The following is a 56,854-nucleotide window of genomic DNA, read 5'->3' on the forward strand; positions in this document are numbered from 1 at the left end:
GAGGGGGTGTCGTTCGGTGCTCCGGAGAAGAAGTTGGGGATCAAGGGGTCGCCGACGCGTGAGGTGTACTTCGACAACGTGCGGATTCCGGCGGATCGGATGATCGGTGCGGAGGGGACGGGGTTCGCGACGGCGATGCGGACGCTGGACCACACGCGGGTGACGATCGCGGCGCAGGCGGTCGGGATCGCGCAGGGGGCGTTGGACTACGCGAAGGGGTACGTGAAGGAGCGCCGGCAGTTCGGGAAGGCGATCGCGGAGTTCCAGGGTGTGCAGTTCATGCTGGCGGACATGGCGATGAAGCTGGAGGCGGCGCGGCAGTTGACGTACGCGGCGGCGGCGAAGTCGCAGCGCGGGGACGGGGACCTGACGTTCTTCGGGGCGGCGGCGAAGTGTTACGCGTCGGACGCGGCGATGGAGATCACCACGGACGCGGTGCAGTTGCTGGGTGGGTACGGGTACACCCGGGACTATCCGGTGGAGCGGATGATGCGGGACGCGAAGATCACGCAGATCTACGAGGGCACCAACCAGGTCCAGCGCATCGTCATGGCCCGCAACCTGCCGTAACGCACCCCTCCGAGGCGTCCCGGACGGCCGGTCGGGCTCCGGCCGGCCGTTCGGGGCCGATGCTATGTTCCGGGCATGAGCGAGAAGGAAGAACAGGACCTGCCCATGAACGACGGGCCCGCCAAGCCGGCGATGCGCGAGGCACTCGTCGCCGCGGCCTTCGAGCTCTTCCTGGAACGCGGCTTCGAGCAGACCACCGTGGACGACATCGTCTCGCTCGCCGGGGTCGGCCGCCGCTCCTTCTTCCGCTACTTCCCGGCCAAGGAGGACGTGGTCTTCCCGGACCACGAGCGCAGCCTCGCCGAGATGACGGAGTTCCTGGAGTCCGGCTCCGGCGAGGAGGACCCGGTCAAGCACGCCTGCGACGCCGCCCGCCTCGTCCTGCGGATGTACGCCGAGCAGCCCTCCTTCTCCGTCCAGCGCTACCGCCTCACCCGCAAGGTGCCCGGCCTGCGGGCGTACGAGCTGTCGGTGGTCTGGCGCTACGAGCACACCCTCGCGGCCTACCTGAGGGACCGCTTCGCCGACCGGCCGGACGGGCCGCTGCGCGCCGACGTGATCGCCGCCGCCGTGGTCGCCGCGCACAACCACGCCCTGCGCACCTGGCTGCGCTCGGGCGGGGAGAGCGACTGGGTGGGCGAGGTGGACGCGGCGATGGCCTTCGTCACCGGCACCTGGAACGACCGGCCCGCGGAGGCCGGCCCGGACGGCGCCGCCCGCGACGGTTCCGACGGTTCCGCGGCGGACGACGTGGTGGTGCTGGTCGCCAGCCGCCGGGCGCCGCTGTGGCGGATGGTCCAGGGCATCGAGAGCGCGCTCGGCGACGTCCGCCGGGTCTGAGCGCGGGGCGCTCCGGGGGTCGCCCGGGCGCCGGTCCTCGTCAAGGTCCCGTGACGGGAAACCCCGTTCGGGGGACGGCAGATGAACAGCTGTCGATTCGGCGGAACCCGGAGCCCGCGGTGCGCGATAACGGGTGCGAGGACCGGAGGGCCGGACGCCCGCCGGGGCCGAGAACCCGAGCCCGCGAACCGAGGACCGCCACCCATGCCGATCCGTGCCTACGGCGTGCTCGCCGCCACCGCCGTCGACCGGCGCCGCGAGGGCGCCACCGACACCCCGCACTACCAGATCCACCTGCGCGACCAGCACGGCACCGACTACCGCGCCGCCGTCAACGTCCTCTCCCAGCAGGCCCCCGCCGACCTGCGCTACCTGGTCTTCGAGGACTTCCGGCACCCCGTCACCGCCCTCCTCCCGCCGGCCGGCAGCGGCTGGAACCCGCTCCCGTCCCGCCCCGGCACGGCGAGCCTGGACTACGTCCGCAGCCGCCTCTTCGACCCCGCGACGATGCGCGTCCTGCCGCCCGACCTCCCCGGCCCCGACAACGACCTCGCCGACCTGCTCGACCGCCAGGTCCAGCGCGCGATCGCCGACCCGGCGGCCGCGCTCTACGTCTTCGGGCAGCGCTTCGGCCCCGAACCCGCGGTCCCGGACAAGGTGTTCGGCTTCCTGCCCGGCAACGGCGTGCACGACGTGCACATGAACCAGGGCAACGCCGGCCGCTTCAAGGCCGACGACGGCGTCTACCAGGACGGCGCCCTGCTCATCCACCTGCCCGCCGAGCGGCGGTGGTGCGCCGTCTTCCTCGCCTTCCAGTCCCAGTCCTGGCACACCGACGACCACACCGGGCACACCGTCCCGGCATCCGTCCCGCACCCCGGCAGCCACCGCCAGACCAGCGGCCGGCCGTAGCGCGCGTCCGGCGGACCGCGGGGGCGCCGGGGCGGCGGGCCGCACCGCGGACGCCGCGTTCCCCCGGACCGGACCCCGCATCGGACCCCGGACCGGCGGTGGACCCGGGCCGGACGAGCCGCCCGGCCTCGGACAGGGCCGCCCCCGGGGCAACCGCCCGCGGCCCGGTGCGCGGCCGGTTCGCCGTCGTCGCCGTGATGACGGGCGTCTTCGCGGCCGGGAACCTCGTCCCGGGCGGCCACGCGGCGCGCCCCCGGCGCCCTGGCCGCCACCCCGGCCCGCTGATCCGCCGCACCAACGCGAAATGCGGGCCAGGATTTCTCCTGACCCGCATCTTCGGTGTCCGAGGGGGGACTTGAACCCCCACGCCCGATAAAGGGCACTAGCACCTCAAGCTAGCGCGTCTGCCATTCCGCCACCCGGACCGGGTGTCGCCCTCGCGCCTTCCGATCTCTCGTCCGTCGCGCTGACAGATGTAACTGTAGCAAAGATCGGCTTGAGCTCCCAAAACGGCCCCGGGCGGCGGAGCGGGGCTGGTGGCGGGGGCAAGGGGGTGCCTGTGGCGGGGGCGTGACCAGGGGGTTTCGGGGCCGTGCGGGGGGTGGATCCGGCTGGGGGGCTGGGAGAGGATGGGCGGACGTGCTCGTACGTCCCGGGTGCAGGTCCCGGGGTGGCGCGCTGGTGTGCCGGTGCGGGCCAGAGACGAGGAGTGACCGTGAGCGAGCGGAGCGAGTCGGCGGCGCCGAAGGTGACGGCTGAGTCGGAGGTCGCCGGGATCTGTCGCGATCTGATCCGGATCGACACCAGCAACTACGGGGACGGCTCCGGCCCGGGCGAGCGGAAGGCGGCCGAGTACGTGGCCGAGCAGCTCGCCGAGTTCGGGCTGGAGCCGCAGATCTTCGAGTCGGCCAAGGGGCGGGCCTCGACGGTGGTGCGGATCGAGGGCGAGGACCGCTCCCGCCCGGGTCTGCTGATCCACGGCCACACCGACGTGGTGCCGGCCAACGCCGCGGACTGGACGTACGACCCGTTCGGCGGGGAGATCGCGGACGGCTGCGTCTGGGGCCGCGGCGCGGTGGACATGAAGGACATGGACGCGATGACCCTCGCGGTGGTCCGCGACCGGCTGCGCACCGGGCGCAAGCCCCCGCGGGACCTGGTGCTGGCCTTCGTCGCGGACGAGGAGGCCGGTGGCACCTACGGCGCGCGGTTCCTGGTGGACAAGCACCCGGAGCTGTTCGAGGGCGTGACCGAGGGCATCGGCGAGGTCGGCGGCTTCTCCTTCACGGTCAACGACCAGGTGCGGCTCTACCTGGTGGAGACGGCCGAGAAGGGCATGCACTGGATGCGCCTGACGGTCGAGGGCCGGGCCGGGCACGGTTCGATGGAGAACGACGACAACGCGATCACCGAGCTGTGCGAGGCGGTCGCCCGGCTCGGGCGGCACAAGTTCCCGCTGCGGATCACCAAGACCGTGCGGGCCTTCCTGGACGAGCTGTCGGACGCGCTCGGGGTCGAGCTGGACCCGGAGAACATGGACGAGACGCTGCGGGTGCTCGGCGGCATCGCCAAGATGATCGGCACCACGCTGCGCAACACCGCCCAGCCGACCATGCTCGGCGCCGGGTACAAGGTGAACGTGATCCCCGGCCAGGCCACCGCGCACGTGGACGGCCGCTTCCTGCCCGGCTACGAGGAGGAGTTCCTGGCCGAGCTGGACAGCGTGCTGGGCCCGCGGGTGAAGCGGGAGAGCCTGCACTCGGACCGGGCGATCGAGACGAGCTTCGACGGCGCGCTGGTGGAGGCGATGCAGACGGCGCTGCGGGCCGAGGACCCGATCGCCCGCGCGGTGCCGTACTGCCTGTCGGGCGGGACGGACGCCAAGTCGTTCCAGGACCTCGGCATCCGCTGCTTCGGTTTCGCGCCGCTGCAGCTGCCGCCGGAGCTGGACTTCGCCGGGATGTTCCACGGTGTGGACGAGCGGGTGCCGGTGGACGGCCTGAAGTTCGGCGTCCGGGTGCTGGACCGGTTCCTCGACGCCTGCTGAGCGGCTGCCCCCGGTCGGCCGGGGGTGGTGGACGACCCGTTCCCGGGGTGCCGGGGGCGGGCCGTCCGCATTGTCCGAGCTCATGATTGTGGGATGGACGCAGGAGATCGACAGGAACGATTCTGCAAGGGAATTCAGGTCGATTGACTGTGCGAGCATTCACCGTTGCGAGTGAATGGCAAATCTGTTCCGTACCCCGTTTGCCACACCGTCGTTCATCCCTGTGCAGCCCGCCGAACGGGTTGCGTTGTCCACACAGGAGGAATGATGAAGGTCAAGAAGATCGCCGCCGTCGCCGCCGCCACCGGTGGCCTGGTGATCGCCGCCGCCGGTGTCGCGTCCGCTCACGGCGGTGCCGCCGCCGAGGGTGTGGCCGCCGGCTCCCCGGGTGTCGTCGCCGGCAACCAGATCCAGATCCCGGTGCACATCCCGGTCAACCTGTGCGGCAACACCGTCAGCGTGATCGGCGTGCTGAACCCGGCGTTCGGCAACCACTGCGCCAACTTCTAGTCGCGCTCCGAGCCGCCGAGGCTCGTCGAGCACGACCCATCCGGCCCCCGGGGGCGGCGGACGCGCCGCCCCCGGGGGCCGTTCGCGCGCCGGGGCCGGGCGGGTGCGGGTCCGCCCGTTCGGGCGAACCCGTCCGGGTGAACCGGGTTTGGGCGCCGAATGGGGTTCTATCGCTCGATCGGGTGAAGATGGTTCGTTCGGCTCAACCTCGCCGTTCTCCTCTCGTTAACTCCTGTGCAGTCGAAGACCTTGCCGGATATACCGAAATTCCGACTTTCCGACGATGTTTGCGCCAAGGTCATCGCGTCGTTCTCGATACGCTCGATACGTCAGGGGAAAAGATGAGGAATGTAGCCAAGAAGGGGATCCTCACGGCCGTGGCCACCGGCAGTGTCCTGGCCTCGACCGCCGGCTACGCCTACGCGGGCGCCGAGGCCCAGGGGGGTGCCGCCGGCTCTCCCGGCGTCGCCTCCGGCAACTCGGTGCAGGTGCCGGTCGAGGTGCCGATCAACGCCTGCGGAAACACCGTGGACGTGATCGGCGCGCTCAACCCGTCCTACGGCAACCGCTGCGCCAACGTCAGCGGTCACCACGACGCCGCCCAGCCCGGCGGCGCCGGCTCTGGCCGGGGCTCCTCCGCCTCGGGTGCGTCCGCCTCCGGGGCTGCCGCCCACTCGCCCGGTGTGGCCTCCGGCAACAGCATCCAGGCCCCCGTGCACGTCCCGGTCAACGCCTGCGGCAACTCCGTCGACGTGGTCGGCGCCGCCAACCCCGCCTTCGGCAACGAGTGCGGGTCGGTCGCGCAGCACTCCCCGGCACCGAAGCCCAAGCCGAAGCCGACCGACGACTGCCCCGAGGAGCACGGCCCGTCCACCCCGCCGAGCACCCCGCCCTCGACTCCGCCGCAGACCGGTGGCGAGACCACCCCGGGCGGCTCGCGCAACGGCGGCCCCTCCGGCGGCACCGTCACCCCGTCGACCCCGGCCGCCGCGCCGGTGGCCAACGGCGCCGGCCCGAGCGGCCAGGCCGTCCCGGCCGCGGACCGCACCGCCTCCCCGGCGGCCGCCGCCCCCGGCACCGCCACGGGAGGCCAGCTGGCCTCCACCGGCGCCGGTGACGTCGAACTGCTCGGTGCCGCCGGGCTCGCCCTGCTCCTCGGCGGCGGCGTGCTCTACCGCCGCGCCCGCGCCGGCGCCCGCTGAGCCACCCGCTCGACCGCCCCGCCGGGCCCGGCGGACCGCACCCGCCGGGCCCGCACGCGGGACACCGCGCGCCCGCGGCCACCGGACCACCGGTGGGCCGCGGGCGGGCGGGCGTTCAGCGTGCGGACGTCACGGCGTCACCAGCTCCGGACCTGCCGGATGATCCGCCGCCGCAGCCGCACCGTCCGGCTGCCGTCGGGGAACAACCGCAACCGGTCGAGTTCCCAGTGCCCGTACTCGGCGTGCTCGGTGAGTAGCTGGCGCGCGGCGTTGCGCGTGGTGCCGCGCGGCATGCGCAGCGACTGGTACTCGTACTCCGGCTGCCGGACCGGCTTCGGTGGGGTCAAGACGCTCCTCCTGGGGATCACCTGGACGCAAGCCTACGACCTGCCCCGGACAGCCGGCGGGGTATTTCCGGCCGACCTCCCGGCCGGGCCGGACCCCGCTCGACTGACAGGGCATCAGTTCCGTTGTTCCTGGGGACGGGATACCCCCGATCCCGGCGCGTGAAGCGGCACTCGAACGGCCTCGCCGGCCCCGCCGCACGCCCTCTGCGCCGCTGGTGCGCGGGGACAGAACCACCTGGATCGGACATCAGGGGGGAAGTTGCGGTGAAATCGAGGGTGTAGGTGACAACCGCTGTGCGTACCGGCGCCGCGGGGAGATAGCGTCTGCACCATGTCTGATGCCGCGCAGCCCACCATTGCCGAGGTACGCGCCGCCGCCGAGGCGGTCAAGGCCGCCATCGACCGTCATCTGGAAGCGGTGTCAAGCCCCAGCGCAGCGGATGATCCCGCTGTGTCCGCCGCCTACGAGCAGCTCGCGACGGCGGCCATCGCCTACGACCAACTCCTCTACGAGGTCTACGACGAGGTCACCCCCTTCGAGATCCCCGGGGACGAGGGCCCGGGCGGCTACCACGGCCCCGAACAGCCCGAAGCGATCAGCGTGCTGATCCGCCGCGACTACCACATCGCCGACCCCAAGCGGCTGCGCGCCCAGGCCGAGCGGCTCGACGAGTCGCTGACCCCGGGCGGCGGCGGCAGCGGCGGGATGAACGCCGCGATCGGCGTGCTGTTCGGCGAGTACGAGCCGGACGAGATCGCCGCCCGCAGCGAGGAGTTCGGGCTGGAGGAGGCGGACTCGACGCTCTGGGTCGCGGCCGCGGAGCCGACCGAACCGGGGGAGTGGCTGCCGGAGCCCTTCGAGCACGCCGACCCGCAGCTGCTGATCTGCCGGTTCGACGTGAGCGAGGTCTACGACGACGAGGACCTCGACGACTGAGCGGCCGGACAACGGCGGGCGGGCCCACGGTGCGTGGACCCGCCCGCCGCGCGTTCCGGGGGCACCGGGGGCGGGGCGCCCCGCACTCCGCTGCGCCCACCCCCGGTGCCCCCGGGCCGCTCAGTACTCCGCGGCCGCGTTCTCGGCGAGGATCGCCCGCAGCCGGGTGGTGCGCGGCTGCGCCGGGCGCTCGGCGACGGCCTGCACGAGCGCCGGGCCCGCGGCGTGCACCACGGACAGGTGCCGCTCGCCGCGGCCGAAGGCGGTGTAGACCCACTGCCGGGTCAGCACCGGCGCGGCGTCCTCCGGGATCACCACGACCGCTCCCGGCCAGCGGCGGCCGAGCGCCTGGTGGACGGTCAGCGCCCAGCCGTGCCGCAGCCGGCTGGCCTCGGCGGGCGGCACCGTCCGGTGCGAGCCGTCCGCGTACTCCAGGTGCAGGCCGGTGGCGTCGCCGTCCAGCACCCGGGCCGGGCGGCTGAGGCCGGGGGCGGGCGAGTCGACCACGCGGTCGCCCGGGTCGAAGCCGCCGAACCGGCCGGGGCCCGGGTTGAGCCGGGCCTTGGCGGCGGCGTTCAGCGCCCGGGTGCCGGCCGGCCCGCCGTGGCCGGGGGTGAGCAGCACGACCTGTTCGGCGGGGATGCCGAGGGCGCGCGGGATGGAGTCGGTGAGCAGCTGGACGGCGCGGTGGACGGCCTCGCCGCCGTCCTTGGCGGTCAGGATGACCACCTCCTTGTCCGGCGCCTCGACCGGCTGGAGCTCGCCGATGCCGACGCCGGAGACCAGTTCGCCGATCGGGCCGAAGTCCGGGGTGCGGGAGGCGACCGCCGGGCAGGCCTTGGCGGCCAGCAGGTCCGCGAAGAACCGGCCGGGGCCGGCGGACCACAGCTGGCCCGGGTCGCCGCTGAGCACCAGTCGGGTGCCGTCGGCGAGCGACTCCAGGACGGTGGCGGCCAGTTCGACGTCCAGCAGCGGGGCGTCGAGGACGACCAGGACGTCCAGGGCGAGCGTGCCGTCCGGGGAGCGGCCGGGGCCGGCGGTGCCGGAGAGCAGCTCGCCGAGGGTGACCACGGGTGCGGGCGGTTCGGTGCTCCCGTCGGCGAGCGCGGCGAGGGAGTCCCGGCCCTGGTCGGTCCAGGTGGCGGCCCAGACCCGCAGGCCGAGCCCGCGGGCGGCGGCCAGCAGGGCGGCGGGTTCGGCCCGGGCGGCCTCGCCGCCGGTGTGCAGCACCAGCGCGCTGTCGGCGACGGCCCGGATCAGTGCGGTCGCGGAGGAGGAGGGCGCGGCCTCGGCGGCGGCGGCCCACGCGGCCGGGCCGGGGGCGGCGGGGGTGACGGCCGGCCCCGCGGTGCCCTCCTCGGTGGTGCCCGCGGAGGTCTCGGTGCCCTCGGAGTCCTCGGAGCCCTCGGAGCCCTCTGGGCCCGTGCCCCCTTCCGGGCCCTCGGCGTCGGCCGCCCCGGCGGCCCCGTCCGCGTCGGCCGGGCCTGCGTCGTCCTCGGCGCCGGGCTCCGCGTCCTCGCCCGGCACGAAGGTGGACATCAGCCGGACCAGCCCGTCCGCGAGGCTCTCCTCGGCCAGCGCCAGCCGCTCCAGGGCGAGCAGCGTCCGGGTCGGCGGCTCCTCGTCCTCGTCGCCGCCCGCCGCGTGCGCCCCGGGGCCGGTCAGCTCCTCCTGGAACGCCATCGCGCGCCCGTCCAGCACGGCGGCCTGGATCGCCTCGGCCGAGTCGGGCAGCCGGTGGCGCTCGAGCCCGGCCGCGACCTCGGCGATCTCCACCGCGGAGTGGCCGCGCAGCGCGGACTGCTCCAGCAGCCAGGGCACCAGCGCCTGGGCGCGGCGAGGGTCCCCGGGGCCGGCGGCCGGGCCGAGCAGGCCGCGGGCGAAGCCGTCCGCGTGCTCGGGGCGGACGCCGGGCAGGGCCAGTACCGACCACGGGTCGCTGCGCAGCTGTTCGGCGGCGCCGTCGCCGAACTCGGCCACGGCGGCGGCCGCGAGGTCCGTCGGGGCGCCGCCGGCGGCCAGCACCCCGGCGGTGTCCCGCAGGGCCTGCGCGCGCTGCCGGTCGGGCTGTGCGGACGGCCCCGCGGGGGCCGGCGACGGTGCGGCGGCGGGCGGGGCGTCCTCGCCCCCGGGCGCGGTGGCCTGCGGCCCGACGCTGCGGATGCGCTGGGCCAGCTCGGCGATCGCGGCGGCCCGGTCCGGGCCCTCCGCGGCCGTCGGGCCTGCCGGGCCGCCCGCGTCGCCCGATCGTCCCGTGGTCTCCTCCGGAGCGCCGTTCTCCGTGTCACTCATCGTCCGCTCCAAAGGTCACTCCACTGCGTGTTCTGCTCGACGAGGGCTAGAGCTCGCTCCACCCCTGGTCCGGGTAGCGGTGCACCGGTGACGAGATGTCGTCCAGCGCACCACGGATCTCACCCGGAAGCGTAAGGGCCTCCACCGACAGCGCCGCCTGCAGCTGTGCCACGGTCCGGGCCCCGATCAGCGCGCTGGCCACCCCGGGACGGTCCCGGACCCAGGCGAGGGCGACCGCGAGCGGGCTGCTGGCGAGCCCGTCCGCGGCGGTGGCGACGGCGTCGACGATCCGCCGCGAGCGCTCGCCGAGGTAGGGCTGGACGAATCCGGACAGGTAGGGCGAGGCGCCGCGGGAGTCCTGCGGCACGCCGTGCCGGTACTTGCCGGTGAGCACCCCGCGCCCGAGGGGAGAGGCGGCGAGCAGCCCGACCCCGGCGTCCAGCGCGGCGGGCAGCGCCTCGCGCTCGATGCCGCGCTGCAGCAGCGAGTACTCCAGCTGCGCCCCGGCCAGCGGGGTCCGGCCGTGCCGGGCGTGCTGCCAGGTGGCGGCCTTGGCGAGCTGCCAGCCGCTGAAGTCGCAGACGCCGACGTACCGGGCGCGTCCCGAGGTGACAGCGATGTCGAGGGCGCCGAGCGTCTCCTCGGTGGGGGTCGAGGGGTCGAAGGAGTGCACCTGCCAGAGGTCGACGTAGTCGGTGCCGAGCCGGTGCAGCGAGGCGTCCAGCGCGGCGAGCAGGTGCCCGCGGGAGCCGTCGAAGCGGCGGGCGGACTCGGGGACGCTGCCGGCCTTGGTGGCGATGACGAGGTCGGAGCGGGGGACGAGGTTGTCGGTGAGCCGGGAGATCAGGTACTCGGCCCCGCCGTCGGCGTACACGTCGGCGGTGTCGAGCAGGGTGCCGCCGGCGTCGACGAACTCCTTGAGCTGTTCCGCGGCCTCGTGCTCGTCGGTGTCGCGGCCCCAGGTCATGGTGCCGAGGCCGAGCCGGGAGACCCGCAGACCGGTACGGCCGAGGTGACGCTGTTCCATCGGACGGGCCCTCCACTGGCCGTGGCACCGGGAGCGCCGGTAGCCCTGTGAACGCGCAGGTGGGGAGAGCGGTCCCCACGTCGGCTGAGCGTAGCGGCCGGTGCACGGGCTGGGGTGCAGACCCGCAGAACGATCACCGCCGCCGGGGCTCGCGGGGAGGGCCCGCGGTGTGACCCAGACCACCACTACCGGCCAGTAGCATGACCGGCGCGTGCACGGTTACCCTCGCCACCAACCCCTACCGACTGGAAGGTCCGCCACATGCGACTCGGAATCAACCTCGGCTACTGGGGGCTCGGCATGGACGCCGACAACGTCGAGGTGGCCCGGGAGGCGGACCGGCTCGGCTACTCGGTCTGCTGGGCGGCCGAGGCGTACGGCTCGGACGCCGCGACCGTGCTGAGCTTCGTCGCCGCGAAGACCGAGCGGATCGACGTCGGCTCGGCCATCTTCCAGATCCCGGCCCGCACCCCCGCGATGACCGCGATGACCGCCGCGACCCTGGACACCCTGTCCGGCGGCCGGTTCCGGCTCGGTCTCGGCGTCTCCGGCCCGCAGGTCTCCGAGGGCTGGTACGGCGTGAAGTTCGACAAGCCGCTGGCCCGTACCCGCGAGTACGTGGAGATCATCCGCAAGGCGATGTCCCGCGAGCGCCTGGTCCACGAGGGCGAGCACTGGACGCTGCCGCTGCCCGGCGGCCCCGGCAAGCCGATCAAGCTCACCGTGCACCCGGTGCGCGAGCACATCCCGCTGTACATCGCCGCGATCGGCCCGAAGAACCTGGAGCAGACCGGCGAGCTGGCCGACGGCTGGCTCGGCATCTTCTTCTCGCCCGAGCACGCCGCGCTCTCGCTGGACCCGCTGCGGGCCGGCCGCGCCAAGGCCGGGCTGACCCTGGACGGCTTCGACCTCTGCCCGACGGTCAACATCGCGGTCGGCGAGGACATCAAGGCCGGCGTCGACTCCCTGCGCTCCTACGCCGCCCTGTACATCGGCGGCATGGGCAGCAAGGAGAAGAACTTCTACAACCAGCTCGCCCGGCGGATGGGCTACGAGCAGGCCGCCGACGAGGTCCAGGAGAAGTACCTGGCCAGGGACTACGCGGGTGCCGCGGCCGCGGTGCCGCACGACCTGATCGACGCCACCTCGCTGATCGGCGACACCGCCCGGATCGCCGACCGGATGCGGGTCTACGCCGACGCCGGCGTCACCACGCTCACCCTGGCACCGTCCGGGTTCACGCTGGAGGAGCGGATCCTGGCGCTGCGCACCGGAGTCGAGGCGCTGGAGCGCGCCGGCCTGGCGTGACCGGTGCGCGGCCCGGCGGCCGGCCCGCCGGCCGCCGGGCCGCGCCCCCCCGGGGGGCGGTCGGCAGGGCGGGTCCCGGACGGGGCCTCCGGCCGAGGGCGCGCCCCCGGCGGGGCCTACAGCCAGTCGTGCCGCTTGAACACCCGGTGCAGCACCACGCAGACGACCACCATCAGGGCCAGCACCGCCGGGTAGCCCCAGGGCTGGCGGAGCTCCGGCATGTCGTCGAAGTTCATCCCGTAGATGCCGGCGATCATCGTCGGGACGGCGGCCAGCGCCGCCCAGGCCGAGATCTTCCGCATGTCGTTGTTCTGTTGCACGCTGACCTGCGCCAGGTTGGCGTTGAGGATGTCGGACAGCAGCCGGTCCATGCCGTCCACCTGGTCGTTCACCCGGGCCAGGTGGTCGGCGACGTCCCGCAGGTAGGGCAGCGTCTCCGGGTGGACGTGGGGCTCGCCGCCGCGGGCCAGTCGCAGGGTCGGTTCCAGCAGCGGCCCGGTGGCGCGGCGGACGGTCATCACCTGCCGCTTGTACCCGTAGATCCGGCCGGCGGTGTCCCGGCCGGTCCGGCCGGGGGAGAAGATGTCCGCCTCCAGCTCGTCCAGGTCGCCCTGCAGCGCGCCGGCGACGTCCACGTAGTCGTCCACCACGGTGTCGCAGACCGAGTGCAGCACGGTGCTCGGCCCCAGCCGCAGCAGGTCGGGCTCCCGCTCCAGCCGCGCCCGCAGGCCGGACAGCGGGGTGTCCTCGCCGTGCCGGACGGTCATCACGAAGTCCGTGCCGAGGAAGACCATCACCTCGCCGCTGGTCACCGCGTGCGCGCCGGGGTGGTAGCCGAGCGTCTTGAGGGTGACGAACAGGGAGCCCTGGTAGGCCTCGACCTTGGGCCGCTGGTGGGCGCTGACCGCGTCCTCGACGGCCAGCGGGTGCAGCGCGAACTCCTTCCCGACGTGGTCGAGTTCCTCGGCGGTGGGCTCGAACAGGCCTATCCAGACGAAACCGCCAGGACCGGCCGCCCGTGCGGCGGCGAGCGCACCCGCGAGGTCGTCGGGGCCCTCGATCCGGCGGCCGTCGTGGTAACTGGCGCAATGGACGATCATGCGGGCCATTGTGACGCGGGGACGGCCGGAGGGCACGGACCAGGACCGGATCGGGCCCACCGGGCGCACCCGGCCGGGGCGGAACGGGCCCGGTCCCACCGGCCACGCCCGGGCCCGGAGGCCGTAGGCTAAGGCCCATGCCCACCCTGCTGCTCGTCCGCCACGGCCGCTCGACCGCGAACACCGCCGGAATCCTGGCCGGTTGGACTCCGGGGGTGGAGCTCGACGACACCGGGCGCGCGCAGGCCGCCGCGCTGGCCGGCCGGCTCGCCGGCGTCCCGCTCGTGCAGGCCGTGAGCAGCCCGCTGGAGCGCTGCCGGCAGACCCTGGAGCCGCTGCTGGCGGCCCGGCCCGAACTGGGCCCGCCCACCGAGGACGAGCGCCTGGGCGAGTGCCACTACGGCGAGTGGACCGGCCGGCCGCTGTCCGAGCTGGCCGAGGAGCCGCTCTGGCGCACCGTGCAGGACCACGCGGCCGCCGCGGCCTTCCCCGGCGGGGAGTCGCTGCGCGAGCTGAGCCACCGCACGGTGAGCGCCGTCCGGGAGTGGAACGGGAAGATCGCCGCCGAGCACGGCGAGGACGCCGTCTGGCTGGCCTGCTCGCACGGGGACGTCATCAAGGCGGTGGTGGCCGACGCGCTCGGTCTGCACCTGGACCACTTCCAGCGGATCAGCGTCGAGCCCTGCTCCGTCACCGCGATCCGCTACACCGCGCACCGGCCCTTCGTGCTGAGGATGGGCGACACCGGCGACCTCGCCTCCCTCGCGCCGAAGCACGGCCCCGGGCCGGCCGCCCCGGCCGGGGACGCGGTGGTCGGCGGCACCGCCTGACGCCGTCAACGACACCGCCGGGGGCGGCGGGTGCCGTCCCGCGTGCGGTCCGACCGGCGCTGCTCCCGCAGGGCGCCCCGGCCCGGCTCGGCTCCCCCGCCGGGCCCCGGAGGTCGTAGGGTGACTTACGGGCCCCACCGCGAGGCGGGTCCCCGGCAGGGCCGCCGAACGGCTGCCCGCCCCGTGACCTCCCACCGGTCCCGGTGACCTCCCGACGATCCCTGTGATCCCCACGACCGACACGATCCGGAGCGAGAGCGTGACCCGTCAGGTCTACTTCTACGACCAGCCCGAACGGTTCGTGGCCGGCACCGTCGGCCAGCCCGGCGCCAGGGCGTTCTACCTGCAGGCCAGCGCCCGGGGCCGGATCACCAGCGTGCTGCTGGAGAAGACCCAGGTGGCGGCGCTCGCCGAGCGGATCGAGGAGGTCCTGGACGAGGCCCTGCGGCGCAGCGGCGGGGACGTCGCCATCCCGGCGACCGCCCCGCAGGACCTGCTCGACACCGCCCCGCTGGACCTCCCGCTGGAGCAGGAGTTCCGGGTCGGCACGATGGCCCTGGCCTGGGACAGCGCGGACGGCTGCCTGGTCGTCGAGGCGCAGGCGCTGATCGACGAGGAGGAGGACGAGGACGGCGCCGAGGCGGTCTTCGAGGACGACGACAACGGCCCGGACATGCTGCGGGTCCGGCTGACCGGCGCGATGGCCCGGGTGTTCGCCAAGCGGGCGCTGGACCTGGTCGCGGCCGGGCGCAAGCCCTGCCCGTTCTGCAACCTGCCGCTCGACCCGGAGGGCCACCTGTGCCCGCGCGCGAACGGCTACCGGCGCTGAACACCGAGACCCCGCCGCAGGCCGACCCGGCGGCCGCCGCCGCCCTCGCCGCCGACGTGCCCACCGCCCTGGAGCTGCTGCGCGAGGGCGGGCTGACGGTGCACGGGCGGCTCACCGAGGCCTCCAACGCCGCCCTGTACTGCACCGTCGCGCTCGGCGCGCTGAGCGCCCAGGCGGTCTACAAGCCGGTGGCCGGCGAGCGCCCGCTCTGGGACTTCCCGGACGGCACGCTGGCCGGCCGCGAGGTCGCCGCCTACGAGGTGTCCGCGGCGACCGGCTGGGCGCTGGTCCCGCCGACCGTCCTGCGCGACGGGCCGCACGGGCCCGGCATGGTGCAGCTGTGGGTCGAGCCGGATCCGCAGGCCGAGCCGCTGCTGGCCCTGCAGGACCCGCGCGGGCCGGAGGAGGGCTGGCTGCCGATCGTGCAGGCCGAGGTCGGCGGGGGCCGCACCGCGCTGCTGGTGCACCACGACGACCGGCGGCTGCGCCGGCTGGCCGTGCTGGACGCGGTGCTCAACAACGCCGACCGCAAGGGCGGCCACCTGATCCCGGCGGCCGACGGCCGGGTCTACGGCATCGACCACGGCGTCACCTTCAACACCGAGGGCAAGCTGCGCACCCTGCTCTGGGGCTGGGCGGGCGACCGGCTGCCCGCCGAGGCGCTGGAGGTGCTGGCCGCCCTGGCCGAGGGGCTGGACGGCGAGCTGGGCGAGCGCCTGGCCCCGCACCTGACCGGGGCCGAACTGGAGGCGACCCGCGCCAGGGTGGCCGGATTGCGCCGCTCCGGCCGCCATCCGCTGCCCTCGGAGGACTGGCCGGCCATCCCCTGGCCGCCCGTGTAGGGGTCTGCCGGCCCCGCGGAGCGGCCGCCCGGCGGATGGTCTGGACCTGTCCGCGAACCGGCCGCACACTGCTCCGATGGACGCGCGACGGACCACCCCCACTCCCCGTGCCACGCCGGACCTGCCGCTGCACCGCTTACAGGTCCCGCTGCCGCACCTGCTCCCGTTCGCCATCGGCAGTTTCGACACGATCGGCCCGCTCTCCCGGGCGGGCTTCCCGCACCGGCACTCCTTCCACGAGATCGTGCACGTCACCGGCGGCCGCGGCGCCCACGTCCTGGACCTGGTCCACCGGTCGCTGGCGCCGCCGCAGTTGTGCGTGATCACGCCCGGCCAGGTGCACTACTGGGCGGACGCGGACGAACTCACCGGCCGGGTCGTCCTGTTCAACGAGGACTTCCTGCTGGGCAACGCGCAGGACCTCGCCGGGCTGCGCGCGCTGGCCGCCCGCCCGGCGATCGGGCTCGGTGAACAGGCCGGTCCGATCGGCGCGTTGCTCGCCGACATGGAGCAGGAGTACCGGTCCAGGCCGCCGGGCTACCCGGGCGTGCTGCGGGCCAGCCTGCACATCCTGATCGTCCGGGCACTGCGGGCCGCCGAGCCGGGCGACCGGCCGTCCCCGCCCGGCCGGCCGGCCGAACTGGCCACCGCGTTCACCCGGTTGATCGCCGGGCCGGGCGGGGTGCGGCACTCGGTCGCCTCGATCGCCCAGGAGCTCGGCGTCTCGCCCGGCCACCTGCAGACCCTGGTCAAGCAGGCCACCGGCCGCACCCCGGGCGGGCTGATCCGGCGCCAGCAGACCCTGGAGGCCAAGCGGCTGCTGGCCTGCACGGACCTGACCATCCGGCAGGTGGCCAAGGAGGCCGGCTTCGCGGACCCGGCGTACTTCTGCCGCTTCTTCCGGCGGGAGACCGGGATGACGCCGGGGGAGTTCCGGGCCCGGGTCGACGGAAATCACCACGATCCCCGGATCTCGTCCATCGCGGCGTCGCCGGACGGCCCGTAGTTTTTCCCGTGGCCACCGGTGGCCGGTCCGGCGCGCGCGGACGGGCTGCCGGTCAGGCCCTTGTCATGCCCCCACCATGGCAAGGGCCGCCCCCCACCTCCCGTTCCCCCACCCGAAGGAGAGGGCGCATGCCCAGCCCCGACGGCATGATCAGCCGCAAGACCGTACTGAAGGCCGCCGCCGCGCTCGGGGCCGCCCCGCTGCTCGTCGGCGGCGGCGTCGCACTGGCCCGCGAGCAGGCCGGCACCGGCCGGGCCCCCGGCCTCACCCCCGAGTGCCACGACGGCGACGCCCCCACCGTCGAGCAGACCGAGGGGCCCTACTTCAAGCCCAACTCCCCGCTGCGCAGCTCCATGGTCAACGACGGGCCCGGCACCCGCCTGACCGTCAGCGGCTACGTCTTCGGCCGCGCCTGCCGCCCCGTCCCCGGCGTGCTGCTGGACTTCTGGCAGGCGGACGACAACGGCGCCTACGACAACTCCGGCTACACCTTCCGCGGCCACCAGTTCAGCGACGCCAACGGCGCCTTCAAGCTGGAGACGATCGTGCCGGGCCTCTACCCGGGCCGCACCCGGCACATCCACGTCAAGCTCCAGGCACCCGGCCGCCCGGTGCTCACCACCCAGCTGTACTTCCCGGGCGAGCCGCGCAACAGCACGGACACCATCTACGACGCCCGGCTGCTGATGAACGTCCGTCAGAACGGTCCGGTCCGCGAGGGCAGCTACGACTTCGTCCTCGACGTGCCGCAGACCCCGGGCACGCCGAGCCCGACCCCGACGGCGACGCCCACCGGCACGCCCACCGGAACGCCGACCACGCCGCCGAGCGGCAGCTGGCGGGCCGGGACGGCGTACCGGGCGGGCGACCGCGTCACCTACTCCGGCGTCTCCTACGTCTGCCTCCAGGCGCACACCGCCATGGCCGGCTGGGAGCCGCCGAACGTGCCGGCCCTCTGGCAGCGGTCGTAGCGGCTCCGGCCGCGTCCCCCGGGGTGCCGGGCGCCCGGTCGGCGGCAGGGCCGGCCGGGCGCTCACCCGCGCCCGGAAACCGCCCGGAAACCGTCAGGACCGGTCCCGTACCAGTCGCGAGGCGGTCAGGCAACGAAAGGAAGCGAATCCAGTCGATCTTGCGTACTGGTTAGGCTTTCAAATGTTCGCAAGGTTAAAGTCGATCCCATGCATGCCTGGCCCGCCTCCGAGGTTCCCGCCCTGCCTGGTCAGGGGCTCCCCCTCCGTATCTTCGACACCGCAGCGGGCAAGGTCCGCGAGGTCGTGCCGCAGGACGGCACCGCCCGGATCTACGTCTGCGGCATCACCCCCTACGACGCGACCCACATGGGCCACGCCGCCACCTACAACGCCTTCGACCTGGCGCAGCGCGTGTGGAAGGACGCCGGTCACGACGTCCTCTACGTCCAGAACGTCACCGACGTGGACGACCCGCTGCTGGAGCGCGCCGTCGCCACCGGGCAGGACTGGACCGCACTGGCCGAGCGCGAGACGGCCCTGTTCCGCGAGGACATGACCGCCCTGCGCCTGCTGCCGCCGGCCCACTACATCGGCGCCGTCGAGTCGATCCCGTGGATCGTCCCGCTGGTCCAGAAGCTGCTCGCCGACGGCGCCGCCTACCGCGTGGACGGCGACATCTACTTCTCCGTCGACGCCGACCCGCACTTCGGCGAGGTCTCCGGCCTCGACCGGGACGCCATGCGCCCGGTCTTCGCCGAGCGCGGCGGCGACCCGGACCGCCCCGGCAAGCGCAACCCGCTGGACGCCCTGCTCTGGCTCGCCGCCCGCCCGGGCGAGCCCGCGTGGGACACCGAGCTCGGCCACGGCCGGCCCGGCTGGCACATCGAGTGCGTCGCCATCGCGCTGCAGTACCTCGGCATGTCCTTCGACATCCAGGGCGGCGGCAGCGACCTCTCCTTCCCGCACCACGAGATGGGCGCCTCGCACGCCCACGTCGCCACCGGCGCCCACCCGTACGCCAAGGCGTACGTGCACGCCGGGATGGTCGCCCTCGACGGCCACAAGATGTCCAAGTCCCGCGGCAACCTGGTCTTCGTCTCGGCCCTGCGCCGCGAGGGCGTCGACCCGGCGGCGATCCGCCTGGCCCTGCTCTCGCACCACTACCGCGAGGACTGGGAGTGGACCAAGGCCACCCTGGACGAGGCCGTCGAGCGCCTCGGCCGCTGGCGGGCCGCCGTCTCCCGGCCGGACGGCCCGGCGGCCGAGCAGCTGCTCGCCGAGGTGCGCACGGCGCTCGCCGACGACCTGGACGCGCCCGCCGCCCTGGCGGCCGTCGACCGCTGGGCCGCCGCGCAGGAGGCCGACGGCGGGACGGACACCGGCGCGCCCGGTCTGGTCTCCCGGGCGGTGGACGCGCTGCTCGGCGTCGCGCTCTAGCCGCTCCGGCGCACACGCCGAAGGGGCGTCAGGACCAGGTGTCCTGACGCCCCTTCGGCGTGTGCGGGCGGGGGAGGGCCTACTCCTCCTCGGCGCCGTCCTGGCTCTCCCGGGCCGGGCCCGGCGCCTCCGGCTCGGCGGCCGGCCGCTCCGCCGTGGCGTGCCCGGCCACCGGCTTCTCGCCGGTCGGGCCGACGTTCTCCCGGCGCCGCAGGTAACGCTCGAACTCGCGGGCGATCGCGTCGCCGGACGCCTCCGGCAGCTCCGCGGTGTCCTGCGCCTCCTCCAGCTGCTGGACGTACTCGGCCACCTCGCTGTCCTCGGCGGCCAGCTGGTCCACGCCCAGCTGCCAGGCGCGGGCGTCCTCGCCGAGCTCGCCCGGCGGGATGCGCAGGTCCAGCAGGTCCTCCAGCTTGTTGATCAGCGCCAGCGTCGCCTTGGGGTTCGGCGGCTGCGCGACGTAGTGCGGCACCGCCGCCCAGAGCGTCACGGCCGGCACCCCGGCGTGCGTGCAGGCCTCCTGCAGCACCCCGACGATCCCGGTCGGGCCCTCGTAGCGGCTCTCCTCCAGGTCCAGCCGGCGGGCCAGCTCCGGGTCGGAGGTGACCCCGCTGACCGGTACCGGGCGGCTGTGCGGGGTGTCGCCGAGCAGGGCGCCCAGGATCACCACCAGCTCGACGCCCAGCTCGTGCGCGAAGCCGAGCAGCTCGTTGCAGAACGAGCGCCAGCGCATGCTCGGCTCGATGCCGCGGACCAGGACGACGTCCCGGGTGGTCGGCTCGGTGACCCGGACGACCGAGAGCCGGGTGGTGGGCCAGGTGATCCGGCGCACCCCGCCGTCCAGCCAGACCGTGGGCCGGTTGACCTGGAAGTCGTAGTAGTCCTCCGCGTCCAGGGCGGCGAACACCTTGCCGCCCCAGGTCTCGTCGAGATGGGCCAGAGCCGCGGAGGCGGCGTCGCCCGCGTCGTTCCAGCCCTCGAAGGCGCAGACCATCACCGGGTCGATCAACTCGGGAACATCTTCCAGCTCGATCACCCAGCGTCTCCCTCCGGTCGGCGGTCGGACCGGCGCCGCCTCGGCTGGCCTGCCGGGGCGCCGACGGGTCGGCTGCCGACTGTCGAACCTCTCGTCACCCATGGAACGCCTCGCTCCATGGTCCCTACCTGCCCAGCCTACGGGCTTTGATGCGCACCGCGGCCGGGCACCGGGACAGTCTGGGGGAGCGGACCGCCGCGATCCAGCGGATATCCGGACCGCCTCCACTGACGGCCCGTCAGCACTCCGGGGCGGGCGCGGACGGTCGCCGGGCGGCCACCCGGCGCGACGGCGCGCCCCGCGGGCCCGGTGGCGGGATGATGGACGGACGGGGGCTGGCGGACGGGGGGCGGGCGGCGCGGGCGGAAGGGGCCGGACCGATGAACCGATGGCTGTGGATCGGTGCGGGCGGCGCGGTGGCGGCCGTCGCGGCCGCGGTGCTGGCGGCGGACCGGGCCGGCCGGCGACTGCCGGTGGAGCACGTCACCGAGGGCGGGCTGGAGCTGGCCCAGCCGCCCGGCGCGGTGTGGCAGGTGCTCACCGACATCGACCTCTACCCGGCCTGGCGTCCCGGCCTCACCCACGTGGAACGGCTGCCCGCCGCGGCCGGCGGCCGGGCCCGCTGGCGCGAGTACGACCGGCACGGGCACACCACGTACGAGGTGGTGGCGAGCGAGGCCCCGCACCGCCTGGTGACCGGCATCGCCGACCCCGACCTGCCCTACGGCGGGACCTGGACGTACGAGCTGACCCCGGCCGGCCGGGGCTGCTCGCTGACCGTCACCGAGCGCGGCGAGGTCCGCCGGCCCGTGTACCGGGCGGTCTCGCACTACCTGACCGGCGAGGACGCCACCGTCCACCGCTACCTGGGCGCCCTCGCCCACCGCCTGGCCGGCTAGGGCGTGTCTTTCGGATCACGCCAGGCGGTCGCCGCCGGGGCACGCACCTCGCCGGCTTCTCGTCAGTCGCCGATGCTCCGCATGGACTCCCTCCTCGGCGCCGCCGATGCACGCACCCCAACGACGCCCGCTGATCCGACGTGATCCGAAAGACACGCCCTAGGCCGTGCTCGGGGCCCGGCACCGCCGGCCGCGGCTCAGACCTCGACCCACCCGCGCCGGTAGGCGGCCCAGTGCTCGGGGGTGGCGGCGAAGTCCACGTACAGCGCGACGCCGAAGTTCCGCCGCTCCGGGTCCTCGCGGCTCAGCCCCAGCCGCACCCCGCGGACGGCGGCGGAGACGGTCTCGGCGTCACCCCAGTGGCCCCACTTGTCGTCCCAGAAGAACGGCAGGCCCATCAGCAGGTCGACGTCCGGCGGGGTGGCCTCCAGCGCCAGCTCGGTCTGCAGCGCGGCGTAGCCCCCGAACAGCGGCTCGGTCGGCATCGAGGAGTCGTACGTCATCACGGCGATCTGGTCGACCCGGCGGGCCGTCTCGGCGAAGTACGCGCGGTCCCACCACTTGCCGTGGCCGCTGAGCAGGATGCCCGCGGTGTGCAGCCCCGGCACCGGGTCGATCTGCGGCGCGGCCACGGACAGCCGGGCGCCGCGGGCGGCCGTCACCGGGTGGACCTGGTCGAGCAGCGTCAGCCAGCCGGCCGTACCGGGCCGGATCGGTTCCATGTCGAAGTGCACGCCGTCGAAGCCGAGGTCTAGCACCTGCCGGGCGGACGCGGTGACGCGGTCCCGGGTGGGGGCGTCGTCCAGGTCCAGGGCGTCCTTCTCCGGCTTCACCTCGTCGCCCAGCCAGCCCTGCAGCCGGATCTCCGGCAGCGCGGTGTGCACCGCCCCGGTGAACCAGCGGGCCGCGGGGTGGGCGGACGGCGGCAGCGAGCCGTCGTGCTCCAGCGGGCCGGTGTGGACGTACAGGTCGTGCACGCCGGTGCCGGCCAGCCGCCGGACCAGTGCGGCGACGTCCGCGTCGGTCTTGCGGCCGTCCACCCAGGCGTGCCCGAGCCAGACGGCGTCCCGCCCCCGGGTGCGCGCTTCGGGTGCCGGTTCACCCGTGTAGTGCAACCGGATCGCGACGAACAACGAGCCCAGTGCGGCGACCGGTACGGCCGCGGCCAGGGCCAGCACCAGCAGGGCCCGGCGCCACCGGGACCAGGCTCGCCAGCGGTCGCGCAGCGCTCGCCAGGGGGCCGCCAGGGCCCCGCCGACCTGCCGCGCGCGGGTCCGGAATCGGGCCACGCGGTTGCTCCCCCCTTGCGGTCGAACGCTCAGGATACGGAATGCCACCGCAGGCCGGGGCGAGAGGCGGATACCCTGGCCAGGTGCGTGCCCGAGTCAGCGGGACGCAAAGCCGACAGCCGTCGCACCAGGGAGAAGCCCCATGGCCACTGCAGCCGACCCGTCCATCACTCAGCAGAGCCGCGCGAACGCGTTGCGTGAGGCGCTCGCCACCCGCGTGGTGGTCGCCGACGGTGCGATGGGCACCATGCTCCAGGCGCAGGACCCGACACTGGAGGACTTCCAGAACCTGGAGGGCTGCAACGAGGTCCTCAACCTCACCCGGCCCGACATCGTCCGCTCCGTCCACGAGGCCTACTTCGCGGTGGGCGTGGACTGCGTCGAGACCAACACCTTCGGCGCCAACTTCTCCGCGCTGGGCGAGTACGACATCCCGGAGCGCATCTTCGAGCTGTCCGAGGCCGGTGCCCGGATCGCCCGCGAGGTGGCCGACGCCCACTCCGCCGTCGACGGCCGCACCCGCTGGGTGCTCGGCTCGATCGGCCCCGGCACCAAGCTGCCGACCCTCGGCCACGCCCCGTACGGGACGCTGCGCGACGGCTTCCAGCAGAACGCGGCCGGCCTGATCGCCGGCGGCGCCGACGCGCTGCTGGTCGAGACCAGCCAGGACCTGCTGCAGACCAAGGCCGCCATCCTCGGCTCCAAGCGCGCCCTCGCCGAGGCCGGGCTGGACCTGCCGGTGCTGGTCCAGGTGACGGTGGAGACCACCGGCACCATGCTGCTCGGCTCCGAGATCGGCGCCGCGCTGACGGCCCTGGAGCCGCTCGGCGTCGACTACATCGGCCTCAACTGCGCCACCGGCCCGGCCGAGATGAGCGAGCACCTGCGCTACCTGGCCAAGAACGCCCGGATCGGCCTGTCCTGCATGCCGAACGCGGGCCTGCCGGTGCTCGGCAAGGACGGCGCCCACTACCCGCTCTCCCCGGCCGAACTGGCCGACGCGCACGACGTGTTCACCCGGGAGTACGGCCTCTCGCTGGTCGGCGGCTGCTGCGGCACCACGCCCGAGCACCTGCGCCAGGTGGTCGAGCGGGTGCAGGGCCGCCCGATCTCGCCGCGCACCCCGCAGCCGGAGCCCTCGGCGGCCTCGCTGTACCAGGCGGTGCCGTTCCGCCAGGACACCTCGTACCTGGCGATCGGCGAGCGCACCAACGCCAACGGCTCGAAGAAGTTCCGCGAGTCGATGCTGGCCGGCGACTGGCAGGCCTGCGTGGAGATCGCCCGCGAGCAGATCCGGGACGGCTCCCACCTGCTGGACCTGTGCGTCGACTACGTCGGCCGCGACGGCGTCGCCGACATGCGGGAGATCGCCGGCCGGCTGGCCACCGCCTCCACCCTGCCGATCGTGCTGGACTCCACCGAGCCGGACGTGCTGCGGGCCGGTCTGGAGGCGCTCGGCGGCCGCGCGGTGCTCAACTCGGTCAACTACGAGGACGGAAACGCCCCGGACTCCCGCTTCGGCCGGATCGCCTCGCTGGCCCGCGAGCACGGCGCCGGCCTGATCGCGCTGACCATCGACGAGGAGGGCCAGGCCCGCACCGCCGGCACCAAGGTCGAGATCGCCGAGCGGCTGATCGCCGAGCTGACCGCCGACTACGGCGTGGACGAGGGCTCGATCCTGGTCGACTGCCTGACCTTCACCCTGGCCACCGGCCAGGAGGAGTCCCGCCGGGACGGCATCGAGACCATCGAGGCGATCCGCGAGCTCAAGCGCCGCCACCCGGCCGTGCAGACCACCCTGGGCCTGTCCAACATCTCCTTCGGCCTCAACCCGGCCGCGCGCGTGGTGCTGAACTCGGTCTTCCTGCACGAGTGCGTGGAGGCCGGTCTGGACTCGGCGATCGTGCACGCCTCCAAGATCCTGCCGATCTCCCGGATCCCCGAGGACCAGCGCGAGGCCGCCCTCGACCTGGTCTACGACCGCCGCCGGGACGGCTACGACCCGCTGCAGCGGCTGCTGGAGCTGTTCGAGGGGGTCTCCTCGGCCTCGGTCAAGGCCTCCAAGGCGGAGGAGCTGGCCGCGCTGCCGCTGGACGAGCGGCTGCAGCGCCGGATCATCGACGGCGAGCGCAACGGCCTGGAGGCCGACCTGGACGAGGCGCTGGCCGGGCGCCCCGCGCTGGAGATCATCAACGAGACCCTGCTGGCCGGCATGAAGGTGGTCGGCGAGCTCTTCGGCTCCGGCCAGATGCAGCTGCCGTTCGTGCTCCAGTCCGCCGAGGTGATGAAGACCGCGGTGGCCCACCTGGAGCCGCACATGGAGAAGTCCGACAGCGAGGGCAAGGGCACCATCGTGCTGGCCACCGTCAAGGGCGACGTCCACGACATCGGCAAGAACCTGGTCGACATCATCCTGTCCAACAACGGCTACAACGTGGTCAACCTGGGCATCAAGCAGCCGGTCTCGGCGATCCTGGACGCCGCGCAGGAGCACAAGGCGGACGTCATCGGGATGTCCGGCCTGCTGGTGAAGTCCACCGTGATCATGAAGGAGAACCTGGAGGAGCTCAACCAGCGCAAGCTGGCCGCGAGCTACCCGGTGATCCTGGGCGGTGCCGCCCTGACCCGCGCCTACGTCGAGCAGGACCTGCACGAGATCTACGAGGGCGAGGTCCGCTACGCCCGGGACGCCTTCGAGGGCCTGCGGCTGATGGACGCGCTGATCGCGGTCAAGCGCGGGGTGCCGGGCGCGACCCTGCCGGAGCTCAAGCAGCGCCGGCACGCCCGGGTCGAGGTGGAGGAGGAGCCGGAGGTCAACCTCGGCCAGGTCCGCTCGGACGTCACCGTCGACAACACCGTGCCCGTCCCGCCGTTCTGGGGCGACCGGATCGTCAAGGGCGTGCCGTTCGCCGACTACGCCTCCTGGCTGGACGAGGACGCGCTGTTCAAGGGCCAGTGGGGCCTGAAGGCGGCCCGCAGCGGCGACGGCCCCTCCTACGAGGAGCTGGTGGAGACCGAGGGCCGGCCGCGGCTGCGGATGTGGCTGGACCGGCTGCAGACCGAGGGCTGGCTGGAGGCGGCCGTGGTCTACGGCTACTACCCGGCGAACTCCAAGGGCGACGACCTGATCGTCTTCCACGAGGACGGCACCGAGCGGACCCGCTTCACCTTCCCCCGCCAGCGGCGCGGGCGCAGGCTCTGCCTGGCGGACTTCTTCCGCCCGGAGGAGTCCGGGGCGCGGGACGTGGTCGGCCTGCAGGTGGTCACCATGGGCAACCGGATCTCGGAGGCGGCCAACGAGCTGTTCGCCGAGAACTCCTACCGCGACTACCTGGAGCTGCACGGCCTCTCCGTGCAGCTGGCCGAGGCGCTGGCCGAGTTCTGGCACGCCCGGGTCCGCTACGAGCTGGGCTTCTCCGGCGAGGACCCGCAGGACGTCAAGGACATGTTCGCCCTCAAGTACCGGGGCGCCCGCTTCTCGCTCGGCTACGGGGCCTGCCCCGAGCTGGAGGACCGCGCCAAGATCGCCGAGCTGCTCAAGCCCGAGCGGATCGGCGTGGTGCTCTCCGAGGAGTTCCAGCTGCACCCGGAGCAGTCCACCGACGCGATCGTGATCCACCACCCGGAGGCGAAGTACTTCAACGCCCGGTAACCCGAACGCCCCGCCGCGTTCGCTCCCTCCGGGCGGACCGGGCGTATCCTTGATGATCCTGAACGGGCCGGTCCGCTCACCAGCGGGCCGGCCCGTGCCATCCCCAGGGGCCGCCCGGCGGCCCCGGGGGACCGACGGAAGGACTCCCACCATGACCACCATCTCCACCGCCGCCCGGGTCCTCGACCACGGGGACGGCCGCGGCCTGCAGGCGGTGCTGCTGGACATGGACGGGACGCTGGTGGACACCGAGGACTTCTGGTGGCAGGCCGAGGTCACGCTCTTCGCCGAGCTGGGCCACGCGCTGACCGAGCAGGACCGGGCCCAGGTGGTCGGCGGGCCGATGACCCGGGTGATCGACTACCTGGTCGGCACCACCGGGGTGGACCTCGCGCCAGCCGACCTCACCGTACTGATCAACCAGCGCTTCGTCGACCTGCTGGCCGGCGGCGTGCCACTCATGCCGGGCGCCGAGCGGCTCCTCAACACCCTTGCCGCGCACGGGATCCCGGCGGTGCTGGTGACCGCCTCGCACCGGCACGTGGTCGACATCGTGCTGCGCTCGCTCGGGGAGCGGCACTTCGCCTTCACGGTCGCCGGGGACGAGGTGCCGCGCACCAAGCCGCACCCGGACCCGTACCTGGAGGCGGCCCGCCGGCTGGGCGCGGAGCCGGCCCGCTGCGTGGTGGTCGAGGACGCGCTGACCGGGGTGCGGGCGGCCGAGGCGGCCGGCTGCCCGGTGATCGCGGTGCCCTCGGTGGCGCCGATCGAGCCGGCTCCCGGCCGGCTGGTGCTGCCCTCGCTGGAGCGGGTCGATCTTGAACTGCTCCGCTCGCTGGTGGCCTCGCGAGTGTGATTGTCATCTCATTGCAGGGTGGGGCTACTCGCGGGTAAGCACTCCCGCCCGGCTGTCGGCGGCGGTGGCCCGGGGAGAAATCGGGCATTGCCTGACAACTCGTCGGGTGCAACGCGCTGCCCTCAACCGCCGTGTCCCAAACGTCATCTGCACGGGTATCGGTCGTGCGTGTTCGATATGGCACGCTACTCGGGTTCGTTCCCCTCCCCACGCGCCCTGCCGCCGCCGACGACGGGCAACCCCGTCCTGCGCGCGGTCGTCCGGGCGCCCGGTCCGCGCACGCGCCCCCGCACCCTGGGGCGTCCTCGGCGCGGGCCACCGGCCCCCGCCGGACCGCACCCAGAAGGACGCGCCCCGTGAGAACTTCAGCTGAACGCCTGGCAGCACTCGGCTGCGCCGGTCTGGTCGCCGTGACGGTGGCCGGCTGCGGATCGGTCACCGACGCCGTCAAGGGGGACAGCGGCAAGTCGGTCACCATGGGCACCAGCCAGCTCACCAGCTCGCTGGACCCGGCCATCGCCTACGACTCCGGCTCCTGGCTGGTGCTGCGCAACACCTTCCAGTCGCTGCTCGCCTTCCCGGCCGCCTCCAGCGCGCCCTCGCCGGACGCCGCCCAGTCCTGCGAGTTCACCAGCGGCGACGCCGCCCAGTACCACTGCACGCTGCGGCCCGGCCTGAAGTTCTCCAACGGCCACCCGCTGACCGCCGCCGACGTGGTGTTCTCGATCGAGCGCACCAAGAAGATCAGCGACGAGAACGGCCCGTCCGACCTGCTCACCTCGATCAAGAGCGTCGAGGCCAAGGGCGACAACGAGGTGATCTTCCACCTCACCGCCCCGGACGCCACCCTGCCGGCCAAGCTGGCCAGCCCGGCCGGCGCCATCGTCGACCACCAGGTGTTCCCCGCCGACAAGGCGCTCTCCAACGACAAGGTGGTCGGCTCCGGCCCGTACCGCGTCGACTCGCTCGCGGCCCTGGGCAGCGGCGACGCCGGCAAGCAGCTGGGCAAGGTCGTCCTGGTGCCCAACGACAAGTACAACGGCGACGCCAAGCTGCGGAACAGCAAGTTCACCGTGCGGTACTACGACAAGGCCGCGGACCTGAAGACCGCGCTCGACAAGGGCGACGTCGACCTCACCGACAACAGCCTCGAGCCGAACACCGCCGCCCAGATCCACGCCGACCAGCAGGGCGGCAAGACCGACCTGCAGGTCGTCGAGGGCGACAGCAACGACACCCGCTCGATGGTCTTCAACACCAAGGACCCGGTCACCGGCAACGTCGCCGTCCGTCAGGCCGCCGCGCAGCTGCTCGACCGCAAGGCGCTCGCCCGCGACGTCTTCGCCCGCACCGTCCAGCCGCTGTACGCGCTGGTCCCGGCCGGCGTGGTCGGCCACACCACCGCCTACTTCGACCGCTACGGCGACCAGGACGTGGCCAAGGCCAAGAAGATCCTCACCGACGCCAAGGTCCAGACCCCGGTCAAGATCAGCCTCACCTGGTCGCGCTCGCGGGCCGAGAGCGCCGAGCCCGAGATGCTCAAGAAGCAGCTGGAGGCCGGCGGCCTCTTCCAGGTGACGGTCCAGCAGGAGGCCGACTGGGACGCCTTCAAGAAGGGCTGGGCGGACGGCAAGTACCAGGCGTACATCGTCGGCTGGTTCGCCGACTACCCGGACGCCGACAACTACATCGCCCCGCTGCTCGTCCAGGGCGGCGCGTACCACACCGGCTGGGACGACCCGCGGATCAGCCAGCGCCTGGTGCCGGACGGCGTGAAGCAGGCCGACCGCAGCGCCGCGGCCTCCGGCTACGCCCAGATCCAGCAGATAGCCGCCGAGAACGTGCCGCTCATCCCGCTGTTCCAGAACAAGGCCTTCTACGCGGCCCGCTCGTACATCACCGGTGTCGAGTCGACCGTCGACACCACCGGCGTGTTCCGCTTCTGGGACATCGGCCGGGTCGGCGGCAAGTAGCCGACGGGGGCGGCACCGGGCGACCGGGACCCCCTCCGCACGACGGTGGCCCGTCCACCTCCTCCCGGACCCGGGGGAGGCGGACGGGCCACCGTCGTACCGGCCTCAGAGGGCGCCCGGACGCACCAGCCCGCTCTCGTAGGCGTACACCGCCGCCTGCACCCGGTCGCGCAGCTGGAGCTTGGTCAGCACGTGGCCCACATGCGTCTTCACCGTGGTCTCGCTGACGAACAGCTCGGCCGCGATCTCCGCGTTCGACAGCCCGCGGGCCACCAGCTTCAGCACCTCGAGCTCGCGCTCGGTCAGCGCGCTCAGCGCCTGCGGCGGCGCCTCCTCGCCGGAGGGCAGCTTGGTGGCGTACATGTCCAGCAGCCGCCGGGTGATGCTCGGCGCCAGCATCGCCGCGCCGTCCGCCACCACCCGGATCGCCTGGACCAGCTCCTCCGCCGGGACGTCCTTCAGCAGGAACCCGCTGGCGCCCGCGCGCAGCGCCTCCACCACGTACTCGTCCAGGTCGAAGGTGGTCAGCACCAGGACCTTGGCCGGGCCGTCCCGGCCCGGGCCGGCGATCCGGCGGGTGGCCTCCACGCCGTCCATCCTGGGCATCCGGATGTCCATCAGCACCACGTCGGGCTGCAGCGCGCGGACCTGGTCCAGCGCCTGCTGACCGTCGCCGGCCTCACCGACCACCACCAGGTCGGACTCGGCCTCCAGGATCATCCGGAAACCGGTGCGAAGCAGCGGCTGGTCGTCGACCAGCAACACTCGGATCGTCACCTAGGACTCCTTGCTCATCGGATCCCCCGTGGGATCGTCTTCGTCAGACGTACGGGCCAGCGGCAGCGGGTACGGCGGGGGAGTGCCGCCGAACTCCGGACAGCTGGCCTGGTGGTCGCACCAGTCGCAGAGGCGGTTGCGGGTCGCGGGGAAGTCCCCGGTCGCCACCGCGAGGGTGATCCGCTCCCAGAGCGCCAGCAGCTTGCGCTCCACCGCGAGCAGGTCGGCCTCGTCCGGGTCGTAGCTGACCACGTCCCCGCCGCCGCCCAGGTAGACCAGCTGGAGGCGCCTGGGGATCACGCCCTTCCAGCGCCACACCACCAGCGCGTAGAACTTCATCTGGAACATCGCCTTGCCCTCGAAGTCCCGCGAGGGCGCCCGGCCGGTCTTGTAGTCCACCAGGCGGACCTCGCCGGTCGGGGCGACGTCCACCCGGTCGATGTAGCCGCGCAGCAGCAGCCCCGACTCCAGTGCCGTCTCCACGTACAGCTCGCGCTCCACCGGGTGCAGCCGGGTCGGGTCCTCCAGCCGGAACCACTGCCCGACCAGCTTCTCGGCGTCCGCCAGCCAGCGGGTGAGCGCCGCGCCGTCCGGATCCCCCGGGAAGAGCGAGGCCAGCTCCGGGCGCTCGCCGAGCAGCCGCTCCCACTGCGGGCGCAGCAGGCCCAGGGCCCGCTCCGGGGTCCGCTCGCCCGCCGGGCTGTCGAACAGCCGCTCCAGCACCGCGTGCACCAGGGTGCCCCGGGTCGCCGCCGCGCTGGGCGGCTCGGGCAGCCGGTCGATCACCCGCAGCCGGTACAGCAGGGGACAGGTGAGGAAGTCCCCCGCACGGGACGGGGACAGGCCGGTCGGGGGCGCCGCCGGGCGCGCCGGTGCCCCGGCGGCGCTGGTGGTGTCGGTCTGCTGCATGCCCCCGACCCTATTGCCCTTCGCTGTCATCCCGCTGCCACCGGGCTGCCACACCGCCCGGCGCAGTGGGTATGAACACCGACAGAGGGGCGCACGGCTCCGGGCGGCCGAGATCACGTAGCGTGGGCGCACCGGGGCACGACGGGGCAGACGACCGAAGGGATCACGGTGAGCGACAGCAGGGGGCAGCAGACCTCCGACCAGCCACCGCACGGCGACGACGACGGCCGCGGGGCCGGGCGCCCGCCCCAGCCGCCCGAGCGCGGCGGCGGCATCCTGATGGGCCGCCCCTTCGGCGTGCCCGTCTACGTCACGCCCTCCTGGTTCGTCATCGCCGCCCTGATCACCTGGGTGTTCGGCGGCCAGCTCGGGGACGTCCTGCCGGACCTCGGCGGCGCGCCCCGATACCTGCTCGCCTTCACCTTCGCGGTGGCGTTCTACGCCTCCGTCCTGGTGCACGAGCTCGCCCACACGCTGGTCGCACTGCGCTACCGCCTCGGTGTGCGCCGGATCCAGCTGCAGTTCTTCGGCGGGGTGTCGGAGATCGAGAACGAGGCCGAGAGCCCCTGGCGGGAGTTCTGGCTGGCCTTCGTCGGGCCGCTGCTCTCCCTGGCGCTCGGCGGCGTCTTCTACCTCGCGCTGCGGGCCGTGGACGCCTCCACCGTGCCGGGGGTGCTGCTCGCCGGCCTGATGGTCTCCAACCTGGTCGTCGCGGCCTTCAACCTGCTGCCGGGCCTGCCGCTGGACGGCGGCCGGATGCTGCGGGCCGTCGTCTGGGCGGTCAGCGGCCGGGCGATGACCGGCACGGTCGCGGCCGCCTGGGTCGGCCGGGGGCTGGCCGTCGCCGTGCTGATCGGGCTGCCGCTGGTCAGCTCCGCCCGCGGGATCGAGCGCAGCACCACCGACACCCTGGTGGACGCGGTGCTGGCCGCCGTCCTCGCCGCGATCATCTGGAACGGCGCCACCGCCAGTCTGCGCAACGCCCGGCTCAAGGAGGTGCTGCCGGGGCTGCGGCTGCGCGACCTCGCCCGCCGCGTCGTCGAGGTCACCGCCGACACCCCGCTCGGCGAGGCGCTGCGCCGCGCCCGGGAGGCCCAGGCCGGTGCGGTGGTCGTGGTGGACGGGCGGGGCGAGCCGATCGCCGTCGTCCGGGAGTCCGCCGTCCGCGCGGTGCCCGAGCACCGCCGCCCGTGGGTCGCCGTCGGCCCGCTCGCCCGCGACCTCGAACCCGGGCTGCGGCTGGACGCCGACCTCGGCGGCGAGGACCTGCTGCGCGCCGTCCAGGCCACCCCGTCCGGCGAGTACCTGGTGGTCGAGGCGGACGGCCGGGTCTACGGGGTCGTCGCGCTCACCGACATCGAGCAGCGCCTGACCGCGGCCGTCACGGGGCGCTGACGGCGCCCGGCGCCACGCCCCGGAGGCCGCCGGTGATCACCCCGGTCGGGCGGGGCCGTCCGCTTCCCTTAGGATTGTCGGCATGTCCGAACCGACCGGTGCCACCCGCCGACGCGGGCCCTTCCAGGTCGGGGACCAGGTCCAGCTGACCGACCCCAAGGGCCGCCACTACACGTTCACGCTCCAGGCCGGGAACCAGTTCCACACCCACAAGGGTGCGTTCCCGCACGACGAGCTGATCGGCGCCCCCGAGGGCACGGTCGTGCGCACCACGGGGAACGTCCCGTACCTCGCGCTGCGCCCCCTGCTCCCCGACTACGTCCTGTCCATGCCCCGCGGCGCCGCCGTGATCTACCCCAAGGACGCGGGGCAGATCCTGGCGATGGCCGACATCTTCGCCGGCGCCCGCGTCGTCGAGGCCGGCGTCGGCTCCGGAGCGCTCTCCAGCTACCTGCTGCGCGCCGTCGGCGACACCGGCATGCTGGCCTCGTACGAGCGCCGCCAGGACTTCGCCGACATCGCCAAGGGCAACGTCGAGCGCTACTTCGGCGGGCCGCACCCGGCGTGGAAGCTCACCGTCGGCGACCTCCAGGACAACCTGGTCGAGACCGACGTCGACCGCGTCATCCTCGACATGCTCGCCCCCTGGGAGTGCCTGGACGTCGCGTCCAAGGCGCTCGTCCCCGGCGGCCTCATCTGCTGCTACGTGGCCACCACCACGCAGATGTCCAAGACCGTCGAGGCGCTGCGCGAGCACGGCACCTTCACCGAGCCGCAGGCCTGGGAGACCATGGTCCGCACCTGGCACCTGGAGGGCCTGGCCGTCCGCCCGGACCACCGGATGATCGGCCACACCGGCTTCCTGCTCACCGCCCGCCGGCTCGCCGACGGCGTCGAGCCGCCGCTGCGCCGCCGCCGCCCGGCCAAGGGCGCGTACGGCGAGGACTACGACAACGGCTCCCCCGAGCCGACCCTCCAGGAGCGCGCCGCGGCCCGTGCCGCCGCCCGCGCCGAGGCCGGGCAGCCCGACCTCGGCTGAACCGACGACCGACCCGCGAAGGGGTGGTGCGCGAAACGCGTACCACCCCTTCGCCGTCTCCGTACACCCGAGCCCTCCGCCGGCCCGCCCCGTGTGGGACGATGCTCGCTCACACAGACCACTGGAGGGGACGCCTGGTGGAGACCGCGGTCGGGACGACGGCTGGAGAGCAGACGACACCGCGGGGCGGCAGCCGGCCCGGGCACGCGCGAACCGCCCCCTGGCACTGGGCGCTGGCCCTGGCCGGCTGCGGCGCGGTGGTGGCCGCCGGGCTCGCGGCCGGGCCGGCCTCGGGCAGCCCGGTGCCCCTCCACGGCGCCCCCAGGGCACTCGGCGCGAGCGCCGCCCCCGACCCGGCCGCGGCCCAACTGCCGCTCGACTGCGGCCCCTTCCCGGTGAAGGCGGTGCTCAGCATGCCCGCCGTGCTCGGTGACGGCCGCCCCGGCACCGTCGTCGCCGCGCACTGCGACGCGGCCAACGGCACCCCGCCGGACGCCGTCTACCTGCTCGGCTTCGGCCCGGGCGACCGCCCGGTGGTGGTGAGCACCCTGCTCTCCGAGCGCGAGAACCTCACCGTCGGCCGGCTGGCGTTGCGGTCCGACGGCGCCATCACCGGCCACGCGCAGGGGTATTCGAGCGAGGACGTGCCGCGCTTCCGCCCCGACATCTCACTCGACCTCACCTGGACGCGCAAGGGCGGCGGCTGGGAACGCTCCCAGACCGCCGCCCCGGTGAGTCTGACCTGATGCGGGCGCGCGCCCGCCCCGGGCGCTACTCCGCGTCCGGCCCGTACACCTCGACCAGGTCGGACGCCCGGCGCACGTGGATGCAGTCGCCGGGGCAGTCCTTCGCCGAGTCCACCACGTCCTGAAGGAGCGTCAGCGGCACCGGGGCGCTGTCCCCGGGCTGCTGGCGGAGCTCGTCGTCCGGCCCCTTCACGTACGCCAGGCCGTCGATGTCGAGCTCGAAGACCTCCGGCGCGTACTGCACGCAGATGCCGTCGCCGGTGCACAGGTCCTGGTCGATCCACACCTCCAGCTGCTCGGCCGCCGCCGTCTGCTCGGTCTCCGACATGGTTCCCTGCCGTTTCTGTCCCGGGTCGCCCTATTTCCGGGCAATCCCGCCATTCGTACAACGATCGGACCCGGTGCCGCGGTCGCGATCGGATATCACTTCGCTCGACGATACATCTGGCCCGCTTTGGGTGGTGCGCGGTGGGTATCTCCTTAGCAGAGGGGAAGCACGCTGGGGCGAAGATCGGACACGCCCGTTCCATCTTTCTTGATCTAGGGGTTTACGGACCCCTGGTCCCAGGTAGGGTCTGGAAGCGTCCAGCTCCCCGGAGGAGGTGAGGACCGTGGCAGCCCACGATGACGACTACAACCGCAGCACCGGCAGGCCCGCTCGTGGTTCCGACGAGACCGCTCAGCTCTCGTACCTCGAGCAGGAAATCGCCGTGTTGCGCCGCAAGCTCGCCGACTCGCCGCGCAATTCGAGGATCCTCGAAGAGCGGATCGTCGAGCTCCAGACCAACCTGGCCGGCGTGACCGCCCAGAACGAACGGCTCGCCTCCACCCTGCGCGAGGCCCGCGACCAGATCGTGGCCCTCAAGGAGGAAGTGGACCGGCTGGCACAGCCCCCGGCCGGGTTCGGCACCTTCCTCGAGGCCAACGAGGACGGCACCGCCGACATCTTCACCGGCGGGCGCAAGCTCCGCGTGAACGTCAGCCCGAACGTCGCCCTCGACGAACTGCGGCGCGGCCAGGAGGTGATGCTCAACGAGGCCCTCAACATCGTGGACGCGATGGCCTTCGAGCGCATCGGCGAGATCGTCACCCTCAAGGAGATCCTCGAGGACGGCGAGCGCGCCCTGGTCATCGGCCACACCGACGAGGAGCGGGTGGTGCGGCTCGCCGAGCCGCTGCGCGAGACCACCATCAGGGCGGGGGACGCCCTCCTGCTGGAGCCCCGCTCCGGCTACGTGTACGAGGTCGTGCCGAAGGCCGAGGTCGAGGAGCTGGTCCTCGAGGAGGTCCCGGACATCGACTACCGCCAGATCGGCGGCCTGAGCAACCAGATCGAGCTGATCCGCGACGCGGTCGAGCTGCCGTACCTGCACGCCGACCTCTTCAAGGAGTACGAGCTGCGCCCGCCCAAGGGCGTGCTGCTCTACGGCCCGCCCGGCTGCGGCAAGACGCTGATCGCCAAGGCGGTGGCCAACTCGCTGGCCAAGAAGGTCGCCGAGGTCACCGGGCGCCCCCAGGGGAAGAGCTACTTCCTCAACATCAAGGGCCCCGAGCTGCTCAACAAGTACGTGGGCGAGACCGAGCGGCAGATCCGCCTGGTCTTCCAGCGGGCCCGGGAGAAGGCGAGCGAGGGCACGCCCGTCATCGTCTTCTTCGACGAGATGGAGTCGCTGTTCCGCACCCGCGGTTCCGGCGTCAGCTCGGACGTGGAGAACACCATCGTCCCGCAGCTGCTCGCCGAGATCGACGGCGTGGAGGGGCTCGAGAACGTCATCGTCATCGGCGCCTCGAACCGCGAGGACATGATCGACCCGGCGATCCTGCGGCCCGGCCGCCTGGACGTCAAGATCAAGATCGAGCGCCCGGACGCCGAGGCCGCCAAGGACATCTTCTCCAAGTACCTCAAGGAGTCGCTGCCGTTCCACCCGGACGACGTCAAGGAGCACGACGGCTCCCTGGGGGCGACGGTGGCCGCGATGATCCAGTCGGTCGTGGAGCGGATGTACTCCGAGACCGAGGAGAACCGGTTCCTGGAGGTCACCTACGCCAACGGTGACAAGGAGGTCCTGTACTTCAAGGACTTCAACTCCGGCGCGATGATCCAGAACATCGTCGACCGCGCGAAGAAGATGGCCATCAAGGACTTCCTCGACCACGGTCAGCGCGGTCTGCGCGTCTCCCACCTGCTCGCCGCCTGCGTGGACGAGTTCAAGGAGAACGAGGACCTGCCGAACACCACCAACCCGGACGACTGGGCCCGCATCTCCGGCAAGAAGGGCGAGCGGATCGTCTTCATCCGCACGCTGGTCACCGGGAAGCAGGGCGCCGAGTCCGGCCGCTCGATCGACACCGTCGCCAACACGGGCCAGTACCTGTAGGCGCGCGGTGACCGGGCCGCCCCGGCGGTCCCCGGTACAGCACGCACCCGTCCGGCTGTGGCGCCTCGCGGCCCCGCAGCCGGACGGCGCGTCTCGGGGCCCGCCCGTCGGTGCCGGGTTCTAGGCTCGACCCACCGTTCGCGGGCAGAACGCCGGCGCCGGTGTTGTTTCAGCGGTACGTCGGCGTGCGCCGCCCGTGGGGGGCGGGGCACCGGGCAAGGAGGGCCGCATGACCGTACGGCGCGTGATGGGCATCGAGACCGAGTACGGGATCTCCGTGCCCGGGCACCCCAACGCCAACGCCATGCTCACCTCGTCCCAGATCGTCAACGCGTACGCGGCGGCGATGCACCGGGCGCGGCGGGCCCGCTGGGACTTCGAGGAGGAGAACCCGCTGCGCGACGCCCGGGGCTTCGACCTCGCGCGCGAGGTGGCGGACGCCAGCCAGCTGACCGACGAGGACATCGGTCTCGCCAACGTCATCCTCACCAACGGGGCCCGGTTCTACGTGGACCACGCGCACCCCGAGTACAGCTCGCCCGAGGTCACCAACCCGCGCGACGCCGTGCTCTGGGACAAGGCGGGCGAGCGGATCATGGCCGCCGCCGCGCAGCGCGCGCTGGAGCTGCCCAACGGGCAGAACATCCACCTGTACAAGAACAACACCGACAACAAGGGCGCCTCCTACGGCACCCACGAGAACTACCTGATGAAGCGGGCGACGCCGTTCGCCGACATCGTCCGCCACCTCACCCCGTTCTTCGTCTCCCGCCAGGTGGTCACCGGCGCCGGCCGGGTGGGCCTCCACCAGGACGGCTCCGCGCACGGCTTCCAGATCAGCCAGCGGGCCGACTACTTCGAGGTCGAGGTCGGGCTGGAGACCACCCTCAAGCGCCCGATCATCAACACCCGCGACGAGCCGCACGCCGACGCCGAGAAGTACCGCCGGCTGCACGTGATCATCGGGGACGCCAACCTCTCGGAGATCTCCACCTACCTCAAGCTGGGCACCACCTCACTGGTCCTCTCGATGATCGAGGACTCCTTCATCGCCTCCGACCTCGCCGTCGACCAGCCGGTGCGCACCCTGCACCGGGTCTCCCACGACCCGACGCTCAAGCACCTGATCACCCTGCGCAACGGGCGCAAACTCACCGCCGTCCAGCTCCAGCTCGAGTACTTCGAGCTGGCCCGCAAGTACGTCGAGGACCGCTTCGGCACCGATGCCGACGAGCAGACCGTGGACGTGCTGGCCCGCTGGGAGGACGTCCTGGGCCGGCTGGAGCGCGACCCGATGTCGCTGTCCAGGCAGCTGGACTGGATCGCCAAGCGGGAGATCCTGGAGGGCTACCGCAGCCGCGACGCCCTGGAGTGGGACAACCCGCGGCTGCACCTGGTCGACCTCCAGTACAGCGACGTGCGGGCCGAGAAGGGCCTCTACAACCGTCTGGTGGCCCGCGGCCGGTTCGAGCGGCTGCTCACCGAGGACGAGGTCGAGCGGGCCGTCTCCAAGCCCCCGGAGGACACCAGGGCGTACTTCCGCGGCCGCTGCCTCGAGCAGTACGCGGACCACGTCGCGGCCGCCTCCTGGGACTCGGTGATCTTCGACCTGCCCGGCCGGGACTCGCTGCAGCGGGTGCCCACCCTGGAGCCGCTGCGGGGTACCCGCAACCACGTCAAGGAACTGCTCGACCGCTGCCGGACCGCGGAGGACCTGCTCCGCGTCCTGGCCGGCGGGTAACTTTTCGATCACCACGGGTGAACGCCCGCCGAATGGGAATCATCCGGGGTGACAGCGGGTGTCGGACAGGAAGCGCCACCGGCAAACCGGGAGCGGTTGTCGCACCTTGTGTATAGGGTCGGTGCAGCAAGCACCGACCGAACCGTGCCAGACGAATCGAGCGGGGTGAGGGAAATGGCGACCAAGGACACCGGCGGCGGCCAGCAGCGGGCGAACCGCTCTTCCGAGGAGGTCGAGGAGCAGGCCGCGGAAACCCAGAATTCCGACGACCTCAAGGAGCGCCAGGAAAAGCTGAGCGACGACGTCGACGCGGTGCTGGACGAAATCGACGAGGTCCTCGAATCCAATGCCGAGGATTTCGTCCGGGGATTCGTTCAGAAGGGCGGGCAATAGCCCGTCCCCCCGGTCATCGGGAATTCACGGTCGCGACCGTCGAGGGCGGCCGGGCGGCGATGTCCGCCCGGCCGCCCGGCACCGGCCCCCGGCCCGCCTGGACAGTGATCGTCGGGCGGGTAGGGTGCGGGCAGCGCGCGCTTCAACCCACCTGGAAGGAATCGTGTGGAAGCCAACACTCGTGGCACCGGGCGTCTACCGGCTGCCTTCCTGACCCCGGGGTCGTCGTCGTTCCTCGACTTCCTCTCCGAGCACCGGCCGGAGCTGCTCCCCGGCCACCGGGGGCTCCCCGAGGGCTCCGTCGTCGAGGCCCCGCACGGGACGACGATCGTGGCCGCGATCTTCGACGGCGGCGTGGTGATCGCCGGTGACCGCCGCGCCACCATGGGCAACGTGATCGCCCAGCGCGACATCGAGAAGGTGTTCCCCGCCGACGAGTACAGCGCGGTCGGCATCGCCGGCACCGCCGGCCTCGCGGTCGAGATGGTCCGGCTGTTCCAGCTGGAGCTGGAGCACTACGAGAAGATCGAGGGCGCCACGCTCTCCCTGGAGGGCAAGGCCAACCGGCTGACCACCATGATCCGGGGCAACCTGGGCATGGCGATGCAGGGCCTCGCCGTCGTCCCGATGTTCGCCGGCTACGACCTGGACCTCCGCCGCGGCCGGATCTTCGGGTACGACGTCACCGGCGGGCGCTCCGAGGAGCGCGGCTTCGCGGCCACCGGCTCCGGCTCGGTGTTCGCCCGGGGCGCGATGAAGAAGCTCTACCGGGAGGGCCTGACGGCCGAGCAGGCCTCGACGCTGGTCGTCCAGGCGCTCTACGACGCGGCCGACGACGACTCCGCCACCGGCGGCCCCGACCTCGCCCGCAAGATCTTCCCGATCGTCTCGCTGATCACCGAGGACGGCTTCCGCCGCCTCACCGAGCCGGAGGTCTCCGCGATCGCCGTCTCGATCACCGACCAACGCCTCTCGCACCCCAACGGCCCGCAGGCCCCGCTGCTCTAGCCACCTCTCAGGAAAGGGACGACCGCCGGTGTCGACACCGTTCTACGTCTCGCCCCAGCAGGCCATGGCGGACCGCGCGGAGTACGCCCGCAAGGGCATCGCGCGCGGCCGCAGCGTGGTCGTGCTCACCTACGCCGACGGCATCGTCTTCGTCGCGGAGAACACCTCCAGGGCGCTCCACAAGGTCTCCGAGATCTACGACAAGATCGCCTTCGCGGCGGTCGGCCGCTACAACGAGTTCGAGAACCTGCGCATCGGCGGCGTCCGCTACGCCGACCTGCGCGGCTACTCCTACGACCGGGCCGACGTCACCGCCCGGGGCCTGGCCAACGTCTACGCCCAGACCCTCGGCACCATCTTCTCCTCGGTCGGCGAGAAGCCGTACGAGGTCGAACTGGTCGTGGCCGAGGTCGGCCGGACCCCGGACGAGGACCAGATCTACCGCCTCACCCCGGACGGCTCGATCGTCGACGAGAAGAACTACGTCGTGGTCGGCGGCAACGCCGACTCGATCGGCAACTACCTGGGCCAGCGCCACCGCGCCGGGATGAGCCTCACCGAGGTGGTCCGCGCGGCCGTGGACTCGCTCGCCCGCGACCCCAACGGCGGCAGCCCGCGCACCCTGACCCCGGAACAGCTGGAGGTCGCGGTCCTCGACCGCCAGCGGTTCCAGCAGCGCAAGTTCAAGCGCATCCTGGGCGGCCAGCTCGGCCGGCTGCTCGACGGGGACCAGTCCGCGGAGTCGGACGACGAGGACGACCCGGCGGACACCGCGCCGGAGTAGCAGTGCCTGCGGAGTCCCGTACGGCGGCCGGACGGAGGCCGTACGGGGCTCCGGTGCCCCTGCGGCGGCCCGGCCGCCGTGGAGGCGGTTTCGGACAGCTCCGACACAGAATGGAGTGCTCATGGACCGCCGGATCTTCGGGCTGGAGAACGAGTACGGCGTGACCTGCACGTTCCGCGGGCAGCGACGGCTGTCGCCGGACGAGGTGGCGAGGTACCTGTTCCGCCGGGTCGTCTCCTGGGGGCGCAGCAGCAACGTCTTCCTGCGCAACGGCGCCCGGCTGTACCTGGACGTCGGTTCCCACCCCGAGTACGCCACCCCCGAGTGCGACGACGTGACCGAGCTGGTGACGCACGACAAGGCGGGCGAGCGGATCCTCGAGGGCCTGCTCGTCGACGCCGAGCGCCGGCTGCACGAGGAGGGCATCGCGGGGGACGTCTACCTCTTCAAGAACAACACCGACTCGGCCGGCAACTCCTACGGCTGCCACGAGAACTACCTGGTGGCCCGGCACGGCGAGTTCTCCCGGCTGGCCGACGTGCTCATCCCGTTCCTGGTGACCCGCCAGCTGATCTGCGGCGCGGGCAAGGTGCTGCAGACCCCGCGCGGCGCGGTCTACTGCGTCAGCCAGCGGGCCGAGCACATCTGGGAGGGGGTCAGCTCCGCCACCACCCGCTCCCGCCCCATCATCAACACCCGCGACGAGCCGCACGCGGACGCCGAGCGCTACCGCCGGCTGCACGTGATCGTCGGCGACTCCAACATGTCCGAGACCACGACGCTGCTCAAGGTCGGCGCCACCGACCTGGTGCTCCGGCTGATCGAGGCGGGCGTGGTGATGCGCGACCTCACCCTGGAGAACCCGATCCGGGCGATCCGCGAGGTCAGCCACGACCTCACCGGCACCCACCAGGTGCGGCTCGCCAACGGCCGGGAGGCCAGCGCGCTGGACATCCAGGAGGAGTACTACAGCAAGGCGCTGGAGTTCGCCGACCGCAAGGGCATCAACACCGGCACCATCGCGCGCGTCCTCGACCTGTGGGGCCGCACCCTGGAGGCCGTCCGGACGGAGAACCTGGACGGGGTGGCCACCGAGATCGACTGGATCATGAAGTACAAGCTCATCGAGCGCTACCGCGAGAAGCACCAGATGAGCATGTCCAACCCGCGGGTGGCCCAGATCGACCTCGCCTACCACGACATCCACCGCCGTCGCGGCCTCTTCTACCTGCTCCAGGGCAAGGGCCAGGCGCAGCGGGTGACCACCGACCTCAAGACCTTCGAGGCCAAGTCGATCCCGCCGCAGACCACCCGGGCCCGGCTGCGCGGGGACTTCATCCGCCGGGCGCAGGAGCAGCGCCGGGACTTCACGGTGGACTGGGTGCACCTGAAGCTGAACGACCAGGCGCAGCGCACGGTGCTCTGCAAGGACCCGTTCCGCTCGGTGGACGAGCGCGTCGAGAAGCTGATCGCCGGGATGTAGCCCCCGGGTCGTGATCAGGGCGGTGTCCGGCCCCGGTGGTGGTGTCTACCGGGGCCGGACACCGTCCGGGCATACGCTGTCCGTCGAGTCAGGGCCGACCTCGATCGACAGTAAGGACCACCGTGCGCCGCACCGCCGGTTTGCTTCTCACCCTGCCGCTGCTGCTGGCCGTCGCCTGCAGCAGCTCGCCCAAGGCGGCCGGCCCGGCGTCGCCGTCCGCGGCCAGTGCGCCGCCCACCGTGCCGGCGCCGGTGACCGAGGCCTCCCCGATGCCCACCCTGTCCGGCGGCGGGTTCGGCAGCAAGGCCACCATCACCATCCCCGAGGGGCAGCAGCCCAGCGGCCAGTTCGTGGTGAACACGGTCAGCGAGGGCGAGCGGTCGACGGTCAACAAGGGCGACTGGGTGACGGTCAACTACACGGCCAAGGACTGGACGACCGGCAAGGACCTGCCCAGTTCCTACGACCCGGGCGGCAAGCCGCAGCTGTACCAGGCGGGCAGCGGGCAGCTGGTGCCGGCGTTCGACCAGAGCGTGATCGGCAAGAAGGTCGGCAGCAGGCTGCTGGTGGTGGCCCCGCCGGCGGCGGCCTTCGGCGACCAGGGCAGCACCCAGCTCGGCGTCGACAAGAACGACACCGTGGTGTTCGTGCTGGACATCATGGAGAGCCTGCCGCAGGACTCCACGCTGTCCGGCGCCATGACCCAGCCGCCGGCGACCCTCCCGCAGGTCAAGGACAACGGCAAGGCCCCGGTGACGATCACCGTCCCGGCCGGGCAGGCGCCGCCCACCGACCTGCAGCAGGCGGTGCTGATCAAGGGTGAGGGCAAGCAGGTCAAGAGCGGGCAGACGCTGGTGGTGCAGTACACCGGGGTGCTCTGGAGCAACGGCCAGCAGTTCGACTCCTCCTGGACCCACGGCGGCGCCCAGGCCGTGCAGATCGGCACCGGCAGCGTCATCGAGGGCTGGGACAAGGGGCTGGTCGGCCAGACCGTCGGCAGCCGGGTCGAACTCGTGGTGCCGCCCGCGCTCGGCTACAAGGACCAGGCGCAGGGCTCGGTGCCGGCGAACTCCACGCTGGTCTTCGTGATCGACATTCTGGAAGCGGTTTAGGGCGTGTCTGAACCATTCGCGTCGCACGCCCGGCGGGAATTGTCAGAGACGCGCTAGGAAGTCCCCCGCAGGATTCCGTACGCTTGGGCGGACGCTCGTACACCGAAGCGTCCGCCCTCATCCTGAGCTGTCATACTGCCCTCGCACTGTGGCAGGTGCCGCCCGGCGCCGAGGTCCGGGGCGGACGGTGCGGCGGCACACCGGCGCTCACGACGCCGGGAGCAGACCTGGAAGACCTCGTGGCGAGATGGATGGGGAGTCATGACTGAGAAGACGCCGAGCCCGGGCGGGGCCGGCACCGCGGCGAACGACAGCTCTGCGGGTGACCCGGCCGCCTCGCGCCCCGGCGGCCCGCTTCCGGGGGACGGCGAGTCGATCGTCGTCCCGCCGTCGATCCTGAAGCAGCAGGCCGGCTGGGCGCAGCCCGGCGACAGGCCGCGTGCCACGGGCGGGACGAAGACCGACGACACCCCGCAGATCTTCGCCTCCACGGTGCGCCGGGGTGACACCTCGGAGGCCGGGTACGACGAGAACCCGCCCGGCGTGGGCCGCCTGGGCGTGATCCTCGGCACCGTGCTGGCCGTGCTGCTGGCCGGCAGCGCGGTGACGCTCTACATGGTGAACAAGGACGGCGGCTCCAAGTCGGACACCGCGGCCAAGCCGGACGCGGCCCAGAGCGCGCCTCCCACGCCGACCGCCGACCCGGTGCCGCCGATCAAGGACAGCGCCAAGGTGCTGCCGACGATCACCGGTGACTTCGGCAAGAAGGCCGACATCCAGGTGCCCGGCGAGGCCTCCGACGGCTCCTTCGTGGTCAAGGTGCTGTCCGAGGGCACCGGCGCCAAGGTGGACAAGAACTCCTGGACCTCGGTGGACTACACCGCCAAGGACTGGAACACGGGCAAGGACATCCCGAGCTCGTACGACAACAACGGCAAGCAGCAGATCTTCCAGGCCGGCACCGACGCGCTGATCCCGGCGCTGGACCAGGCCGTGCTCGGGAAGAAGGCCGGCAGCCGGATCCTCGTGGTGGCCCCGCCGGCCGCCGCGTTCGGCTCCCAGGGCAAGTCCGACATGTCGATCGGGCCCAAGGACGACCTGATCTTCGTGATCGACATCCGCAACGCCAACGCGCCGGACGCCGTGGTGAGCGGCACCGTGACGCCGCCGCCGGCGGACTTCCCGCAGGTCAAGGACAACGGCAAGAAGCCTGCGGACATCACTCCGGTGGCCGGCGCGGCCGACCCGACCGAGCTGAAGACGCACGTGCTGATCAAGGGCACCGGGCCGAAGGTGGAGAAGGGCGAGAAGGTCGTCGTCCAGTACACCGGCGCGCTGTTCAAGGACGGCAAGATGTTCGACTCCTCGCTCAGCAAGGGCCAGGCGTTCTCCTTCCCGGTCGGCGGCGGACAGGTCATCCAGGGCTGGGACCAGGGCCTGGTCGGCCAGACCGTCGGCAGCCGGGTCGAGCTGGTGATCCCGGCCGCGCTGGCCTACGGCGACAAGGGCCAGGGCGACATCCCGGCCAACGCGCCGCTGGTCTTCGTGGTCGACATCCTCGACGCGGGTCAGGGCTGATCCACTTTCGGGTGACAATGGTGTGCGTGTGACCTTCGGGTCCGGCCGCGTGGCCGGACCCGGACGGGCGGCGGGCGCCCGTACCGTGGTCCGGGAACGGACCGGGTGCGGGCGCCCGCCGCTTGGTCGTGACTGCAAGCGAATACGAGAAGAGGGACTGTGAGCCTCAACGAGAAGCCCGAGATCGACTTCCCGGTCGGCGACGCCCCGACCGAGCTGACGATCCGCGACATCGTCGTCGGTGACGGCGAGGAGGCCAAGCCGGGCCAGGTCGTCAAGGTCCACTACGTGGGCGTGACCTTCGCGACCGGCGAGGAGTTCGACGCCAGCTGGAACCGTGGCAGCGCCTTCCAGTTCCCGCTGGGCGGCGGCCGCGTCATCAAGGGCTGGGACCAGGGCGTCGTCGGCATGAAGGTCGGCGGCCGCCGCGAGCTGGTCATCCCGCCGCACCTGGCGTACGGCAACCAGTCGCCGACCCCGGCCATCCCGGCCGGCTCGACCCTGATCTTCGTGGTCGACCTGCTGGGCGTCTGACCCGGGCACGACCGTGGGCCGGACCCCTCCGGGGGCCCGGCCCGCGGGCGTTTCCGGAGGCGGCTTTTGCAGTGCGTACCGCGACCGGTACGGTCGGTCCCGCCGGGTGACGACCACCCGGCGGGCACACCCCGCGCGCGGCGCGGCACACCGGAAGGGTCAGCGATGGCGATCGCCAAGGCAGAGCGGCTGATGAATCTCGCCCTGTGCCTGATGAACACCAGACGTCCGCTCTCCAAGAAGGAGCTGCGGGAATCCATCGAGGCGTACCGCGAGGCCTGGCAGAACAGCAGCGAGGACGCCTTCAACCGGATGTTCGAGCGGGACAAGGACGACCTGCGCGAACTCGGCCTGGTGATCGACGTCGACGAGAACGCCCTGGACGGCGAGCTCGGCTACCTGGCCCGCGCCGACCGCAACCGGCTGCCCGAGATCGCGCTGGACGCCGAGGAGGCGGCCGCGCTGACCCTGGCCGCCCGGGTCTGGCAGCAGGCCAAGATGTCCGGTGCGGCCAGCGGCGCGCTGCAGAAGCTGCGCGCGGCCGGCGTACCGTTCGCCGAGCCCGAGGGCCGCACCGCCCTGGAGCCGCGGATCCCGGCCCGGGAGGCCGCGTTCGAGCCGCTGCTCACCGCCGCCCGCGACCGACGCGCGGTCAGCTTCGAGTACCGCAAGGCCGGTGCCGCCGCCGTCGAGCTGCGCAGCGTCGAGCCGTGGGCGCTGGAGTGCTGGCGCGGGCACTGGTACCTGGCGGGCTGGGACCGCGACCGCGGCGACGCCCGGGTGTTCCGGCTGAGCCGGATCACCGGCAAGGTCCGGGCCAGGACCGGGGCCTTCCTCGGCACCGTGCCCGAGCACGTGGACGTCCGCGCCACCGTCGCCAAGTTCGCCGGTGAGGGCGCCACCGCCACCGCGACCGTCCGGGTCCGCCGGGGGGCCGGCTTCCCGCTGCGCACCAAGGCGCTCGCCAGCACGCGGGTCGACGACCGCTGGGACGAGCTGGAGATCCCGTACGGCAACGGGCTCGGCGCGGACCTCGCCGAGTTCGGCCCGGACGTGCTGGTGCTCGGCCCCGAGGAGCTGCGGGCCGACGTGATCGACCGGCTGCGGGCCGTGGCCGGGCTGGACGCTGTGACCGAAGGGGTCCACGCATGAGCAACGCGATCGACCAGACCAGGCGGATGCTGTCGCTGGTCACCTACCTGCGCGAGCGGCCCGGCGCCGAGGTGGCCGAGGTGGCCCGGGCGTTCGGGATCTCCGAGCGCGAGCTGATCGGCGACCTCAACGTGCTGCCGATGTGCGGCACCAGCTTCCGCGGCGGCGACCTGCTCGACATCGACACCGACGGCGAGCGGATCTGGTGGCACAACGTCGACGACGTGGCCCAGCCGCTGCGGCTGGCCGCCGACGAGGCGACCGCGCTGCTGGTGGCCGCCCGTGCGGTGGCCGGCCTGCCCGGCCTGCGGGCCGGTGACCGGGAGGCGCTCACCCGGGCCGTCGTCAAGATCGAGAACGCGGCCGGGGAGAGCGCGGCCGGCAGCGCCAGGGTCGGCGTGACCTTCGAGGCCGAGGGCCACGTGTTCGCCGACATCGACCGCGCGCTCAGCGAGGGGCGCCGGCTCTGGCTGCGCTACTACTCGCACGGGCGCGGCGGGATGACCGAGCGCGAGGTCGACCCGATCCGGCTGCTCACCGAGGGCCACACCTACCTCGAGGCCTGGTGCCGGACCTCCGAGGACCACCGGATGTTCCGGCTGGACCGGGTCGCCGAGATCCGGGTGCTGGACGTGCCGGCCGACCCGCCCCGGCGCGAGCCGCGCGACCTCAGCGGCGGGCTGGTCAACCCCTCCGCGGACGACCCCGAGGTGGTCGTCGAGGTCTCCTCGGGCGGGCGCTGGGTGGCCGAGTACTACACCCACGACCGGGCCGAGGAGCTGCCGGACGGCGGGCTGCGGATCACCCTGCGCAGCGCCGACCCCTCGCAGCTGCGCCCGCTGGCGCTGCGGCTGGGCCGGGACGGCCGGATCGTCTCGCCGCCGGCGCTGGCCGGGCAGGCGCGCTCGGCGGCGCTGGCCGCGCTGGCCGCCTACGAGGGGACGGCGGCCGAGGGGGAGGGGCGGGCCTGATCGGTGGAACCCGGGACCAGATTCAAGGTGTACTGCTCCGAGTGCCGGGAGAAGGTGGAGCTGCCGGCCGAGGAGTTCCGGCTGACCTTCGGCCGCACCCCGGCCCAGGCGCACTACAGCTTCGGCTGCCCGCTCTGCGGGGCGTCGGTGCGCAAGGCCGCCGGGGAGAAGATCGTCGCGGCGCTCACCGGGGCCGGCGTCCGCACGATGCGGCTCGTCCCGGCCGAGGGGTAGCACACCGATAGGGTGGGGCCATGTCCTGGATGCTCGTCGCCGCCGTCCTGCTCGCCACCGCGGGCCTGTTGGTCCTCGGGGTCCTCGCGATCCGGCTCTGGCTGGCCGTGCGGGCGCTGGCCGAGGGAGTGGACGCGGCCTCCCGGGCGCTGGCCGACGCGGCGGGCGAGCTGGCCGCCGCGGTACCGGGCCGGTAGCGCGCTCCGGCGGGGGCGGGAAGCGTCGGCGGTACGGGGGCTGCTGCGTGCGGGGGCGCGCGGGTTACGCTCTCAGGAGGCTCCTGCACCTGCGAAGGGGGCCGCTGTCCTGTTCGGGCGGCCGTCGTCGTGGCGTCATCCGCAGCGGTTAGCATCCGCGGCGGACGGCCCGTCGGGCCGCCATGACTGAAGGTGGTCGCACATGCGCATCTCGATGACCGCGATCGTGGTGGTCGCGGTATTCGCCGTCCTGCTCTTCGGTGCCAAGCGACTGCCCGATCTGGCGCGTTCGCTCGGTCAGTCGATGCGGATCCTGAAGAGCGAGGCCAAGGCGATGCGCTCGGACGGCGAGTCCGCGGACACCCCGGCGCCCGCGCCCCAGCAGGTCGACGGCGCCGCGGCGCGGACCATCCAGTCCGCCCCCGGGGCGTCGGCGACGGCCCGTCCGGTGAACGAGCCGGCCGCGGGGGCCACCGCGCCCGACGGCGACCGCCCGCACTGAGCGCGGCGCACGTGACGCACGCGACCACGAAGGCCCGCCGACCGGCGGGCCTCGACGCACGAGTTGAGGACCGGGGTTGAGCAAGCTCTCCAAGGCGTCGAACGCGCCCAAGGATCCTGAGGGGCGGATGGCCCTCGCCGACCACCTGCGGGAACTGCGGAACCGCGTGGTCAAGTCGGTCCTGGCGATCGTGGTCATCACGATCATCGCCGCGGTCTACCACAAGCAGCTCGAGGACTTCCTGCTGAAGCCGCTGCCGCGGTGCACCGCGGAGACGGCTGGCCAGTACCACGGGAAGTGCGCCCAGGTCTCCAACATCGGTCTGACCGCCGGTTTCACCTGGATGCTCAAGGTCTCGCTGACGGCCGGCGTGGTCGCGACCGTGCCGATCTGGCTCTACCAGGTGTGGGCCTTCGTGGCGCCCGGTCTGCACAAGCACGAGAAGAAGTACTCGATCATCTTCATGGCGGCCGGGGCACCGCTGTTCCTGGCCGGCGTGGGCTGCGCGATCCTGGTCCTCCCGACCACGGTCGACGTGCTGATCTCGTTCACCCCGAACAACACCACGCCGATCCTGCCGCCCGAGGACTACCTCGACATCGCCACCCGGATGGTGCTGGTCTTCGGCCTGGCCTTCGAGTTCCCGCTGCTGCTGGTGATGCTGAACGTCGTCGGGATGGTCACCGGGAAGCGGCTGCTCGGCTGGTGGCGCGGGATGGTCATGGCCATCACGGTCTTCGCGGCCTTCGCGACGCCGAGCGCCGACCCGGTCAGCATGCTCACCCTGGCCGCGCCGATCTGGGCGCTGTACTTCATCGCCGTGGCGATCGCGCTGTTCAACGACCGGCGCAAGGCCCGCCGCAACCCCGACGCCGGGCTGAGCGACGAGGAGGCCTCGGAGCTGGACCTCTCGGTGCAGCCGGTGGCCGGAGTGGAGACCGTCCGGGCGTCGAGCGCGCCGACGGCGAGCGCCCCGGTGCCCGCCGCACGCGGCGAGCAGATCGACGACATCACCTGATCCGGGGCCGCGGGACCCGGTAGTGCACCGTGAGGCCCCGGCCCGCCGCCCGACGCGGCGGGCCGGGGCCTTCGCGCTGGTCCGGAGCGGTTCCGGCCCGGCTCCGGTGCGGATCCGGCAGGTCCCGGGGCCGGCCGGCGGGCCGGTCGCGGACTCCGGCGGGGCGGTCTTGGCAGGGTGGATGGCATGTGACATATTACTGACGTGCTCAAGACCCAGAGACCTCCACTGGATGTCGTCGTGGTCGGCGCCGGTGTCGTCGGCGCCGCCTGCGCCTACTACGCCGCCCGCGCCGGGCTCGCCGTCGCCGTCGTCGACCGCGGGCCGGTGGCCGGCGGCACCACCGGCGCCGGCGAGGGCAACCTGCTGGTCTCCGACAAGGAGCCCGGGCCCGAACTCGACCTCGCCCTGCTCAGCACCCGGCTCTGGCGCGACCTCGCCGAACACCTCGGCCCGGCCGTGGAGTACGAACCCAAGGGCGGCGTGGTCGTCTCGGCCACCCCGGCCGGACAGGACGCCCTGCGGGCCTTCGCCGCCGGGCAGACCGCCGCCGGCGTCACCGCCGAGGAGGTCCCCGCCGAGCGGCTGCGCGAGCTGGAGCCCCACCTCGCCCGCGGCCTGGCCGGCGGCTTCCACTACCCGCAGGACGCCCAGGTCCAGCCCGCCCTCGCCGCCGCCCACCTGCTGCGCGAGGCCCGCCGCCTGGGCGCCGAGCTGCTCACCGGCGAGACCGTGACCGCCGTCGACCGCGGGCCGGACGGCGTCGTGCGCGGCGTGCGCACCGACCGGCGCCGGCTCACCGCCCCCGCCGTGGTCAACGCGGCCGGCACCTGGGGCGGCGAGCTCGCCGGGCTCGCCGGAGTGCACCTGCCGGTGATGCCCCGGCGCGGCTTCGTGCTGGTCACCGAGCCGCTGCCGCGGATCGTCCGGCACAAGGTCTACGCCGCCGACTACGTCGCCGACGTCGCCAGCGGCTCGGCCGCCCTGCAGACCTCCGCCGTGGTGGAGGGCACCCCCGGCGGGCCGGTGCTGATCGGCGCCAGCCGGGAGCGGGTCGGCTTCGACCGGACGCTCTCCCAGGAGGTGCTGCGGCGGCTCGCCGGGCAGGCCGCCGCACTCTTCCCGGTGCTGGAGGACGTCACCGTGCTGCGCACCTACCGCGGCTTCCGGCCGTACCTGCCGGACCACCTGCCGGCCGTCGGGGCGGACCCCCGGGCGCCCGGGCTGTACCACGCCTGCGGCCACGAGGGCGCCGGCATCGGGCTGGCCCCGGCCACCGGGCTGCTGATCAGCGAACAGCTGACCGGCAAGCAGCCGGAGCTGGACCTCACGCCCTTCCGGCCGGACCGCTTCCCGGCGGAGTCCGCGGCCGGGGCCTGAGCGCCGCGCCCGGCCCGCGCGGCCCGGCCCGTACGGCCGGGCCCGCGTGAGCGGCCGCGCCGGGCCCGACGCCCGCCCCCCTTCCCCGACCACCCGAACGCCACCGAAACGGAGGAGCCGCCGATGCGCCGCCGCACCCCCGCCGAACTGGTCGGGGCCGAGCCCGGCCCCGCCCACCACATCGAGTTCGACGGCCGGCCCGTCCCCGCCCTGCCGGGGCAGTCGATCGCCGCCGCGCTCTGGGCCGACGGCGTGCTCGCCTGGCGCACCACCCGGATCGGTGGCCGCCCCCGCGGGGCGTTCTGCGGCATCGGCGCCTGCTTCGACTGCCTGGCCACCGTCGACGGCCGCCCCAACCAGCGCACCTGCCTGCTCCCCGCCGAGCCCGGCACCACCGTCACCACCCAGGAGGGCAACGGCCGTGCCGACCTCGCCGTCTGACCGGTCCACCGCTGCCGGGGAGCCCCCGCGCTACGACCTCGTGGTCGTCGGCGCCGGGCCGGCCGGCCTCGCCGCCGCCGTCACCGCCGCGGACCTCGGGCTGCACTGCGCCCTGCTGGACGGCGGGCACGACACCGGCGGCCAGTACTACCGGCACCCTGCGCCCGGGCTCGGCGCCGCCCGCCCGGACCGCCTCCACCACGGCTGGTCGGTCTACACCGGCCTGGCCGGCCGGCTCGCCGCCCACCAGGAGGCCGGCCGCGTGCGGCTGCGCACCGGCCACCAGGTGTGGGCGCTGGAGCGCACCGGGGACGGCTTCGCCGTGCACGTCACGTGCGGGCCGGAGTCGGCCGACCGGACCACCGTCCGGGCCACCGCCGTGCTGCTGGCCACCGGCGCGTACGAGCGGCAGCTGCCCTTCCCGGGCTGGACCCTGCCCGGGGTGGTCACCGCGGGCGGCGCCCAGGCCATGCTCAAGTCCGGGCTGGTGCTGCCCGGGCGGCGGATCGTGGTGGCCGGCAGCGGCCCGCTGCTGCTCGCGGCGGCGTCCTCGCTGGTCACCGCCGGGGCCGAGGTGCCCGCGGTGGTCGAGGCCACCGCCTACCTCGGCTACGCCCGGCGCCCCGGCGTGCTGGCGGCCGTCCCCGCCAAGCTCGTCGAGGGCGCCGGGCACGGGAGCGCGCTGCTGCGCCACGGCGTGCGGCTGCGGCCGCGCAGCGCCGTCGTCGAGGCGCACGGGACCGACCGGGTCACCGCCGTCACGGTGGCGCGGCTGGACGCCGACTGGCGTCCGGTGCCCGGCACCGGGCGCCGGATCGACTGCGACGCCGTCGCCGTGGGCCACGGCCTGTTGCCGCAGATCGACCTGGCGACCGAGCTGGGCGCGGCCACCCGCACCGCCCCCGACGGCGCGGTCGCGCTGCGGGTCGACGCCCGGCTGCGCACCACCGTGCCCGGGCTGTGGTCGGCGGGCGAGACCAACGGCGTCGGCGGCGCGGACCTCGCGATCGTCGAGGGCGAACTCGCCGCGCACGCCGTGGCCGACCGGGCTCCGGCGCCGGCCCTGCTGCGCCGCCGGTCCCGGCTGCGGGACTTCGCCGAGCTGATGGCCGCGGCGCACCGCCCCGGCCCCGGCTGGACCGGCTGGCTGACGCCGGAGACCGAGGTCTGCCGGTGCGAGGAGGTCCCGGTGGCGCGGGTCCGGGAGGCCGTGGACGAGCTGGGCGCGGGCGATCCGCGCACCGTCAAGCTGCTCACCCGGGCCGGGATGGGGTGGTGCCAGGGCCGGATGTGCGGTCCGGCCGTGGCCTGCCTCTCCGGCTCGGGTGAGCCCGGGGCCGACCGCCGCCCGCTGGCCTGCCCGGTGCCGCTGGCACAGCTGGCCGCGGGGCCCGGCGGGGATCCGGGAGAGGCCGGCCCGGCCGGCGCGTAGCCCGTCGTCGAACGCGCGGGCCGGGGACCCTTGTCTCCGGCCCGTCCCGTCTAATAAAATGTCACACCTCACCAAGGAGCTCACCGTGTCCATCACCCCGAACGACACCACCCGCCCCTGGCGCGGCGTCATGGTCGCCACCACGATCCCGCTGCGCCCGGACCTCTCCGTCGACTACGACGCCTACGCCGAGCACGTCCGCTGGCTCATCGAGTCCGGCTGCGACGGCGTCGTCCCCAACGGCTCGCTGGGCGAGTACCAGACGCTCACCGCCGAGGAGCGCGCCCGCGTCGTCGAGGTGGCCGTCGAGGCGGCCGGCGACGGCTCCCGGGTCATGCCCGGCGTGGCCGCGTACGGCAGCGCCGAGTCCCGCCGCTGGGCCGAGCAGGCCGCCGAGGCCGGCGCCGGATCCGTCCTGCTGCTGCCGCCGAACGCCTACCGGGCCGACCACGCCTCCGTGCGCGCGCACTACGCCGAGGTCGCCAGGGCCGGCCTGCCGATCGTCGCCTACAACAACCCGATCGACACCAAGGTCGACCTCGTCCCGGCACTGCTCGCGCAGCTGCACGGCGAGGGCTCGATCGTCGCGGTCAAGGAGTTCAGCGGCGACGTCCGCCGGGCCTACGAGATCGCCGAACTGGCCCCCGGGCTGGACCTGCTGATCGGCGCCGACGACGTGCTGCTGGAGCTGGCCCTGGCCGGCGCGGTCGGCTGGATCGCCGGCTACCCGAACGCGCTGCCCGAGGCCAGCGTCGCGCTCTACAAGGCCGCCGTCGCGCACGACCTGGACACCGCGCTCCCGCTGTACAAGTCGCTGCACTCGCTGCTGCGCTGGGACTCCAAGACCGAGTTCGTCCAGGCCATCAAGCTGTCGATGGACATCGCCGGACGCCCCGGCGGCCCGGTGCGCGCCCCGCGCCAGCCGCTCACCCCGGAGATCGAGGCGGCCGTCCGCGCGGCCACCGAGAAGGCGCTGGCCGAGGGCCTCGCGTAGCAGGACGCAGTCACCAGGCCGGCTGCGGGGGCAGCCGGCCCGACCCCCCACCCACCAAGCCGTACGGTCGTGCCGTCCGCGCCGTCCGTACGTCCCACCCCGACGGGAGTCGTAAGCCATGCGCAGCCGTCACGTGTTCCACGCCGTCGACTCGCACACCGAGGGCATGCCGACCCGGGTCGTCACCGGGGGCTTCGGCGTCATCCCCGGCGCCACCATGGCCGAGCGCCGGGTGCACTTCCAGCAGCACCTGGACCACTTCCGCACCCTGCTGATGTACGAGCCCCGCGGCCACGCCGCGATGAGCGGCGCGATCCTGCAGCCGCCGACCCGGCCGGACGCCGACTTCGGGGTGCTCTACATCGAGGTCTCCGGGCTGCTGCCGATGTGCGGGCACGGCACCATCGGCGTCGCCACCGTGCTCGTCGAGACCGGCATGGTGCCCGTCGTCGAACCGGTCACCACCGTGCGGCTGGACACGCCCGCCGGACTGGTGATCGCCGAGGTGCACGTCGAGGACGGCGCCGCCAAGGCGGTGACGATCCGCAACGTGCCGTCCTACTCGGTCGCCCTGGACCGCAAGATCGACGTCCCCGGGTACGGCACCGTCGGCTACGACCTCGCGTACGGCGGCAACTTCTACGCCATCCTGCCGCTCGCCGAGTTCGGGTTGCCGTTCGAGCGCGAGCGAAAGCAGGACATCCTGGACGCCGGGCTGGCCCTGATGGACGCCATCAACGCGAGCCCCGACCGGCCGCAGCACCCGGAGGACCCCTCCATCCACAGCTGCCACCACGTCCAGCTGCTCGCCCCCGGCTCCACCGCCGAGCACTCCCGGCACGCGATGGCCATCCACCCCGGCTGGTTCGACCGCTCGCCCTGCGGCACCGGCACCTCGGCGCGGATGGCGCAGCTGCACGCGCGCGGGGAACTTCCGCTGGGGCGCGACTTCCGCAACGACTCCTTCATCGGGACGACCTTCGTCGGGCGTCTGGTCGAGGAGACCGAGGTGGCCGGGCGGCCCGCCGTGGTGCCCACCGTCACCGGGCGGGCCTGGGTCACCGGCACCGCCCAGTACTTCCTCGACCCGAGCGACCCGTTCCCCGCGGGCTTCCTGCTCTGACCCCGCCCGCCGCTGCCCGCCGCCGCCCTCGACGCGGCGGCCCCGGCGCCGGCCGAACCACCTCCGAAGGGCTGCCAGTCGTGACCATCACCTCGTACAACCCCGCCGATCCGGCGGACCTCGTCGTCGCCGTCGAGGAGCCCGGGGCCCAGGCCGTCCGGGACGCCGTCGGGCGGGCCGGGGCCGCGCAGCCCGGCTGGCTCGCGGCCGGCGCCGGCGCGCGATCGGCGGCGCTGGGCCGGATCGCCGACGCGGTCGAGGCGCACGCGGACGAGCTGGCCGCACTGATCGTGCGCGAGGTCGGCAAGCCGCTCGCCGAGGCACGCGGCGAGGTCGCCCGCACCGCGGCGATCTGGCGCTACTACGCGCAGGCGCCGTTCACGCCGTCCGGGGCGGTTCACGAGACCGCCGCCGGGCCCGGGCTGCTGCTCACCCGGCGCCGCCCGTACGGCGTGGCCGGACTGATCGCGCCGTGGAACTTCCCGCTGGCGATCCCCACCTGGAAGGCCGCACCGGCACTCGCCGTCGGCAACACCGCGGTGCTCAAGCCGGCCCCCGAGGCGACCGCCTGCGCGCTGCGGCTGGCCGAGCTGGTCGCGGCGGCCGGGCTCCCCGCGGACGTGTTCACCGTGCTGCCGGGCGGCGCCGAGGAGGGCGCGGCCCTGGTCGACGCGGCGGACGTGGTCTCCTTCACCGGCTCGACCGGAGTCGGCCGGGCCGTGGTGCGGGCCGCCACCGAACGCGGCGTGCCGGTGCAGGCCGAACTCGGCGGGCTGAACGCCGCGCTGGTGCTGCCGGACGCCGACATCGCCCTGGCCGCGAACCACATCGCCGCGGCCGTCGCCGGCTACGCGGGGCAGAAGTGCACCGCCACCAGCCGGGTGATCGCCGTCGGCGCCGCCTACGAGCCGCTGCGCGACGCCCTGGTCAAGGCGCTGGAGCTGGTCGACGACAGCGTCTGCGGGCCGGTCATCAACGCCGCCGCCCGGGACCGCCTCACCGGCGCCGTCGCCACCGCGACCGCCGCCGGGGCCACCCTGCTCACCGGCGGCCGGGCGCCCGAGCGGGACGGCTGGTACGTCGAGCCCGCCCTGCTGACCGACGTGCCGGCCGAACACCCGCTGGCGCGTGAGGAGTTCTTCGGCCCGATCGCGCTGCTGCACGCCGCGGCCGACCTCGACGAGGCGATCGCGCTCGCCAACGACACCCCGCACAGCCTCTCCACCTCGGTGCACACCGGCAGCCTGGACGTCGCGCTGGCCGCGGCCGACCGGCTGGACGCGGGCATGATCCGGGTCAACGCGCCCTCCAGCGGGGTCGACTTCCACCTGCCGTTCGGCGGTGCCAAGGGCGCGAGCCACGGCGACCGCGAACAGGGCCAGGCCGCCCTCGACTTCTACACCGTCAGCCGCACCGTCAGCGTGCTTCCGGGCGGGGGCGCGTGATGTTCGTCCGCACCGTCGACTACCACGCGGCCGGCGAGCCGTTCCGGATCGTGCTGGACGGCGCCCCGGTGATCCCGGGGGACGGCGTCGCCGAGCGCCGCGCCATCGCGCTCGGCGCGGGCGGCAGCGCCACCGCCCCCCGGCCGAGCGCCCTCGACGACGTCCGGCAGCTGCTCAGCCGGGAGCCGCGCGGCCACCCCGGCATGTACGGCGGCTTCCTGGTGCCGCCGGACGACGACGAGGCGCACCTCGGGGTGCTGTTCTGGCACAAGGACGGTTACTCGACGGCCTGCGGGCACGGCACCATCGCCCTCGGCGCCTGGGCGGTCGACTCCGGGCTTGTCCCCGCCCCCGCCGACGGCGTGGCGCGGGTGCGCATCGACGTGCCGTCCGGGCGGGTCACCGCGCTGGTACACCGGGCCGCCGGGCGGACCACCGGGGTGACCTTCCGCAACGTCCCCACCCGGGTCAGCGCGCTGAAGCTGCCGCTGGCCACCTCGCGGGGCACCGTCGAGGTCGCGGTGGCGCACTCGGGGGCCTGCTACGCCTCCGTCCCGGCCGCCGCCCTCGGGCTGTCGGTGGAGTCCGGGCAGCTGCCCGAACTCACCGCCGCCGGCCGGGAGATCAGGGACCTGCTGGCCGGTTCGGAGGCGGTGGCGCACCCGACCGACCCGCGCCTGTCCGGCGTCTACGGCGTCATCCTCCACGACGAACTCCCCTCCGCGGACGGGGTGCTGAGCCAGCGCAACGTCACGGTCTTCGCCGACGGGCAGATCGACCGCTCGCCCTGCGGCTCCGGCACCTCCGCCCGGCTCGCGGTGCTCGCCGCCGAGGGGCGGCTCGCGCCGGGGGAACAGCTGCGGCACGAGTCCGTCATCGGGACCGTCTTCACCGGCCGCCACCTGCCCGGCGGCGACCCGTTCGGCGACGGCGTCGTCACCGAGGTCACCGGCACCGCGCACCGCACCGGCGAGCACGGCTTCGTCCTGGAGCCCGGCGACGACCTGGGCACGGGGTTCCTGCTGTGACCGCGGACGACCGCGACACGCTGCCCGGCACGGCGGCCGAGCCGCTCCGGTACGCCGTGCCGGGCGTCGGCGGCCTCACCCCCGCCGGGGCCGTGGCGGCCCTCGAACGGGTGCTGCTCGACGGGTTCGACCCGGAGGCGGCCCCGGCCCGCTCGGCCGTCCCCGTCCCGGCGGGCGAGCTGCTGATGATGCCCGCCGCGGCCGGGCCGTACGCCGGGGTCAAGATCGCCGGGGTCGCGCCGGCCAACCCCGGCCGGGGGCTGCCCCGGATCACCGGCAGCTACCTGCTGCTCGACGGGCCCACCCTGCAGCCGCTCGCGCTGCTGGACGGCGCCGCGCTCACCGCGC

Annotated in this window: 53 protein-coding genes and 1 tRNA gene (1 of these 54 cut by a window edge); 44 read left to right on the plus strand and 10 right to left on the minus strand. The window is 73.6% G+C overall.

What is annotated here, in order from left to right; genetic code table 11:
* From ACIA8Q_RS19195 to ACIA8Q_RS19205, 3 genes are all read left to right on the plus strand, one after another.
* Positions 1-570, plus strand: a 570-nt coding sequence (locus ACIA8Q_RS19195; protein WP_396317482.1) for an acyl-CoA dehydrogenase family protein, incomplete at its 5' end; no start/stop codon positions are given.
* 132 nt (positions 571-702) lie between these two features.
* Positions 703-1,410 (plus strand): TetR family transcriptional regulator, encoded by a 708-nt coding sequence (locus ACIA8Q_RS19200; protein ID WP_360223011.1) that lies wholly within the window; start codon positions 703-705, stop codon positions 1,408-1,410.
* 204 nt (positions 1,411-1,614) lie between these two features.
* Positions 1,615-2,322 carry a YukJ family protein gene (locus ACIA8Q_RS19205; protein WP_360223008.1) on the plus strand — a complete coding sequence of 236 codons (708 nt, stop codon included), beginning with the start codon at positions 1,615-1,617 and terminating at the stop codon, positions 2,320-2,322.
* 340 nt (positions 2,323-2,662) lie between these two features.
* Here the strand turns inward: ACIA8Q_RS19205 and ACIA8Q_RS19210 are convergent.
* Positions 2,663-2,747 (minus strand) — tRNA-Leu (locus tag ACIA8Q_RS19210).
* Positions 2,748-3,037: 290 nt separating this feature from the next.
* Between ACIA8Q_RS19210 and ACIA8Q_RS19215 the strand changes: the two genes are divergently transcribed.
* The 3 genes from ACIA8Q_RS19215 (at position 3,038) to ACIA8Q_RS19225 (ending at position 6,081) form a co-directional block, all read left to right on the plus strand.
* Complete coding sequence (locus ACIA8Q_RS19215) at positions 3,038-4,369, plus strand: M20/M25/M40 family metallo-hydrolase (protein ID WP_360223005.1); 1,332 nt, start codon at positions 3,038-3,040, stop codon at positions 4,367-4,369.
* Between the two features lie 267 nt (positions 4,370-4,636).
* Positions 4,637-4,879 (plus strand): chaplin, encoded by a 243-nt coding sequence (locus ACIA8Q_RS19220; RefSeq protein WP_387907810.1) that lies wholly within the window; start codon positions 4,637-4,639, stop codon positions 4,877-4,879.
* 377 nt (positions 4,880-5,256) lie between these two features.
* On the plus strand, positions 5,257-6,081 hold the full coding sequence (locus ACIA8Q_RS19225; protein WP_360222999.1) for a chaplin: 825 nt from the start codon (positions 5,257-5,259) through the stop codon (positions 6,079-6,081).
* 137 nt (positions 6,082-6,218) lie between these two features.
* Here ACIA8Q_RS19225 and ACIA8Q_RS19230 read toward each other — a convergent pair whose 3' ends face one another.
* Entirely contained in the window at positions 6,219-6,428 is a 210-nt protein-coding gene (locus ACIA8Q_RS19230) for a DUF5703 family protein (protein ID WP_280681853.1), read from the minus strand.
* Positions 6,429-6,759: 331 nt separating this feature from the next.
* Here ACIA8Q_RS19230 and ACIA8Q_RS19235 point away from each other — a divergent pair, with 331 nt between their 5' ends.
* The gene (locus ACIA8Q_RS19235) at positions 6,760-7,365 is read left to right on the plus strand and encodes a hypothetical protein (protein WP_360222996.1); all 606 of its coding nucleotides are present in this window, start codon (positions 6,760-6,762) and stop codon (positions 7,363-7,365) included.
* A gap of 120 nt (positions 7,366-7,485) precedes the next feature.
* Here ACIA8Q_RS19235 and ACIA8Q_RS19240 read toward each other — a convergent pair whose 3' ends face one another.
* Positions 7,486-9,657: a helix-hairpin-helix domain-containing protein gene (locus ACIA8Q_RS19240; protein ID WP_360222993.1), complete on the minus strand. Its 2,172-nt coding sequence runs from the start codon at positions 9,655-9,657 to the stop codon at positions 7,486-7,488.
* Positions 9,658-9,703: 46 nt separating this feature from the next.
* Positions 9,704-10,684, minus strand: a complete 981-nt coding sequence (locus tag ACIA8Q_RS19245; RefSeq protein ID WP_360222990.1) for an aldo/keto reductase — start codon at positions 10,682-10,684, stop codon at positions 9,704-9,706.
* 261 nt (positions 10,685-10,945) lie between these two features.
* Between ACIA8Q_RS19245 and ACIA8Q_RS19250 the strand changes: the two genes are divergently transcribed.
* Positions 10,946-11,992, plus strand: a complete 1,047-nt coding sequence (locus ACIA8Q_RS19250; protein ID WP_360222987.1) for an LLM class F420-dependent oxidoreductase — start codon at positions 10,946-10,948, stop codon at positions 11,990-11,992.
* Positions 11,993-12,108: 116 nt separating this feature from the next.
* On the opposite strand, the gene ACIA8Q_RS19255 is transcribed toward ACIA8Q_RS19250, so the two are convergent.
* Complete coding sequence (locus ACIA8Q_RS19255; RefSeq protein ID WP_360223240.1) at positions 12,109-13,101, minus strand: magnesium and cobalt transport protein CorA; 993 nt, start codon at positions 13,099-13,101, stop codon at positions 12,109-12,111.
* A gap of 128 nt (positions 13,102-13,229) precedes the next feature.
* On the opposite strand from ACIA8Q_RS19255, the gene ACIA8Q_RS19260 reads away from it, so the two are divergent.
* The 6 genes from ACIA8Q_RS19260 to mshC all read left to right on the plus strand — a co-directional run bounded on the left by ACIA8Q_RS19260 (position 13,230) and on the right by mshC (position 19,007).
* The gene (locus ACIA8Q_RS19260; protein WP_360223237.1) at positions 13,230-13,922 is read left to right on the plus strand and encodes an MSMEG_4193 family putative phosphomutase; all 693 of its coding nucleotides are present in this window, start codon (positions 13,230-13,232) and stop codon (positions 13,920-13,922) included.
* 259 nt (positions 13,923-14,181) lie between these two features.
* Positions 14,182-14,751: a DUF3090 domain-containing protein gene (locus ACIA8Q_RS19265; RefSeq protein WP_360223234.1), complete on the plus strand. Its 570-nt coding sequence runs from the start codon at positions 14,182-14,184 to the stop codon at positions 14,749-14,751.
* A 68-nt stretch (positions 14,752-14,819) separates the two neighbouring features.
* The gene (locus ACIA8Q_RS19270; protein WP_387907808.1) at positions 14,820-15,593 is read left to right on the plus strand and encodes an SCO1664 family protein; all 774 of its coding nucleotides are present in this window, start codon (positions 14,820-14,822) and stop codon (positions 15,591-15,593) included.
* A 76-nt stretch (positions 15,594-15,669) separates the two neighbouring features.
* A complete protein-coding gene (locus tag ACIA8Q_RS19275) occupies positions 15,670-16,599 on the plus strand; it encodes an AraC family transcriptional regulator (RefSeq protein ID WP_360223231.1) in 930 nt (309 codons plus the stop codon).
* 65 nt (positions 16,600-16,664) lie between these two features.
* Entirely contained in the window at positions 16,665-17,570 is a 906-nt protein-coding gene (locus tag ACIA8Q_RS19280) for a carbohydrate-binding protein (protein WP_387907792.1), read from the plus strand.
* Between the two features lie 207 nt (positions 17,571-17,777).
* Entirely contained in the window at positions 17,778-19,007 is a 1,230-nt protein-coding gene (mshC, locus tag ACIA8Q_RS19285) for a cysteine--1-D-myo-inosityl 2-amino-2-deoxy-alpha-D-glucopyranoside ligase (RefSeq protein ID WP_360223225.1), read from the plus strand.
* Between the two features lie 79 nt (positions 19,008-19,086).
* Here mshC and ACIA8Q_RS19290 read toward each other — a convergent pair whose 3' ends face one another.
* Positions 19,087-20,043: a PAC2 family protein gene (locus ACIA8Q_RS19290; protein WP_360223435.1), complete on the minus strand. Its 957-nt coding sequence runs from the start codon at positions 20,041-20,043 to the stop codon at positions 19,087-19,089.
* Between the two features lie 380 nt (positions 20,044-20,423).
* On the opposite strand from ACIA8Q_RS19290, the gene ACIA8Q_RS19295 reads away from it, so the two are divergent.
* A complete protein-coding gene (locus ACIA8Q_RS19295; protein ID WP_360223438.1) occupies positions 20,424-20,942 on the plus strand; it encodes an SRPBCC family protein in 519 nt (172 codons plus the stop codon).
* A 197-nt stretch (positions 20,943-21,139) separates the two neighbouring features.
* On the opposite strand, the gene ACIA8Q_RS19300 is transcribed toward ACIA8Q_RS19295, so the two are convergent.
* Positions 21,140-22,231, minus strand: coding sequence for a hypothetical protein (locus ACIA8Q_RS19300; protein WP_360208567.1), 1,092 nt, complete (start codon positions 22,229-22,231; stop codon positions 21,140-21,142).
* Positions 22,232-22,373: 142 nt separating this feature from the next.
* Here ACIA8Q_RS19300 and metH point away from each other — a divergent pair, with 142 nt between their 5' ends.
* The 3 genes from metH (at position 22,374) to ACIA8Q_RS19315 (ending at position 28,712) form a co-directional block, all read left to right on the plus strand.
* Positions 22,374-25,883: a methionine synthase gene (metH, locus tag ACIA8Q_RS19305; RefSeq protein WP_360208569.1), complete on the plus strand. Its 3,510-nt coding sequence runs from the start codon at positions 22,374-22,376 to the stop codon at positions 25,881-25,883.
* Between the two features lie 151 nt (positions 25,884-26,034).
* Entirely contained in the window at positions 26,035-26,739 is a 705-nt protein-coding gene (locus ACIA8Q_RS19310; protein ID WP_396317483.1) for an HAD family hydrolase, read from the plus strand.
* Between the two features lie 356 nt (positions 26,740-27,095).
* The gene (locus ACIA8Q_RS19315; protein ID WP_360208574.1) at positions 27,096-28,712 is read left to right on the plus strand and encodes an ABC transporter substrate-binding protein; all 1,617 of its coding nucleotides are present in this window, start codon (positions 27,096-27,098) and stop codon (positions 28,710-28,712) included.
* A gap of 105 nt (positions 28,713-28,817) precedes the next feature.
* Here ACIA8Q_RS19315 and ACIA8Q_RS19320 read toward each other — a convergent pair whose 3' ends face one another.
* Both ACIA8Q_RS19320 and ACIA8Q_RS19325 read right to left on the minus strand, forming a co-directional pair.
* Positions 28,818-29,489, minus strand: a complete 672-nt coding sequence (locus tag ACIA8Q_RS19320; RefSeq protein WP_063346919.1) for a response regulator transcription factor — start codon at positions 29,487-29,489, stop codon at positions 28,818-28,820.
* A complete protein-coding gene (locus ACIA8Q_RS19325; RefSeq protein ID WP_360208578.1) occupies positions 29,490-30,398 on the minus strand; it encodes a RecB family exonuclease in 909 nt (302 codons plus the stop codon).
* Between the two features lie 162 nt (positions 30,399-30,560).
* On the opposite strand from ACIA8Q_RS19325, the gene ACIA8Q_RS19330 reads away from it, so the two are divergent.
* The 3 genes from ACIA8Q_RS19330 (at position 30,561) to ACIA8Q_RS19340 (ending at position 33,578) form a co-directional block, all read left to right on the plus strand.
* Positions 30,561-31,793 carry a site-2 protease family protein gene (locus ACIA8Q_RS19330; RefSeq protein WP_396317501.1) on the plus strand — a complete coding sequence of 411 codons (1,233 nt, stop codon included), beginning with the start codon at positions 30,561-30,563 and terminating at the stop codon, positions 31,791-31,793.
* An 82-nt stretch (positions 31,794-31,875) separates the two neighbouring features.
* Positions 31,876-32,832, plus strand: coding sequence for a tRNA (adenine-N1)-methyltransferase (locus ACIA8Q_RS19335; RefSeq protein ID WP_360208583.1), 957 nt, complete (start codon positions 31,876-31,878; stop codon positions 32,830-32,832).
* Positions 32,833-32,969: 137 nt separating this feature from the next.
* On the plus strand, positions 32,970-33,578 hold the full coding sequence (locus ACIA8Q_RS19340) for a hypothetical protein (protein WP_360208585.1): 609 nt from the start codon (positions 32,970-32,972) through the stop codon (positions 33,576-33,578).
* A gap of 25 nt (positions 33,579-33,603) precedes the next feature.
* Here ACIA8Q_RS19340 and ACIA8Q_RS19345 read toward each other — a convergent pair whose 3' ends face one another.
* Positions 33,604-33,906: a ferredoxin gene (locus tag ACIA8Q_RS19345; protein WP_360208588.1), complete on the minus strand. Its 303-nt coding sequence runs from the start codon at positions 33,904-33,906 to the stop codon at positions 33,604-33,606.
* A 283-nt stretch (positions 33,907-34,189) separates the two neighbouring features.
* On the opposite strand from ACIA8Q_RS19345, the gene arc reads away from it, so the two are divergent.
* The 23 genes from arc to ACIA8Q_RS19460 form a co-directional block, all read left to right on the plus strand.
* On the plus strand, positions 34,190-35,956 hold the full coding sequence (arc, locus tag ACIA8Q_RS19350; protein WP_360208591.1) for a proteasome ATPase: 1,767 nt from the start codon (positions 34,190-34,192) through the stop codon (positions 35,954-35,956).
* A 229-nt stretch (positions 35,957-36,185) separates the two neighbouring features.
* Positions 36,186-37,697, plus strand: coding sequence for a depupylase/deamidase Dop (gene dop / locus ACIA8Q_RS19355; protein WP_360208594.1), 1,512 nt, complete (start codon positions 36,186-36,188; stop codon positions 37,695-37,697).
* 174 nt (positions 37,698-37,871) lie between these two features.
* Positions 37,872-38,090, plus strand: a complete 219-nt coding sequence (locus ACIA8Q_RS19360) for a ubiquitin-like protein Pup (RefSeq protein WP_360208597.1) — start codon at positions 37,872-37,874, stop codon at positions 38,088-38,090.
* A 165-nt stretch (positions 38,091-38,255) separates the two neighbouring features.
* Complete coding sequence (gene prcB, locus ACIA8Q_RS19365; protein ID WP_360208600.1) at positions 38,256-39,098, plus strand: proteasome subunit beta; 843 nt, start codon at positions 38,256-38,258, stop codon at positions 39,096-39,098.
* Between the two features lie 28 nt (positions 39,099-39,126).
* On the plus strand, positions 39,127-39,882 hold the full coding sequence (prcA, locus tag ACIA8Q_RS19370; protein ID WP_360208603.1) for a proteasome subunit alpha: 756 nt from the start codon (positions 39,127-39,129) through the stop codon (positions 39,880-39,882).
* Positions 39,883-40,003: 121 nt separating this feature from the next.
* Positions 40,004-41,365 (plus strand): Pup--protein ligase, encoded by a 1,362-nt coding sequence (gene pafA, locus ACIA8Q_RS19375; RefSeq protein ID WP_360208606.1) that lies wholly within the window; start codon positions 40,004-40,006, stop codon positions 41,363-41,365.
* A 122-nt stretch (positions 41,366-41,487) separates the two neighbouring features.
* Positions 41,488-42,477 (plus strand): FKBP-type peptidyl-prolyl cis-trans isomerase, encoded by a 990-nt coding sequence (locus tag ACIA8Q_RS19380; protein ID WP_360208609.1) that lies wholly within the window; start codon positions 41,488-41,490, stop codon positions 42,475-42,477.
* Positions 42,478-42,738: 261 nt separating this feature from the next.
* On the plus strand, positions 42,739-44,055 hold the full coding sequence (locus ACIA8Q_RS19385; protein ID WP_360208611.1) for an FKBP-type peptidyl-prolyl cis-trans isomerase: 1,317 nt from the start codon (positions 42,739-42,741) through the stop codon (positions 44,053-44,055).
* 159 nt (positions 44,056-44,214) lie between these two features.
* Positions 44,215-44,589, plus strand: coding sequence for an FKBP-type peptidyl-prolyl cis-trans isomerase (locus ACIA8Q_RS19390; RefSeq protein WP_360208614.1), 375 nt, complete (start codon positions 44,215-44,217; stop codon positions 44,587-44,589).
* Between the two features lie 165 nt (positions 44,590-44,754).
* Entirely contained in the window at positions 44,755-45,741 is a 987-nt protein-coding gene (locus ACIA8Q_RS19395) for a WYL domain-containing protein (RefSeq protein ID WP_360208617.1), read from the plus strand.
* Complete coding sequence (locus ACIA8Q_RS19400) at positions 45,738-46,712, plus strand: helix-turn-helix transcriptional regulator (RefSeq protein WP_396317484.1); 975 nt, start codon at positions 45,738-45,740, stop codon at positions 46,710-46,712. The genes ACIA8Q_RS19395 and ACIA8Q_RS19400 overlap by 4 nt, the downstream gene beginning before the upstream one ends.
* A gap of 3 nt (positions 46,713-46,715) precedes the next feature.
* Positions 46,716-46,946 carry a hypothetical protein gene (locus tag ACIA8Q_RS19405; protein ID WP_387907770.1) on the plus strand — a complete coding sequence of 77 codons (231 nt, stop codon included), beginning with the start codon at positions 46,716-46,718 and terminating at the stop codon, positions 46,944-46,946.
* Between the two features lie 20 nt (positions 46,947-46,966).
* Positions 46,967-47,143, plus strand: a complete 177-nt coding sequence (locus ACIA8Q_RS19410; RefSeq protein ID WP_360208624.1) for a hypothetical protein — start codon at positions 46,967-46,969, stop codon at positions 47,141-47,143.
* Positions 47,144-47,345: 202 nt separating this feature from the next.
* The gene (tatA, locus tag ACIA8Q_RS19415) at positions 47,346-47,645 is read left to right on the plus strand and encodes a Sec-independent protein translocase subunit TatA (protein ID WP_360208627.1); all 300 of its coding nucleotides are present in this window, start codon (positions 47,346-47,348) and stop codon (positions 47,643-47,645) included.
* 127 nt (positions 47,646-47,772) lie between these two features.
* A complete protein-coding gene (gene tatC / locus ACIA8Q_RS19420; protein ID WP_387907803.1) occupies positions 47,773-48,663 on the plus strand; it encodes a twin-arginine translocase subunit TatC in 891 nt (296 codons plus the stop codon).
* Between the two features lie 204 nt (positions 48,664-48,867).
* Positions 48,868-50,043: an NAD(P)/FAD-dependent oxidoreductase gene (locus ACIA8Q_RS19425; protein ID WP_396317485.1), complete on the plus strand. Its 1,176-nt coding sequence runs from the start codon at positions 48,868-48,870 to the stop codon at positions 50,041-50,043.
* Positions 50,044-50,166: 123 nt separating this feature from the next.
* Entirely contained in the window at positions 50,167-50,484 is a 318-nt protein-coding gene (locus ACIA8Q_RS19430) for a (2Fe-2S)-binding protein (protein WP_360208635.1), read from the plus strand.
* Positions 50,465-51,916: an NAD(P)/FAD-dependent oxidoreductase gene (locus ACIA8Q_RS19435; RefSeq protein ID WP_360208637.1), complete on the plus strand. Its 1,452-nt coding sequence runs from the start codon at positions 50,465-50,467 to the stop codon at positions 51,914-51,916. Before ACIA8Q_RS19430 ends, ACIA8Q_RS19435 begins: the two co-directional genes overlap by 20 nt.
* 58 nt (positions 51,917-51,974) lie before the next feature.
* Positions 51,975-52,910: a dihydrodipicolinate synthase family protein gene (locus ACIA8Q_RS19440; protein ID WP_387907763.1), complete on the plus strand. Its 936-nt coding sequence runs from the start codon at positions 51,975-51,977 to the stop codon at positions 52,908-52,910.
* A 118-nt stretch (positions 52,911-53,028) separates the two neighbouring features.
* A complete protein-coding gene (locus ACIA8Q_RS19445) occupies positions 53,029-54,033 on the plus strand; it encodes a proline racemase family protein (RefSeq protein ID WP_360208642.1) in 1,005 nt (334 codons plus the stop codon).
* Positions 54,034-54,113: 80 nt separating this feature from the next.
* Complete coding sequence (locus tag ACIA8Q_RS19450) at positions 54,114-55,478, plus strand: aldehyde dehydrogenase family protein (protein WP_387905802.1); 1,365 nt, start codon at positions 54,114-54,116, stop codon at positions 55,476-55,478.
* The gene (locus ACIA8Q_RS19455; protein ID WP_396317486.1) at positions 55,478-56,506 is read left to right on the plus strand and encodes a proline racemase family protein; all 1,029 of its coding nucleotides are present in this window, start codon (positions 55,478-55,480) and stop codon (positions 56,504-56,506) included. Before ACIA8Q_RS19450 ends, ACIA8Q_RS19455 begins: the two co-directional genes overlap by 1 nt.
* Positions 56,503-56,854, plus strand: the beginning of a protein-coding gene (locus ACIA8Q_RS19460) for an ornithine cyclodeaminase family protein (protein ID WP_396317487.1). Its footprint extends 602 nt past the window's final position; only the first 352 of its 954 coding nucleotides appear in the window; its start codon is at positions 56,503-56,505; the stop codon falls past the right edge of the window. Before ACIA8Q_RS19455 ends, ACIA8Q_RS19460 begins: the two co-directional genes overlap by 4 nt.

The sequence above is a fragment of the Kitasatospora sp. NPDC051705 genome, from assembly GCF_044453265.1.
In the GTDB taxonomy this organism is placed as follows: Bacteria; Actinomycetota; Actinomycetes; order Streptomycetales; family Streptomycetaceae; genus Kitasatospora.

Bases quoted from the DNA above. Each gene is read 5' to 3' on its own strand.
- ACIA8Q_RS19200 (WP_360223011.1), top strand. From the start codon at position 703: ATGCGCGAGGCACTCGTCGCCGCGGCCTTCGAGCTCTTCCTGGAACGC.
- ACIA8Q_RS19205 (WP_360223008.1), top strand. From the start codon at position 1,615: ATGCCGATCCGTGCCTACGGCGTGCTCGCCGCCACCGCCGTCGACCGG.
- ACIA8Q_RS19220 (WP_387907810.1), top strand. From the start codon at position 4,637: ATGAAGGTCAAGAAGATCGCCGCCGTCGCCGCCGCCACCGGTGGCCTG.
- ACIA8Q_RS19235 (WP_360222996.1), top strand. From the start codon at position 6,760: ATGTCTGATGCCGCGCAGCCCACCATTGCCGAGGTACGCGCCGCCGCC.
- ACIA8Q_RS19240 (WP_360222993.1), bottom strand. From the start codon at position 9,657: ATGAGTGACACGGAGAACGGCGCTCCGGAGGAGACCACGGGACGATCG.
- ACIA8Q_RS19245 (WP_360222990.1), bottom strand. From the start codon at position 10,684: ATGGAACAGCGTCACCTCGGCCGTACCGGTCTGCGGGTCTCCCGGCTC.
- ACIA8Q_RS19250 (WP_360222987.1), top strand. From the start codon at position 10,946: ATGCGACTCGGAATCAACCTCGGCTACTGGGGGCTCGGCATGGACGCC.
- ACIA8Q_RS19255 (WP_360223240.1), bottom strand. From the start codon at position 13,101: ATGGCCCGCATGATCGTCCATTGCGCCAGTTACCACGACGGCCGCCGG.
- ACIA8Q_RS19260 (WP_360223237.1), top strand. From the start codon at position 13,230: ATGCCCACCCTGCTGCTCGTCCGCCACGGCCGCTCGACCGCGAACACC.
- ACIA8Q_RS19275 (WP_360223231.1), top strand. From the start codon at position 15,670: ATGGACGCGCGACGGACCACCCCCACTCCCCGTGCCACGCCGGACCTG.
- ACIA8Q_RS19280 (WP_387907792.1), top strand. From the start codon at position 16,665: ATGCCCCCACCATGGCAAGGGCCGCCCCCCACCTCCCGTTCCCCCACC.
- mshC (WP_360223225.1), top strand. From the start codon at position 17,778: ATGCATGCCTGGCCCGCCTCCGAGGTTCCCGCCCTGCCTGGTCAGGGG.
- ACIA8Q_RS19295 (WP_360223438.1), top strand. From the start codon at position 20,424: ATGAACCGATGGCTGTGGATCGGTGCGGGCGGCGCGGTGGCGGCCGTC.
- metH (WP_360208569.1), top strand. From the start codon at position 22,374: ATGGCCACTGCAGCCGACCCGTCCATCACTCAGCAGAGCCGCGCGAAC.
- ACIA8Q_RS19310 (WP_396317483.1), top strand. From the start codon at position 26,035: ATGACCACCATCTCCACCGCCGCCCGGGTCCTCGACCACGGGGACGGC.
- ACIA8Q_RS19325 (WP_360208578.1), bottom strand. From the start codon at position 30,398: ATGCAGCAGACCGACACCACCAGCGCCGCCGGGGCACCGGCGCGCCCG.
- ACIA8Q_RS19335 (WP_360208583.1), top strand. From the start codon at position 31,876: ATGTCCGAACCGACCGGTGCCACCCGCCGACGCGGGCCCTTCCAGGTC.
- ACIA8Q_RS19345 (WP_360208588.1), bottom strand. From the start codon at position 33,906: ATGTCGGAGACCGAGCAGACGGCGGCGGCCGAGCAGCTGGAGGTGTGG.
- dop (WP_360208594.1), top strand. From the start codon at position 36,186: ATGACCGTACGGCGCGTGATGGGCATCGAGACCGAGTACGGGATCTCC.
- ACIA8Q_RS19360 (WP_360208597.1), top strand. From the start codon at position 37,872: ATGGCGACCAAGGACACCGGCGGCGGCCAGCAGCGGGCGAACCGCTCT.
- pafA (WP_360208606.1), top strand. From the start codon at position 40,004: ATGGACCGCCGGATCTTCGGGCTGGAGAACGAGTACGGCGTGACCTGC.
- ACIA8Q_RS19385 (WP_360208611.1), top strand. From the start codon at position 42,739: ATGACTGAGAAGACGCCGAGCCCGGGCGGGGCCGGCACCGCGGCGAAC.
- ACIA8Q_RS19395 (WP_360208617.1), top strand. From the start codon at position 44,755: ATGGCGATCGCCAAGGCAGAGCGGCTGATGAATCTCGCCCTGTGCCTG.
- ACIA8Q_RS19400 (WP_396317484.1), top strand. From the start codon at position 45,738: ATGAGCAACGCGATCGACCAGACCAGGCGGATGCTGTCGCTGGTCACC.
- ACIA8Q_RS19410 (WP_360208624.1), top strand. From the start codon at position 46,967: ATGTCCTGGATGCTCGTCGCCGCCGTCCTGCTCGCCACCGCGGGCCTG.
- tatA (WP_360208627.1), top strand. From the start codon at position 47,346: ATGCGCATCTCGATGACCGCGATCGTGGTGGTCGCGGTATTCGCCGTC.
- tatC (WP_387907803.1), top strand. From the start codon at position 47,773: ATGGCCCTCGCCGACCACCTGCGGGAACTGCGGAACCGCGTGGTCAAG.
- ACIA8Q_RS19430 (WP_360208635.1), top strand. From the start codon at position 50,167: ATGCGCCGCCGCACCCCCGCCGAACTGGTCGGGGCCGAGCCCGGCCCC.
- ACIA8Q_RS19440 (WP_387907763.1), top strand. From the start codon at position 51,975: ATGTCACACCTCACCAAGGAGCTCACCGTGTCCATCACCCCGAACGAC.
- ACIA8Q_RS19445 (WP_360208642.1), top strand. From the start codon at position 53,029: ATGCGCAGCCGTCACGTGTTCCACGCCGTCGACTCGCACACCGAGGGC.
- ACIA8Q_RS19455 (WP_396317486.1), top strand. From the start codon at position 55,478: ATGTTCGTCCGCACCGTCGACTACCACGCGGCCGGCGAGCCGTTCCGG.